The sequence below is a fragment of the Burkholderia sp. BCC0398 genome, from assembly GCF_902833245.1.
GTDB classification, from domain to species: domain Bacteria; phylum Pseudomonadota; class Gammaproteobacteria; order Burkholderiales; family Burkholderiaceae; genus Burkholderia; species Burkholderia sola.
Genome location: NZ_CADFEM010000001.1, coordinates 741,632 through 799,302, shown reverse-complemented (window position 1 = coordinate 799,302; position 57,671 = coordinate 741,632). Strand labels below are relative to the sequence as shown.

Sequence of the window (57,671 nt, the reverse complement as noted above, 5' to 3'; positions counted from 1 at the left end):
GTCGGTCGTGACCGGCGCGACGACCGTGCAGGCGGCCCGCGACGTCAACGTGAACGGGCAGACCAACAGCGACATGCTGCGCGTCACCGCGCAACGCGATGCGACGGTCAACGCGGCGCTGCAGACCTCCGGCGCGCTGGCGTTGACGGCGACGCAGGGCAACGTCGTCACGCATGCGACGGTGAAGAGCGGTGGCGATCTTGCGCTGACGGCCGGACAGGACACCGTCGTCGCGTCGCAGGCGACCGCGCAGAACGCGGTCAGCGTGCAGGCGGGGCGCGACCTGAGCGTGAGCGGGTCGCTCGCGAGCGGAACGACGTTCGCCGCCGATATCGCGCGCGACGCGTCGCTCGGCGGCTCGCTGATGGTCGGGACCGACGCGCGCGTGGACGCGGGGCACAACGTCGATACGTCCGGTGTCGTGATCGTCCAGCGCAACGGGTTACTGAGCGCACGCAACGACATCACCGGAAGCGGTTCGATCGCATTCGGCCAGAACGGCGCGTTGAATGCCGCGCATGACGTCGCGCTGACCGGCAAGCTGCTCGCCAATGGCCTGCAGGTCGGCGCGGGCAACAGCGCGAATCTCGCGACGGTCCAGGCGGGCGGCGCATTCGGTGTGACGGCAAACGGTAACGCCGGCGGCGGCGACGTCGTATTCAACGGCAACGCGGCGGCACTCGGCGCCGCCGACGTGCGCGCGTCACGCGACGTCGTCGTGAACGGCACGCTGGCCGGTGGCGCGCAGGTCGCGCTTGCCGCGCAGCGCAACGTGATCGTCGGCGGCAGTGGCACCGTGCAGGCCGTCGGCGATCTCGCGATCACGGCGGCCAGCGGCAGCGTCGCGTCGGCCGGCACGTTGAACGGCGCGGGTGCGCTGACGGTGCAGGGCGCGCAGGATGTCTCGCTGACCGGCGCGACGACCGTAACGGGCGACGTGACCGCCACGGCCGGTCGGGATCTCGTGATCGGCGGCGCGTTGGCCGGGCAGGGTGTCGCGACGCTCACGGCCGCGCGCGACATCGTCGCCGGCGGCACCAGCGGCTTCGCGCAGGACACGACGTTGAGCGCGGGGCGCGATATCGGCGTGACCGGTGCGTTCCAGGGGCGCGCCGTCTCGATGACGGCAGCCGGTTCGATCGCGCTGAACGACGTGCAGGCCAACGCGGGGCTTCGGCTTGCGACGCGCACGGGCGACGTTTCGATCGGCGGCAACGTGAACTCGCTGACGAACGGGACGATCGACGCGGCGCGCGACGTGATCGTCAATGGCACGCTGCGCACGGCAAGCGGCCTGGTCATCGGCGGCGGCCGCAATACGTCGATCGGCGGGACGGTCCAGTCGAACGGCGACGTCGCGCTGACGAATGCGGCCGGTTCGCTGACGAGCACCGGCAATATCCAGTCGGGCGGCAATCTGTCGGTGAACGCCGCGCAGTCGGTGGATCTGGGCACGCACTCGACGTCGTCGCTCGGCGACCTCACCGTTAACGCGGGACGCGACCTGACGATGAACGGCTCCGTCGTCGCGCAGGGCAACGGCACGCTGAACGCCGGCGGCGTGATCGACGGTGCGGCCGCCGTTGCGTTCGGGCTCGCGGCGAATGTCGGTTCCGGCGGCGATACGACTCTCACCGGCTCGCTGCGCGGCGGCAACGTGCGGACGACGGCCGGCGGCTCGGCCACGCTGCACGACGTGCAGGCTGCGTCGACGCTCGCGCTCGGCGCGGCGAACGACCTGAGCGTGACCGGTGCGGTGACGGGCGGCGCGGACGTAGTGCTGGCCGCCGCGCGCGATATCGGCATCAGCGGTTCGTTGCAGTCGGCCGGCAACACGTCGCTGCGGGCGACCGGCAGTATCGGATCGACCGGTGCGATCGCGAGCAATGGTGCGTTCGACGCGCAGGCAGGCAGCGACATCAATCTTGGCGGCAACACGACCGTGTCGCACGACACGACGCTCGCGGCCGGACGCGACGTCAACGTGAGCGGGTCGTTGGCCGGGCAGGGACAAGGCATCGTCAATGCGGCGCGCGACATCGTCGGCGCAGGCACGTTGACGTTCGGTCAGCAGGCGACGCTCGAAGCCGGGCGCGATGTCGCGCAGCGAGGGCTGATCCAGGGGCAGTCGGTCAGCGTGACGGCGGCCGGCAATGCGGCCGTGAACAACGTCGAGTCGACCGGCACGATCGCGCTGCGCGCGAACGGTACGAACACCGCAACGGGTGCGGGCGATCTGCGCATCGACGGTTCGGTCGCCGCCGCGGGCGCGATCACGGCATTCGCGCAGAACGACGTTGCGATCGGCGGCAAGGTTGCGAGCGGTTCGACGGTCGGCGTGACCGCTCAGCGGGACATCGCCGTGAGCGGCGCGATCGAGTCGGTCGGCGATACGGCGCTGGCCGCGCGGCAAGGCAGCCTCAACGCGACCGGCGGCATCAACAGCGGCGGCAAGCTCGCCATCGCGACCGGCCTCGACCTGTCGCTCGGCGCGAGCACCAGCGCGATCGGCGACGCGACGCTGACGGCCGGCCGCGATGCCACGCTGAACGGCACGATGGTCGGACAGGCGAACGGCACGGTGACGGCCGCGCGCGACATCAACGGCGGCGGCAAGCAGGCGTTTGCCGCGACCGCGAACTATGCGGCGCAGCATGACGTCGCGCTGACCGGCGGCATGCAGGCGGCCGCGATCGCGGTGACGGGCGGGAACAACGCGACGTTGCACGATGCGTCGTCGTCGACCACGTTGACGCTGACGGCGAACGGCAACGCCGGCGAAGGCGATGCGGGCATCACGGGTGCGGCGTCCGCACAGGGGGCGGCGAACGTGACGGGGGCGCGGGATGTGTCGATCGGCGGCACACTCGGCAGCGGCGATGCGCTCGCATTGACCGCGCAACGTAACGTGACGGTCAACGGCGGCGTGGAGTCGAACGGCGATCTGAAGGCAACCGCCACGAACGGTAGCGTCATGCTCACGGGGGCGACCACGACCGCGGGTGCGTTCAGCAGCCTGTCCGGGCTCGATACGCAACTCGGCGGCCAGATTGCGGTGGCGAAGTCGACGAACGTGCAGGCCGGCCGCGATATCGCGTTGACGGGGACACTGGCGGGTCAACGCGACGGCACGCTGAGCGCGGGCCGCGACATCAACGGTGCGGGCTCCGCGGCATTCGCCCAGGCGGCGACGCTCGATGCCGCGCACGACGTCGCGCTGACGGGTGCGCTGCAAGCTGCGGCCGTCAACGTGACGGGCGGCAACAATGCGGGGCTCGGCACGGTTCAGGCCGTCAACGGCAATCTCGACGTCACGGCGAAGGGCGGTGCCGGCGGCGGCGATGTGACGCTCGGCGGAGCGGCCACCGCATTCGGCGCGATGCAACTGCAAGCCGCACGAGACGTTTCCGTTGCGGGCGCAATCAATACCGGCGGCACGACGACGATCAATGCGGCGCGCAGTGTCGCGCTGTCGGCGGTCAATTCGGCGGGCGATCTCGCCGTAACCGCTTCGGGCGGCAACGCAAGTGCGACGAGCCTGACGACGCAGGGCAACCTGAACGTCGGCGCCGCACAGGACATCGCTGTGACCGGGCAGAGTGTCGCGGGCGGCAATGCTTCGCTGAACGCGGGCCGCGACATGACGCTCGCAGGCGTTGGCGCGCAGCAAAGCGGCACGTTGACGGCGGGTGGCTCGGTGACGGCCGACGCGATCGCGTTCGCGCACCAGGCGAGCGTCACCGCGGGCGGCAATATCGCGGTGACAGGCAACGTCGCGACCAACGGCGATCTCGCGATGACCGCCGGCAACGATTTGTCGGCCGGCTCGGTGCAGGCGGGCGGCGCGATCGGATTGCGGGCGCAGGGCCACAACGGCGCCGGCGACGTGATGGTGAACGGCGCGGTGACGTCGGGCAACGCGACGACGATCGCGGCCGCGCGCGATGCGGGTATCGGTGCGGCGTCCAGCGGCGGTGCGCTGAACGTGACGGCCGGACGCAGCCTCGGTGTCGCGGGCGCGATCAATGCGACCGGCGACGCGACGCTGACTGCGACGGCGGGCAATCTCGGCGTCGGCGGCGCGGTCGTGTCGACCGGGAGTTTGCGGGCCAATGCTGGCGGCGGACTCGCGCTGCTTTCCGGCGGGCTCGTGAACGGCGATACGACGTTGACGTCGGGCGGTGCGATGACGCTCGGCGGCGCGCTGTTCGGTCTCGGGGCCGCGAGTATCAACGCGGGCGGTGCGCTCGGCGGCGGCGCGGCACTGACGTACGGCAAGGACATCGCCGTCAATGCCGGAAACAGCATCACGCTCGGCGCGATTCAGGGTGCCGGCAAGCTGACGGCGGTGTCCGGCGGCGACATGTCGCTCGGTGCGACCACCGCGGTCGGCGACGTGTCGGCGAAGTCGACAGCCGGCAGCGTGTCGTTCGGTGGCTTGTTGCAGTCGGGCGGCAATGTCGCGGTTCAGGCCGCGCACAACGTGTCGCTCACGGGCGGTGTGGGTTCGATGGGGACGGTCGACGTCAATGGCATCGGCGGCAACGTGTCGGTCGCGGGCGTGTCGGCCAACGGCGACGCGACGGTGCATGCCGGGCAAACCGTCGCGTTGACCGGCAACAGCATCGTGGCCGGGCAACTGGGTGTGTCGGGCGGCAACGTCACGCTGAGCGGTTCGGCCGTCGGGTCGAAGAACGTGACCGTTTCCGCGCAGGGAACGGTCGACGCCGGCAATGCATCGCTCGTCGCATCGCAGAACCTGCAGGTGAACGGCGCGAACGTGACGCTCGGCAATGCGACGGTCGGCGGGGCGCTCACCGCGCAGGCATCGAATCAGCTCACGCTGGCGGGCGGGAAGGCGGTGAACGTCGTCGGCAACGCGACGCTGGCTTCGCAGAACGGCTTGTATAACGCCGCGAACGTGCTGGCCGGATCGCTCAACGTGTCGGCGCCGAACCTGACGAATGCGGCCGGTGCGTCGCTCGCGTCGATCGGCACGACGACGATCAATGCATCGAGCTTCGCGAACGCCGGGCTGGTGAACGGGACGACGACCAACGTCACCGTCGGCGGCGCGCTGACGAACGTGGGTGGCTCGCTGATGGCGGTGAACGCGCTCAACGTCAATACCGGTACGCTGAACAACCAGAACGGGATCGTTTTTGCCGGCAACCCGAAGGCCGCGACCGGTGCGACCGGCGACGTGTCGCTGACGATCAATGGCGGCAACGGCGCGTTCTATAACGCGGGCGGACAGTTGCTCGCGCAACGGAACATGGGGATCAGTGCGGTCAACATGGCGTTCGATCCGTCGCAGGGGACGATCAGCCAGGGCGGCAACCTGTCGATCACGGCCGGGTACGTGAATGTCGGCGGCACGTGGAATTACGGCGGGCAGAGCGTTTCGCTGACGGGGCTGAACGGGATCACGAACAACGGCACGATCACCGGGACGTCGCCGTTGACGCTGACGGCAGGCGGCAGCTTCGAGAATCACGGGCAGGTCACCGGGGCGGATGTGACGTTCAACGGCACGCTGAATAATGCGGCCGGGGCGGTGATGCATGCGGATAACGCGTTGACGCTGAACGGAGATACGACGAACCGCGGGACGGTCGAGGCGGGCAGTGTGCTGACCGTGAACGGCGGGAATTATGACAACCAGGGTGCGACGACGCAGTCGAAGGGGGACGCGAATTTCAATCTCGGCGGTTCGCTGCTCAATACGGGCGGCTCGATATTCGCCGGCCGGAACATTGGCATCTCCGCGGCGCAGGTGATCAACGATCAGACTGCGCCGCAGGGGGCCGTCACGACGACCACGCAGGTCAGCGACCCGGCGCTCCTGATGTCAGGGGCGGTGGGCTGGGTGACGGCCGGCTACGAAAAGACCTCTGGCCATGAGCACACGGTATCCGCAGCTTACGAGACGTCGCCCGCGACGCTGGGTGGCCTGCTGGCGCCGACTGGCTCGACCACGAACAGCGGGTTGTTGTCGGCGTCCAACCCGGTCGCGACATCCGGCACGGTGACGTTCAATCAGTACAGCGTCCTGACTGGTATCAACGACCACGGCGTTTCGCAGTATTCGAACTACTGGTTCGTCGGAACGGGGCCCGAGGCCGGCGCACTCAAATCCGCGACGTTCACATTGCCGACGGTCTATCAGACGGCGACGAACCAGCAAGCCGGAACATCGGGTGTGATTTCCGCCGGCGGCTCAATCTCGCTGACAGCCGGCACCTTGTCGAATAAAGGCGGGCAGATCGCGGCGCAAGGCAACATCGCGCTCAACGTCCAGTCGCTGAGCAACGGCGCGGTTGCGCCGACCATGACGGTCAACAGCTCCACCTATGTCGATCAGGCCCAGTACGCGAATTTTCTGGCGCAGCTGGCGGCGCTCGGAACGATCGGGGTCCAGGGCACGGGCAACCCGACCGGCGCGTTCAATTGCGACGGGGGCAACTATTGCCAGGTGGGTCCGTCTTATCTGCCGACCGCGTTCCAGATCAACAAGGGCGCGGCTGCGCCTGCCACTACCGGCACGGTGACCTTCACGACGCCGACCGGCATGATCGCGGCGGGCAGCAACCTGACGGTCGGCGGCGGCGATCTGACCAACGAGGGTCTGCTGTATGCCGGCAACAACGTCGCCATTGCGTCCGGCACGCTCACCAACCAGGGCGGCAACCAACAGAACTACGCGAGCCAGGTCGGCTGCGCATCCGGCGTGCCGAACTCCGCCTGCGGCAACGCAGGCCAACCGCGCGGCAACAATCCGACCACGACGACGTTCGGCTACAGCCAGAACGACGCGACGATCTATGCGGGCCACGATCTCGTGATCGCGGCCGGCCAGATCAACAATACGTACGGCAACCTGCTCGCGGGCCACGACATCGTCATCGGCGGTGTCGGCACGACCGCGGGATCGACCACGCCGGCACAGAGCCTGAACAACACGTCCGGCAACATCGTCGCGGGCAACGACATCAAGCTCAACGTATCGGGCGCGATCACCAACAATCTGCCGCCACCCGTGCCGGTACACGAGAACTACGGCAAGCACGAGCAATATTCGGGCTGCATGACAGCCGGCGGCTACAAGGAAAGCTACTGCGAGGGCTATGTCGACCAGCAGTCGGGCAGCTCGTCGGTGATCAGCGCGGGCAACAACCTGCAGATCAACGCGGGCAGCCTGACGAACATCGGCAGCCTGATCGCGGCCGGCAACAACGCGACGATCGCCGTCGCAGGCCCCGTCGTGAACGAGGCGCAGGTGCTGAATGCCTACTGGCACTCGCATTGGGTGCAGGAAACCGGCATGTTCAGCAGCGACAAGCGTCACGACATCTGGGCGTGCGGCACGCCGGAGCAGTGCAAGGCGCTGTACGGGAGCGCATACACGAGCACGGGCGGCACCATCGATCCGCCGACCCCGGTCGGCAACATCGCGGCGACCATTCAGGCGCCGAACCTGTCGATCTCGTCGAACGGACAGATCCAGAACGTCGGCAATGTGATCGGCACGTACGTGTCGCTGACGGGCCAGAAGCTCATCAACGGGATCACGACCGCGAACACCTACACGCCGCGTGTCAATGCGCCGTCGCAGGTCATTTCGCTGAGCCCGGTGGACTTGCCGGGGCTGAACCTGTCGGTGCCTCGTGCCGTCGGTACCGGCAAGCTGCCGACACCGGTCGCGGGCGCTGCGTCGTACGTCGACGCGTCGCTCGGCGGTTCCGTGCTCGGCTCGCTCGGGCCGCAGGACTTGCTGAACAATCTGCCGTCGGCGCTGCAGCCGTCGTCGACGCTGTTCTATTACAACCCGCAGGAAGAGGACCTGCTGTTGCAGCAGGCGGCGCTGAAGCAGACCGGCAAGTCGAGCTTCGTCGACGGGCTGACGTACGACAACGAGAAAAACCTGTCGGTGACGGCACAGGAAAAGATGTACCTGTACCAGAACGCGATCGATTACTCGAAGGCGCATGACCTGCAACTGGGCGCGGCGCTGACGCAGGAGCAGATCAACACGCTCGACAAGCCGATGCTGTGGTACGTCGAGCAGACGGTGCCGGACCCGACGTGTCATGCGACGGGAGCGGCGTCGTGCCCGACGATTACCGCGCTGATGCCGCAGGTGTATCTGCCGCAGGACACGCAGGCGCTGTCGGCGGGCGGCAACATCTCCGGTCAGGATGTCACGCTCAAGTTCAATCAGGACGGTAACGGCAGCATCCTCAATACGGGGAGCATCACCGCGTCTGGGACGCTGAGCGTCGACACGCACACGCTGACGAACCAGGCGAATCAGGTCAACGTCGGCGAGATCTGGCAGAAGGTTGATGGCGGCTATCTGAAGACGACCGGGACGGTGGTGCAGCCCGGTGGGTTCATGAGTGCGGCGAACATGGACCTGAACGTGCAGACGCTCAACCAGATTGGTGGGGCGCTGCAGAAGCTGGCGGCCGACGGAACGATCGATCAGAGTGGGACCCAGCAAGCGCTTGCGGCGCTTCAACAACAGCTGGGCGGGAATTTCACGCAGACGGCGGTGAGCGACAACCTTCATCAGGATTTCGTGAAGGAAGGTGGTTCGTTCGGGATGACGCAGATCTTCTCGATGGTCGTCGCTGTTGCTGCCGCGATCATGATGCAGCCGGAAATCTCGGCTGCGATCGCGTCGATGTCGGGCGCTGCCGAAGCGGCAACCACCGCGGCATTCATGGCCGCACAGCAGGGGCTGACAGGTGCCGCCATTACCGCGGCCGCAAGTGCGGCAGGCGGTTCGCTGGCCGTTGGTGGGTTGGCCAACACGATGATTGCAGTCGGGTTGAGCTCGTTCGCATCGAGCGCGCTCGGCCAAGTGGTCGCTACCGGGCAGATCGATTTCGGCGCGAGCCTGAAGAATGGCCTGATCGGAGCAGTGACTGCCGGGCTGACGAACGGCATCACGTTTGATAGCGGTTCGGGCTCGTTCGGATTTAGCGCGAATGCTGCATTCGAAGGAAGCGCTCCGTCTCTTTCGGCGTTGGCCGGTGTACAGACGACGGGCAATGCGTTGGTGCCGCAAGCGGGTGCGGTATCGGGATCTCTTCCGGCTGCTGCATTGGCGATTACAGCGAATGCGGCGATTCAGGCTGGGGCGCAGACCCTGATCGGCGGAGGGAGCTTCCTCGATAGTCTGCGAAACAGCTTTATCAAGGACGTGGCGGCCGCTGCCGCTTACGGGATTGGGAGCGCGAAAGATGACGGCAGATTTGGTGACGGGACACCGGGAGAACTGGGCTATGTGGCTTCGCATGCAGCGCTTGGATGCGTAGCCGCGGCGGCTAGCGGTCAAGAATGTGCCGGTGGTGCGATTGGCGGGGCCACAAGCGCGTTGGTTGCGCCATTTTTACGAGACAGCCTGTACGGTGGCACGCAGACCATCACTGTGACCGACAACGGTGACGGAACCTTGACCAAGGCGACGAGTTACGACAATGCCGTGTTTAACGCTGTCACTGTAGGGAGTGCGACGCTGTCAGGCGGACTGGCAGCGGGGATTGCGGGCGCGGACGCACAGACCGGCGCAACGTGGGCGCAGAACGAAGCCCTGAACAACAGTCTGTCCCAGAAGGTCCAGCAACTGAAGAAGGATATTGTTAGCTGGGCTCAATGGACCTACAGCGATCCGTTGGGCGATGTACAGCGCGGGCTCAAGACCTTCCTGTCCGTAGGAAACAGAAATGGGCAGGACGCTCAGTCGGATCCCAACCGACAACTCGATCCGGATAGTGGTCCGAGAAACGATGGGCCGAGCGCACCGGCTCCAGTGACTCCGATAGGGGTGATCGGCTGCCTGATGACTGGGGGGGCCGCTTGTGCGTTGCTGGGGCTGCTCGGCGCTGCGCCTGTATCGGGACCGCCACCGAACAACACGATGCTGTCGAGTGGTAACAGTGATGGTGGTTCAGGCCGAGGTACGGGCGGTCAGGTTGCTACAGACGCGCCGGCAGCTGGCCGCAACGTGTGGGGGCTCAATCCGATAGATCGCGGTGTTACTATCGAATCGCAACTCGCTCGGACCGAATACAGTGCCGCGAATGGGTGGTATCAGGTTGGCGCGGAGAGTAACGGCTATTTTCCGCTCGTCGATTTCCAGAATAGAAACACTCTGGTAAGCCTGAAGACTGTCGATACGACTGGATCGACGTGGCTTCCGCGCATGGAGGCTGTGATTGACCAGCTTGGTTCGAGTAACGCGACGGTCAATGGATCTCGCGCAAACATGGTCTTGGATCTGCGCGTGCAACCTGGTGGCGCCGCGGCAGCACAACAACTGATCAACTATGGTGCCAGACAAGGCGTTACCGTAAGGATTAAGGTATACCCATGACAAAACGTAGTCGGACAGAGGAATTGACGCTCGTCTTTACGCTGCAGGATCCCACGGAAACGTCAGGTGCGATCCTCGGCGCCGACAAGGTCGAATTTCAGCTGAGATCGGGATCCGTTGCACCGCTCGATGCGTTCAATATGGTCGTGAACAGAATGCAAGCGCTTGGCCTCGAAATGACCTTTACCGAAGGCCGAAATGCGATCTCGGCGATCGCTCTTCGGAAGCGGATTGAGACGAAAGGTACGTGGGGGCACTTGGAGACGGCCACCCTTTCGTTCCAGTATGGGGTGGCTGGGGCCTACGACCATTGTTTCGTTTCAATCCGCGAGAAGATGGCAAATGCAGCGGGTGATTGGAAAGCATGGGCGATTCCATTTGTCATTTTGGAAGGATTTGTCCAGGGATGGGTGACGGATGTTGAATACAACCGCTGGCAAAATGCGAAAGATCCGCTCGAATATGAAGCTGCTGGCCGCGATTTCGCGCATTTGCCGATGAAGTCGAATGGCCTGCCGCCTCCGCTCGAACAAATGGAGATTGATATATCCCGTAACCCTGGGCGCTGGGTGCTGCGGTCAGGCTATGTTGAAGCCGTCGGGTCGACCATGTGGTTGAGTGAATTGTTCTGGGATCGAGTTGGGCGAGATCATAAAAGCCGTATCAATCCCACGAAGTGGCCTCACACGAGTGAACCAGTGAGCGGGATTACGGAGATTGTAATTTCGGATCATTGCTTTGTTTCTGAGGAAACGGCAGTTATTCAGGAGCGACTGAGAATGGACTTGTACAATTAGAAAATGAGTCGCATTACACTCCGATATCGTAACGCGTGGGGGTAATCGGAATTTCGCGTGTGAGTCTAATTAAGACTCTGACTTTGATGTGGAAGCGTTCCGGGTAAGGTAGAGATCATCGTACTCATCCGGATGTGCCGGGAGCAAGTCTAGTTACTCTTCGTACACAAGGCTTCGGTTAGGCTGGACATGTGCTTGTGCCGCTGCGTCGGGACTGAAGCGTTTTCCCCATTGACGCATTGAATTCAAACGTGGGTTCGACTTCGTCACCTGAGCCAACGGCCGAGCGAGAGGGCATACGAAGGCCCAGACCAAAGCCCCTGGACAATTCCCTCGATAAATCCCCCTAAAGAAATCCCCACCGCCGCCGTTACTCTTCCTCGGTAGCTCAAAAAAAGTATTACCAGAGCCGTAGAACCAAACCGCACGACCAAACAACCGAGGGCGCCCGGCCGGCGAAGCCGTGCGCATGACCAGAAGATGGGACGTACCGATTCGATGGAGCGCGCAGGCATCGGGGGCCGGCGCGTCGTCTTCCTTTGCCTTGCCGCGGCGTATCTGCTGCTGCATTCGGCGCTCACCGCCGCGGGCGTCTGCCCGCGCGGACACACCTCCACGCCTGTATCCGCCGCGCCGAATATCCGGCAGCCGGCGACACCTACATCACTTTTCCCCGACACATCACGTCACGCACCCAACGTCGCTCGAGGAGGCACACACAACACACCGGAAAAGTAACGCGATTCGAATCTAGACCACTAAAAAAACGCATCAAAAAAATCGAGGATTGAATTGAACAAGCATTCCCATTGTCTGCTGGCGGCAGCCGCAATCTCGGTATTCGTCGTCGCCGGTTGCGGCGGCGGCGACGGCTCGTCGAACGCAAGCAGCGGCACGCCCGCCAACACCGGCGGCGCCAATAACGCAGCCAGCGCACCGGCCGTCGCGTCCACACCGCTCGCGGCAGCCCCCGCAAGCGCCCCCGTCGCATCGTCGCAGCCGGTGACGGTCGGCGAGGCACTGCCCAGCCTGACGACCCCGCAAACCGGTTCGACGGCCGCAACGGCAACCGGCCCGGTCGGGATCTGGTCGGCGTCCGGCAACCTCGGCTACTCGACGATCGCCTTGGTCGATCCGCACAACAACCTGAGCACGCTCAACCTGCTCGGATCGTTCGTGATGTCCGACGATTTCTCGACCCTGACCGTCAACGGTTCGACGTGGTCGCTCGCGCCGGGTATCAACTTTGCAGGAACGAGCGGCATCGTCACGAAGATCGATTCGGGCTCGGGCGCATACAGCCCGAAGCAGACGTTGTCCGGCACGATCACCCGCAACGGTACGGCGTCGAATTTCACGTGGACCTACAACGCCGCGAACGCACTTGCGGTCACGCAGGACAGCGTGGTGGGCACCTGGGCGACGACCAACGCGTCGTTCGCGATTGCATCGGGCGGTACGCTGACCGGCACGCTGAGCGGTTGCAACCTGAGCGGCACGCTGCTGCTTTCCACGCCCGGCTCGAACCAGAACATGTACGACATGACGGTGACGGCCTCCGCATCGACGGGCTGCAAGCTGCCGGCCGGCGTTCCGCTGTCGGGCAGCGCCGCGATCATGTTCGTGCCGATCACGGGAACCAACGGCTTCAAGCGATCGATCCTCTACGTGCTGCGCGCGGCTGATTACAGCTTCATCGCGTACGGTCAGGTGATCAAACAATAAACGCACGGCCGAACCGCACACGGCGTGTCGACGCGCTGTGTGCGACGGCCCGATGAACACGTTCCGTCAACAACGAAAGCCACTGATCCAATGAAGAACTCCTCCAAAGCCACCCTGTTCGGTTGCGGCCTGCTCGTGACGCTGCTGTCCGGCTGCGCCACGGTGCCGAATACCGACATGAAACCCGAAGCGCGTCAGAACCTGCATTCGATCGCGATGCTCGACGTCATCGAGCCGAAGCGTGTCGCGGTCGTCAATTTCGGCGGCGCGGCGGGCGGGTTCGGGCTGATCGGCGCGCTCGCGCAAGGCGCCGTCAACGCAAGCCATACGAGCACCTATACGGATCACGTCGCGGCCGGCAAGATCGTGTTCGCGCCGGACATTGCAGAAGGCGTGGCGGGCCGCCTCACCGGCAACGGCTATCAGGTCGTGAAGCTGGACGGCCAGAAGGTGAAGCTCGCCGATGACGGCAAGTCGGACGACTACTCGGCGATCCAGACCGACGCGGACGCGATCATGAACGTGTGGTTCACGTCGTTCGGTTATATCTCGCCGCCCAACCAGCTCGACTACGTCCCGTGGGTCGTCATCCGCGCGCGCATTCTCGACGCGAAGACGAAGCAGGACCTCTATTACAAGACGTTCGCGTGCGGCTACGACATCAAGGCGAACAGCGTCCACGTCGACAGCGATTTTGCCTACAAGTACGGCAGCTTCAGCGATCTCGAGAAGAATTTCGACAAGTCGGTGGAAGGGATCAAGTCGTGCGAGAAGTTGGTCGCGGACCTGATCGGTCGGGATCTGGCACGTACGCCGGCGCCGGCCACTGCTGCTGCTTCGACGGCATTGACGACGACTGCGGCCACCGCGACGGCCACGGCATCGAAATAACGTTGACGCGCCTGCAGGATCGTCGCGATACGCGTTCCGAATCCGGCAGTGCTTGAAGAAAAAGCGGGAAGGGAAGGACTGCACGCAGCCGGGCGGTTGTCACACCGCCCGGCCGCTCGCGAAAGCGACGGGCTTACTTGTCGCTATCGCCCTTGATCTGCGGCAGCGCCGACGCTTCACCCGGCGTCAGCAGCCCGACTTGCGAATACACGCGCAGCTTGTCGCGCGTATCGGTGATGTCGAGATTGCGCATCGTCAGCTGGCCGATACGATCGCGCGGCGAGAACGTCGACGCCACCTTCTCCATCGACAGGCGTTCCGGCTGATACGTGAGGTTCGGCGACTTCGTGCTCAGGATCGAGTAGTCGTTGCCGCGGCGCAGTTCGATCTTCACTTCGCCGGTGATCGCGCGTGCGACCCAGCGTTGTGCCGTTTCGCGCAGCATGATCGCCTGCGGGTCGAACCAGCGGCCCTGGTACAGCAGGCGGCCGAGGCGGCGGCCGTTCTCGCGGTACTGCTCGATCGTGTCTTCGTTGTGGATGCCGGTGACGAGACGCTCGTACGCGATGTACAGCAGTGCGAGGCCCGGGGCTTCGTAGATGCCGCGGCTCTTCGCCTCGATGATGCGGTTCTCGATCTGGTCGCTCATGCCCAGGCCGTGGCGGCCGCCGATGCGGTTCGCTTCCAGCAGCAGCTCGACCTGATCCTTGAACTCGACGCCATTCAGCGCGACCGGCTGGCCGGCTTCGAAGCGCACCGTCACTTCTTCGGCGGCGATCTTCACGTCGTCGCGCCAGAACGCGACGCCCATGATCGGGTTCACGATCTTGATGCCGCTTTCGAGGCTTTCCAGATCCTTCGCTTCGTGCGTCGCGCCGAGCAGGTTCGAGTCGGTCGAATACGCCTTCTCGGCCGACATCTTGTACGCGAAGCCGGCCTGGTTCATGAATTCGGACATTTCGGCGCGGCCGCCGAGCTCGTCGATGAACGTCTGGTCGAGCCACGGCTTGTAGATCTTCAGATCCGGGTTCACGAGCAGGCCGTAGCGGTAGAAGCGCTCGATGTCGTTGCCCTTGTACGTGCTGCCGTCGCCCCAGATGTTGACGCCGTCTTCCTTCATCGCGGCGACGAGCATCGTGCCCGTCACGGCGCGGCCGATCGGCGTGGTGTTGAAGTACGTGACGCCGGCGGTCGTGATGTGGAACGCGCCGCTTTGCAGCGCCGCGATGCCTTCGGCGACGAGCTGCGCGCGGCAGTCGATCAGGCGGGCGCCGGCTGCGCCGTATTCGATCGCGCGTTTCGGGATCGCGTCGTAATCGTCTTCGTCGGGCTGGCCGAGGTTCGCCGTGTATGCGTACGGGACGGCGCCCTTCAGTTTCATCCAGTGCAGCGCGGCGCTGGTGTCCAGGCCGCCGGAGAAGGCGATACCGACCTTCTGGCCGGTCGGGAGGCTTTCGAGAATCGTGCTCATAGGAATTACCGTGGATTGAAGCCGGTGGGATCGTATTTCGCGGAATATGCGAGTATCGGCTGTCCGGGAAGTTGGGGCAAGGGCTGATTTTGCTGCGGAACCGTCGTCGCGCCTGTCGCGGCGGGCCTGACGGGCGGTTAACCGGCTGGAGAACGCAAGGCTCGACGGCGTTGCATCGCTGCCGAAACGCGTGCTGAAGGGCCGGGCTGCGGCCGAATTTCAGGGCCGGATCGGCGGTCAGGCAGGGGTCGCCGTCGTCAGTGCGCACCCCTCCACACAGAAAGGCATATGAAAGACTGGCGCACGAAACCGGAACCTCAGATATTCCACGCCTGCGCGGTATCGAGCAGCCGCTCGCGCAACTGGTCGACTTCGCCGGCCAGCTTGGCCGTGATCGACACATAGCCGGACAACTGCGGCGGCGGCGCGTCGTGCGGCGGGTCGACCGGCCGGCGGCGCGGGGCGAGCCGGCTCGGCGTGCCGAACTTCAGCGCGCGGCTCGCGCCGACCAGCGTGTCGCGGATGCGCCGGTTCACGCCCTTCATCTCGACGCGCACGTATTCGCGGGCCGCCGCGTCGTCGGCGGCCGGCAGCGCGCTCGACAGAATCTCCAGATACCCGATGCACAGGCGCAGGCTGCGCTGGATCGCCTCGAGCTGCGCCATCGACGTCTCGCATTCCTTCGACACCGACGGCATCAGCGAACGCAACTGCACGAGCAGTGCGCTCAGCGCGGCCATTTCCTTCAGGTGCGCATCGTCGCTCACGTGGCGGTCGCCCGCGAGCCGCGCATGCACAGCCGCGCACGCACGCAGCGCGTCGGCGAGCTTGTAGCGCCACGAATAGGTCGCGTACAGCGGCAACGCGAACGAGAACGCCAGCGCGATCACGATGCCGACCAGCACGTTCACAGCGCGCCACAGGCCGTCGACGATCTCGTTGTCGCCGTGCCCGGCGACGATCACCATCGTGATCGCCGACAGCAGCGCGATGTAGCCGGCCTTGCCGATCGCGTGATACGCGCAGATACCGCACCCGACGGCCATCAGCAGGTAGATCGCGAACGGCGCGTGCAGGAACGAGTAGAGGAGGATCAGCCCGAGCCCCGCCAGCGCGCCGATCGACGTGCCGAGCGCGCGCTCGGCCGCCTTCTTGCGGATGTTGCCGTGATGCTGCAGCCCGCCGACGACGATCAGCACGGTGATCGTCGACCATTCGCCATGCGGCACGTTCAGCCCCGTGGACAGCGCGATCGACACGAGAATCGCGAGCGCGACGCGCGCCGCATGGATCAGCTTCGCGTGCCGGTAGCGGCGGTACGGGTCGAGCAGCGGGCGGAGCGCGTGGCGCACGAGCGGCGGCAGTCGGGTCGGGAGCGGGGCGGTCATGACGGAGCGGGAGTGGCGGGAACGCGCACGGCGGCGTGCACGGGCCGGCGCCGCGCCGCATGCGCAGTTGACGTAACGCTAGCCGAACGAGCGCGGGCTGTCCACGGCGAGGCCGCCGGGCCGTGGCTGGGCGGCAGGCGGCCGCTTCGTGTCACGCGGCCTGCCGGATCACATCGCGTCAAGCGTCGGCCGCACTCGATTGCGCGTCCAGCACGCGGTTGCGGCCGCCGGATTTCGCGCGGTACAGCGCTTCGTCGGCGCGTCGCAGCAGCGTCGCGGCGGTCATTCGGCCGTCGGCGGCGGTTGCGGTGCCGATGCTGGCCGTGACGCGCCCGTACGGGCTCTTTACGTGTTCGATGTCGAGCCCCGCGATCGCGCGCCGGATGCCCTCGGCGACGGTCGCCGCGCCCGGCGCGTCGGTGTCGGGCAGCGTGACGACGAACTCCTCGCCGCCGTAGCGCGCGACGTGGTCGCTGTCGCGGCGCAGGCTGCGCGTCAGCGATTGCGCGACCTGGCGCAGCACGTCGTCGCCGGCCGGGTGGCCGTAGTAGTCGTTGAACGCCTTGAAGTGGTCGACGTCGACGAACAGCACGGACAACGGGCGGCCGTTGCGCGACGCGCGCTGGGCCTCTTTCGCGAGCACCGTGTCGAACGTGCCGCGGTTGTCGAGGCCCGTCAGCGAATCGGTGTGCGCGAGCCGGTACAGCTTCGATTCGGCGTCCTGCCGGCGCTTCAGCTCGCGCGACAGCGCGAGCGAGCCCCACGCGATGAACGCCGTGAACAGGCTCATCAGCACGACGGTCCAGATCGCGCGATGGCGCCACGCCGCGTAGACGTCGATCTCGGCGGGCGCGACGTCGACGATCAGCGGCAGCCCGGCGAGATGCTTGTAAACATAGATGCGCCGCACGCCGTCGATGGCGCCGACACCGGTCAGCTCGCCGGCGCGGCCGCGCTGCGCGTCGATGAACAGCGGCGAATCGTGCAGGTCGAGGCCGACCACCCGCGTGTCGTAGGGCAGGCGCGACACGAGCGTGCCGTTGTCCTCGACGATCGCCGCGCTGCCGTGCCGGCCGACCGCGAGACCGTCGAGCAGCGCGCGGAAGTAGTCGATGCTGAGCGTGCCGACGACGATCCCGCCGAACGTGCCGTCGGGCCGGTTGATCCGGCGGCTCAGCGCGATCGTCAGCGCGCCGCCGCGCAGCCGCGACGCGTACGGCCGGCTGATGTAGAGGCCGGGGGCGAGCCGGTCGCGATGCACGGCGAAATAGTCGCGGTCGGCGAAATTGCCTTGCCGCGCGGGCGACACGCTCGAATCGATCGCGATATTGCCATGCGCATCCATCACGAAAATCGAGCCGAGATAGGCGCCGGTGGCCGCGCGGTCGAACAGCAGCCGGTGGCGCTGGCGCGGCGGCAAGGTCATCAGTTCCGGATCGGCCAGGCCGTCGACGACGTTTTGCAGCGACAAATCGTAGAGTTCGATATTGCGCGCGATATCGCGTTCGATCAGCAGCATCAGGTTGCGCGCATTTTCGACCGCATGGCCATACGCGTCGCGCCGTGCCTCGATTAATAGCGACGTGGAAAGTCCCCAACTGAACATCAGCAGGACGATGCCCGCCACGAGTACGCCGCGGGGCGACAGAATGCGTGCCACGATCGACGCGGTATGGCGGCGCAGCGTGGCGGGCAGCGGGAATGACTTCATCCTCGGGGGGCACGGGCGGCGGCTACTCGCGTCGTTGGCGGTTCCGCGCGCGGATTATTTCGAATTAAGCGTCATTATCCCGCGAATTCCACTCTTTCGCGTACACATGCAAAAGATGCATGTGGAGAGCGTGATTCTCGGCGGTTACGCATCATTACCGCATGGCGCGCGGGCGGCTGACTTGAATCAATTAACAGTGTCCGCCTTTTTGTCTGATTAATCGCATAATCATCAGTCGAATTTGCCTATTGCCGCGATATTTGGCGAATCAGGACAGTATTAAGTGCCGGCTCGCGAGAAATGAAAATCGAATGACCCGACTGCAATCGTGGTTTTTGCGCCGGTATGCAAAATGACGACGGCCGGCGCGGCCAACCCGTTGATTCCGCAAAATCTCCGGCATGGCGGTGGGCGGCGCGACCTCAGCTGTCCCCCTATCGAATCAGGTAGAATCCGCGCTTCGCCGCAGGCGCCCGCCGCGCAACGCGTATCGGGGCCGCATCGAATGCATCGCAGGACGCGCACCGCGCTCCGATTCCGCATGCGCCGGCTACGGATGCCGGCCCGCTCAACGTTCGTCTCGTTTATGTCCGCCATTCCGAATTCCGACCCACCCGGTTCGTCCGCGAACCCACCCAAGCTTCATCGCGCGCTGAAGGCGCGCCACCTGACGATGATCGCCATCGGCGGCTCGATCGGCACGGGCCTGTTCGTCGCATCCGGCGCGTCGATCTCGCAGGCTGGCCCCGGCGGCGCGATGGTCGCGTACATGCTGATCGGCCTGATGGTCTACTTCCTGATGACGAGCCTCGGCGAGATGGCCGCGTTCATGCCGGTGTCGGGTTCGTTCGCGACCTACGGCGCGAAATACGTGGACGAAGGCTTCGGCTTCGCGCTCGGCTGGAACTACTGGTACAACTGGGCGGTGACGATCGCGGTGGAGCTCGTCGCCGCGCAGCTCGTGATGCACTACTGGTTTCCGGACGTGCCGGGCGTGTGGTGGAGCGCGGCGTTCCTCGCCGTGATGTTCCTGCTCAATGCGCTCACCGTGCGCGGCTTCGGCGAGGCCGAATACTGGTTCGCGCTGATCAAGGTCGTCACGGTGGTCGCGTTCATCGGCGTTGGCCTGCTGATGATCTTCGGCATTCTGAAGGGCGCGCCGGCGAACGGCTGGGGCAACCTGACGATCGGCGACGCGCCGTTCGCGGGCGGCCTGCCGGCGCTGATGGGCGTCGCGATGATCGCGGGCTTCTCGTTCCAGGGCACCGAGCTGATCGGCGTCGCGGCCGGCGAATCGGAGCACCCGCGCACGACGATTCCGCGCGCGGTGCGCCAGGTGTTCTGGCGGATCCTGCTGTTCTACGTGTTCGCGATCTTCGTGATCGGCGTGCTGATTCCGTATACCGACCCGAACCTGCTGAAGACGGACGTAACCGACATCGGCGTGAGCCCGTTCACGCTCGTGTTCCGCCACGCCGGCCTCGCGTTCGCGGCCGGCGTGATGAACGCGGTGATCCTGACGGCCGTGCTGTCGGCCGGGAACTCGGGCATGTACGCGTCCACGCGGATGCTCTACAACCTCGCCACCGAAGGCCGCGCGCCGAAGGTGTTCGCGAAGCTGTCGCCGGGCGGCGTGCCGCGCAACGCACTGTACGCGACCACCGCCGTCGGCGCGCTGTGCTTCTTCACGTCGCTGTACGGCGACAAGACCGTGTACCTGTGGCTGCTGAACACGTCGGGGATGACGGGCTTCATCGCGTGGCTCGGCATCGCGGTCAGCCACTACCGGTTCCGCAAGGGGTACGTGAAGCAGGGTTATTCGCTCGACCAGTTGCCGTACCAGTCGAAGTGGTTCCCGTTCGGCCCGCTGTTCGCGTTCGTGCTGTGCCTCGTGATCGCGCTCGGCCAGGATTACCAGGCGTTCCTCGCGAACCGGATCGACTGGGCCGGCGTGACCGCGACCTATGTCGGCATTCCGCTGTTCGTGGTCGTGTGGCTCGGCTTCCGGCTCCTGAAGAAGAGCCGGTTCGTGCGCTACGAGGACATGGAGATCGCGCCGTGGATCGCCGCGAATCGCGGCGCGCAGCGGCAGCCGGTGGCGAACCGCGAAACCGCGGGCTGACGCCGGCGCGGCAGGCAGCCGCGCGATGGCGACGAAACGGGAAGCCGCGCGCCTTCCCGTTTTTTTTGCCCGGCTTTTGCCTGCGCGGGGTCAAAGCCGGTTATATTGCCCGACCCTACCGGGCCGCGGCCCGGCCGGCGCGACAGGCGCGGCGCGGATCGGCATCCGGCGCGCGCGGCGCGCGGCGGCCGGCGAGACGCCCGGCGTTTTCATCGCTCCAGCCGGGCCGGCATGGCCCGCGGAGCGCGCAACCCAGAGGAATTCATGAGCGCATCACCCGCCGAGCGGAAGGCCGGACCCGTTTCCATCGTGCGAATCGAAGCCGCGATCAACGCGTGGCGCGAAGTGTATCCGCCGGCGCCGGACGGCGAGGACGGCTACGCGCTCGACGCCGGCAGCAACTGCCTGGCCGAGCTGTACGGCACGATGATCTGCTATCAGTTGCCCGACGTGCCGCTCGACACGCTGAGTAACGAGCAGCGCGACGCGCTGTATGCGACCGAGGTGTGATGCGGTGCGCACGATGCCGCGGCGCGGCGTCGGTGAACGAACGGGAAGCCTCGCGGCTTCCCGTTTTGCTTTGCGCGGCCCCTGACGTCGCCGCCAGCACGACGCTGCTCGAGCCGGGATCGGCGCCGGCTGAGGTATCGTGACGGGATCGGCAAGCAGGCGATCGAGGAGGCCGGTACGGATAGCCGGCAAGGGTGAGCGGTGCGGGCGCTGCCCGCGCGGTGCCGGATGAGCGTCCGTCGCCTGTCCCGGGAGGATTCGAACATGGAGTTGAGACACCTCCGCTACTTCGTCGCGGTGGCCGAAGAGCGGAATTTCACGCGGGCGGCGGAACGGCTGCACATCGCGCAGCCGCCGCTGAGCCGGCAGATCCAGCAGCTCGAGGAAGCGCTCGGCGTGCCGCTGTTCGAGCGCACCGCGCGGCCGCTGAAGCTGACCGATGCCGGACGCTTCTTCTATTCGCATGCGGTGCAGTTGCTCGCGCAGACCACCGAACTCGAATCGATGACGAAGCGGGTCGGCAAGATCGAGCGCAGCATGTCGGTCGGTTTCGTCGGCTCGACGCTGTACGGGATGCTGCCGAAGATCATCCGGCGCTTTCGCAGCGAATATCCGGCCGTCGAATTGAGCCTGCACGAGATGTCGACGATGGACCAGATCAAGGCGCTGAAGGAAGGGCGCATCGACGTCGGGTTCGGGCGCATCCGCCACGAGGATCCGAGCGTGCGGCGCGTCGTGCTGCGCGAGGAGAGGATGATCGTCGCGCTGCCGGTCGGCCACGTGCTCGACAGCGCGAAGCCCGTGCTGTCGCTGCACGATCTCGTCAACGACACGCTGATCATCTTTCCGAAGGCGCCGCGCCCGAGCTACGCGGACCAGGTGCTCGCGGCCTTCCACGATCGCGCGCTGCAACCGCGCAGGATCTACGAGACGCGTGAACTGCAGATCGCGCTCGGCCTCGTCGCGATGGGCGAGGGCGTGTCGGTCGTGCCGCACAGCGTGTACGGGCTCAAGCGCGACGACATCAGCTACAAGCCGCTCGACGATCCGAACCTAGTGTCGCCGATCATCATGAGCATGCGGATGCTGGACGAGTCGGAGGACATTCGCGCGATGCAGGCGCTGATCTACCGGCTGTACGACGAAGCGCAGATGGAGTATCTGCCGCCGCAGCCCGAATGAACGCGTGGCCGATAGGGGCTTGCTTGACGCTGCGCGCGCCGACGGGCCACCATGTCCGGATTCGATGCGGCCGCCGACGGGCGGCCGCTTTCATGCAGACGACCGACACATGACCGATATCGTGACCGAGGAGATGACCGTCGAGACGCCGCAAGGGCGTCTCTTTGCGAAACGCTGGGGTGCGGGGCCGGTGCGGCACGCGGCCGCGCCTGGGCCGGCCGCGCCTGGGCCGGCCGCACCTGGGCCGGCCGCACCGATCGTGCTGCTGCACGATTCGCTCGGCTGCGTCGATCTGTGGCGCGATTTCCCCGCGCAACTCGCCAGCGCGACGCAACGCGACGTGATCGCATACGACCGTCTTGGTTTCGGCCGTTCGGATCGTCATCCCGGGGTACTCGCCACGACGTTCGTGCGCGACGAGGCCGATCATGCGTTCGTCGCGTTGCTGGATCGACTCGGCGTCGATGCGTTCGTCGCGTTCGGACACAGCGTCGGCGGCGGGATGGCGGTCGGCTGCGCGGCCGCGCAGCCGGCGCGTTGCCGCGCGCTCGTGACGGTCGCCGCGCAGGCGTTCGTCGAGGATCGCACGCTGGCCGGCATTCGCGACGCCGGGCGGCAGTTCGACGAGCCGGGGCAGCTCGACCGGCTCGCGCGCTATCACGGCGACAAGGCCGAATGGGTGCTGCGCGCGTGGGTCGACACGTGGTTGTCGCCGGCGTTTCGCGACTGGACTCTCGACGACGACCTGCCGCGCGTGCAGTGCGCGACGCTCGCGATTCACGGCGAGGACGACGAATACGGGTCCGACGTGCATCCGAAGCGGATCGCCGCGCGCGTCGCGGGGCCGTCGTCGTTCCTGTTGCTCGCCCGCTGCGGACACATGCCGCACCGCGAGCGGACGGACGACGTACTGGCCGCCGTCGCGACGTTGCTGCGCGACGCGGGCGCCTGAACGCGCTCGCCATCGCCAGCGGGCGTCCGCCCGCTGGCCGTCAGAACGAAAGCTGGATCCCGAGATCGATCGCCAGCAGCACGATCGACAGGCCGATGCCGAGAATCACGTTCGGCAACCGGTGCTCGAAATCGCGATGATCCTTGCGCATCGCCGCGCCGAGCAGGAAGATCGCCTCGACGACGATCTGCAGCCCGACGAACAGCAGCATCAGCAGATACTCGTAGCCCATCTGCTTGAACGCGACGAATTGCATCCCGTGATCGCGGATCCACTGGCCGACGCGCAGCAGTTCGTAGACGAACAGCAACGCGGGGAACAGGTAACTGATGAAGTAGGTCGGCGCGGTGGCGTGCCGTAGTTCGAGGTGGAAGTGCTGATGCGTGGTAGCCATCACAACCCTCCTTGCAACGCATGATTGCGGTCGCGACGGCGGCGCGTGTCGCGTGCAAACTAGGGGATTGCCCGATGCACAGTGCGCAGCCGTACCGCATCAGCATACTGCTGCGCGGGAAATTTGGCATGCGAAGTGTGCGTTCGTTGTAACAATGTGTGCGCGATGCGCGACGCGTTGGCGGCCTCCCTCTGGCCGTTGCGCTGCGTTGCATGGCGCCGCGACGTCCTTCCGGGCGTTTGTGCGTGCGTCACCGTTTCGCTTCCGCGCCTTCGATAAACAGCTTCGCGACCGACTGAAACTCCCGTTTCAGCGACAGCCCCGGCACGGTTAGCCAGCGCAGCATCGCCGCGAGATACAGGTGATGGAACCAGGTCGCGAGCTGATCGGCCTGCAGCGTGCGGTTCAGTTCGCCGGCCTGCTGGCCGGCTGCGATCAGTTGCTGCCACACCAGCGCGATATCGCTGCCGTTCTCTCCCGCACGCTCCGGTTCGGCTGCGCCAATGCTCAGGAAGCGGTGCCGCAGGTACGCAAGCAGATACACCGGATGTTGTTCGCACCACGCGGCCGACGCGTCGAGCACGCAGCCGATGCGCGACGCAAAGGTCTTGCGCCGCGCGACGTCCTGCTGCAGATGCGCGAGATCGCGCGCGAGTTCGCCCTCGAGCCAGTGCGCGAGCACGGCTTCCTTCGTCGGAAAGTGGTTGTACAGCGTGCGCTTCGCGACGTCGGCCTGCGCGGCGATCTGCTCCATCGTGACGGCATCGTAGCCGTGCGCGTCGAACAGGCGCGCGCCGGTCGCGGCGAGATGCGCGAGCATCTGGATGCGTTTGCGCGCGCGGCGGCCCGGATCGTCGGTCGGAATCGTCATGGCGGGGTTGACTGAAAGTGTACGGATTGCATTAGTATACGGCGTGCACTTTTTTGAATCCAACCTTTTCCGCCATGCACGGGGAGCCCCGCATGAAACTCGTCATCGCCACCTACGGCACCGAAGGCGACACGCGCCCGCTCGCGGCGCTCGGCCGCGCGTTGACGGATGCCGGCCATGACGTCCGGTTGCTCGCCGACGCGGCGACGCTCGGGTCGGCCGTCGCGCTCGGCGTGCCGTCGGCGCCGCTGTCCGGCGACATCCGTCGCGCGATCGCGCCGGAAGGCGCGTTGGCCGGTGCGGTGCGCGGGCGCGGCGGCTTCGCCGATACGTCCAAGGCGCTCGCGGCGATCGCGAATGCGAACACGGCCGCGTGGATGCGCGAAGTGGCGGACGCGTCGGCCGGCTGCGACGCGCTGCTCGTGTCGGGACTCGCGTCGTTCGTCGGGTTGTCGGTCGCCGAATATCGCCGCATCCCGGCGATCGGCACGGGCATGATCCCGATCACGCCGACCGCCGAATTCGCGTCGCCGTTCCTGCCGCCGGGCAAGTTGCCGCGCGGGCTGAATCGCGCGACCCATCGGCTCGTGAATGCGCTGCTGTGGCAGGCGTTCAGGAAGTCGACCAACGCCGCGCGCGCCAGCGTAGGCGGATTGCCGCCGCGCAAGCGCGTGTGGACCGATCATCCGATGCTGTATGGCGTGTCGCCCGTGCTGCTGTCCGATCCGGCCGACTGGCCGGCGAACGTGCAAGCCTGTGGCCAGTGGCGAATCGATGCGCGTGCGTGGGCGCCGCCGCCCGAACTCGCGGCGTTTCTCGACGCGGGCGAGCCGCCCGTGTACGTCGGTTTCGGCAGCATGGCCGGCTTCGATCGCGCGGCGATGGCCGCGGCGCTGACGCATGCGCTGGCCGGCCGGCGCGCGCTGCTTTATCCGGGCTGGAGCGGCATCGATGCGTCGCTGCTGCCGGCGCACGTTCGCGTGATCGGCGACACGCCGCACGACTGGCTGTTCCCGCGCGTCGCGATGGCGATCCATCACGGCGGCTCGGGCACCACGCATTCGGCCGCACGGGCCGGTATTCCGTCGGTGGTCGTGCCGTTCGCGGGCGATCAGTTCTTCTGGGCGAACCGGCTGCAACGGCTCGGCGTCGCGGATGCGCCGGTGCCGGGCCGGCGCATGGAGGCTGCGGCGCTGGCGCGGGCCATCGTGTTTGCCGAACGGGATGAGACGAAGGCGCGTGCGACGGAACTCGGTACGCTCATCGCGCAAGAAGACGGCTTGAAGCGGGCGGTCAGTGCGATCGAACGATGGGCGCAACCGCGCGCGCGGTAAGCCCGCGCGTCGGCATCAAAAATGCCCGGTGAACCGATAGCGGCTGCCCGGGTGCCACAGATTGGCGACCGACGCGACCAGCCCCTGCGACCACGTGCGCCGATGCAGCAGCAGGCACGGCTCGCGATCGTCCATCGTCAGGTGGCGGCGCGTGTCGGCATCGGGCATCGCGGCCTCGATCCGGTATTCGACGCGCTGCAGCGGCGCGACGCGCGTCAGGTACTGGTTCGGCGTCGTCGCCGTGAAGTCCTGCAACGCGTATTCGGGCGCGCAGGCCGGATTGACCCAGCGTTCCTCGAGTTGCACGGGCGTGTCGTTTTCGAAGTGCAGCACGCGCGAATGGAAGATCGGGCTGCCGGTGTCGAGTTGCAGTTCGTCGGCGAGCTTCGCATCGGCGACGGCCGCGCCGACCAGCAGCACCTGCGCGCGATAGCCGTGGCCGCGCGCGGCGACTTCGTCGGAGATGCTGCGGATCGCGACGAGCGTCGATTCGTACTTCGGCGATGCGACGTACGTGCCGGAGCCGCGCGTGCGCGTGAGCACCTGTTCGGCGGTCAGCTCGCGCAGCGCGCGGTTGACGGTCATCCGAGCGACGTTGAATTCGCGCGCGAGCTCGTTCTCCGACGGCACCTGGTCGCCTTCCGCCCATTCGCCGGCATGAATGCGCGCGAGGATGAAGTCCTTGATTTCCTGATAGATCGGTGTGGTCATGGGATCACGATTCAGAGTCGGCGGCGGGCCGCCGCCGAATGCCGGTCCGGCGCGCGCCCGGCGCCGAGTGTACCGGTTTCGCGAGCGCGCCGGCCCGGATTCCCCGAATGATCCCTGTTCGGCCGGCGCGCGTCCATGCGGGATTGCACAGAGCGGCCGGCCGGTCGACGGCCCGCGCGCGGTCAGAACCGATGCCGGATGCCGATCGTTGCGACTACCTGCGTGCGGGTCGACGAAGCCGCGACCCCCGTGACGTTCGCGAACCCGAGCGTCGCGTCCGACGGCACGCCGAACTGGTGCTGGTACACGGTTTCCGCATACACGTCGGTGCGCTTGCTCAGCGCGTAGTCGGCCATCAGCGTCACCTGGTGCCACTTCGGCCGGTGGCTGCCGGTGGCGTCGTCGTAGCGGCCGTCGGTGAACGTATAGGCGCCCGCGAACGAGACGGCCGGCGTCAGCGCATAGCGCGCGTTGAGTTCGTAGTTGTCGAAGCGCAGCGCATTCAGCGCGCCGGGCAGCGACGACGCGGCCGTCTCGTCGAACATCGTATGCGTCCACAACGCGCCGATCGTCAGCCGGTCGAACGCGTAGCTGCCGCCGGCGCCCATCACGCGCTGCCGGACGGCCGGGAAGTTCGGCGCGTCGTTCGTCGACAATGCGCCGCCGGTCGTCAGGCCGCCGCGGTTGAGTTGCAGGTACGCGGCGCCGAGATTGACCGGCCCGTTCGCATACGACACGCCCGCGCTGTATGCGCGGTTGTTCGCGAAGCCGCCGGCCGCGTTGCCGAACCCGTACAGGCCGCCGAACTGCCAGCCGGCGAGCGTCGGGCTCGTGTATTTCACCGCGTTGTCGATGTAGAACGAATCGTCGAGGTTGTCGTTGTCGAACGGATGCGATGCGAGGTTGTTGCCGTCGCCGTTGTTCGCCATCGCGAGCGGGCCGAGATAGTCGACCACGGCGTCGTACTGGCGACCGAGCGTCAGCGTGCCGTACCGGTCGCTCTGCAGGCCGACGTACGCACGGCGGCCGAATATCGTATTTCGATAGGACTGCGTGCCGTTGTTCAGGTTGAAGCCGCTTTCGAGTCGAAACAGCGCATGCAGGCCGCCGCCGAGATCCTCGTTGCCGCTCAGCCCGAAGACCGTGTTCGACAGCAGCCCGCTGCCTTGCTGCCACGCGCTTTTGCCCGACTGGTTGTTCGTATAGGCGATACCGGCATCCAGCATCCCGTAGAGCGTGACGCTGCTTTGCGCATGCGCGGCGGCGCCGATGAATGCGAACGACAGGGTACCGACGACTGCTTTCTTCATTGTGTGTATTTCCTGGAAAGGCCCGTTGCGACGGGAACGGCGATCCGTCACGCGTGCCCGTGCGAACACGCGTGTGCGAATCGATGAAAGGGGAGCGCGTGACGCGTGTTCACGCGCGGCGGCGGCGAACGCTGGCTAGTGCAGCAGGCGGATCGTGCCGAACTCGGCCGCCGGCAGCGCGCGCAGGATCGACAGGATCGCGGGCGACGCCTGCGACCGCGCGACTTCGAGTTCGATGCACGCGCGCCCGGTGCGGCTGTCGATCGTGGCCGTGTAGCCGTTGAGCGCGGCGCCGACGGCCTGATGCAACTGGCGCCGCACGATCGCGAGGTTGTCCGATTCGACGCGAACTGACAGCAGCACGAGTGCGTCCGTGGGAGAGCGACGCCGCGAACGATCGGGCGGCAGATGGCGTGAAGCAGCGGAATCGGTTGTGGTCGGTTTCATGGGCTCATCCCCGGTCACAGCGGGCTCCGCATCGCGGAGATCTCGTGATGGACATGACCCCCATTCTAGAAATCGCCGTGGCGAGACGGTGTATAGACTCGCCGCGCGCGTGCAAAGGATGCGTAAACGCGCCGTGCCGCGCCGGCCAACGGCCCAAGGCATGATGAGCGCGCGCTGGCGGAGTTATCGTTGGATGAGCGGCTCAGTCGACGAAAGTCTAGACAGCTACCGCGGCCCGCCCGTACGCCGCGAGAGCGCCATCATTCCGCTTCGTGTAATAAATAAGTAATTGAAAATTAAGGAAAATACGGCCTATTGCTCCTAATCCGCCGACAATTAGAGATAAACACGGATTGCTGGCCTCGCCCTGAAAAGGCAAAGTTGTCTGTACAACTTGGGTGTCGCCGGAACGAGCGATTTCCCCGGTTGAAAGGGTTCACGGCGCTCGGCTTGACAGGAGCCCGCCCCAGTTCGCCTCTGACAGGAACGCCATGAAGAAACTCGCGCTCGGTATTGCCCTCGCCACGCCCTTCGCGTGACGCGTCCGGCTTGATGAGCAGGCCGCATCACGTCGTGCGCGGAACTCGTTTGATACGCGCTTAATGGCTATTGACAATCCAGCCACATCGTTCTGGATCCCTAATATGATCTTCCAAGGATTTGGCCCGCTGCTGTGGGCCGGCACGGTCGAGACCGTGAAGCTCGCGGTGCTGTCGCTCGCCGCGTCGCTGATACTGGGCCTCGCCGGCGCGGCCGCGAAACTGTCGGCCAACCGCGCGCTCAAGTCGGTCGGCACGTTCTACACGACGCTGATCCGCGCGGTGCCCGACCTCGTGCTGATGCTGCTGCTGTTCTACGGGATCCAGATCCTGCTGAACGACGTGACCGACGTGCTCGGCTGGGACCAGATCGACATCGACCCGTTCGTGGCCGGCGTCGTGACGCTCGGCTTCATCTACGGCGCGTACTTTACCGAGACGTTCCGCGGTGCGTTCCTCGCGGTGCCGCGCGGCCAGCTCGAAGCGGGCTTCGCGTACGGGATGGGCGGCTGGCGCGTGTTTTACCGCATCCTGTTCCCGCAGATGATGCGCTTCGCGCTGCCGGGCATCGGCAACAACTGGCAGGTGCTCGTGAAAGCCACCGCGCTCGTGTCGATCATCGGCCTCGCCGACGTCGTGAAGGCGTCGCAGGACGCGGGCAAGAGCACGCTCGATTTCTTCTTTTTCACGCTCGCGGCAGGCGCGATCTACCTCGCGATCACGACGGTGTCCAACGTCGTGCTGCACCACCTCGAGAAGCGTTATTCCGTCGGTGTCCGGAGGCTTGCACTGTGATCGAACTCGTCGGCCAGTACTGGCAAAGCTATCTCTATTCCGACGGCTACCGCTTCAGCGGCCTCGCGATCACGCTGTGGCTGCTGGTCGTGTCGATCGCGCTCGGTTTCGCGCTCGCCGTGCCGCTCGCGATCGCGCGTGCGTCGTCGAACCGCTGGATCTCCGGCCCCGTGTGGCTCTATACGTACGTGTTCCGCGGCACGCCGCTCTACGTGCAACTGCTGATGTGCTACACGGGCATCTACAGCCTGCAGGTCGTGCACGACCACGTGCTGCTCGACACGTTCTTCCGCAACGCGATGAACTGCACGCTGCTCGCGTTCGTGCTGAACGAATGTGCGTATGCGACCGAGATCTTCGCGGGCGCGATCAAGGCGACGTCGGCCGGCGAGATGGAGGCCGGGATGGCGTACGGAATGTCGCGCTTCAAGCTCTATACGCGCATCATCCTGCCGTCCGCGCTGCGCCGCTCGCTGCCGAGCTACAGCAACGAAGTGATCCTGATGCTGCACGCGACGACGCTCGCGTTCACCGCGACCGTGCCCGACATCCTGAAGGTCACGCGCGACGTCAATTCGGCGACGTACATGTCGTTCCAGGCCTACGGCATCGCGGCCGTGCTGTACGCGGTCGTCGTATTCGCGCTCATCTGGGCGTTCCGCAAGCTCGAGACGCGCTGGCTCGCGTACCTCGCGCCGCGCGGCCATTAACGCATTCGCAAGATCCGCAACGAAGGACCCCGCATGTACAAGCTTACCGTTGACAACCTGCACAAGAAATTCGGCGACAACGAGGTGTTGAAGGGCGTGTCGATGAAGGCGAAGGCCGGCGACGTGATCAGCATCATCGGCTCGAGCGGCTCCGGCAAGAGCACGTTCCTGCGCTGCATCAACTTCCTCGAGCAGCCGTGCTCGGGGCAGATCACGATCGGCAGCGAGCCGATCCAAACCCTGCGCGATCGCAACGGCTCGCTGCGCGTGGCCGACCAGAAGCAACTGCAGCGCATGCGCACGAAGCTGTCGATGGTATTCCAGCACTTCAACCTGTGGGCGCACATGACGGTGCTCGAGAACGTGATCGAGGCGCCGATGGCCGTGCTCGGCGTCGGCAAGGACGAGGCGATCGCGCGGGCGCGCCAGTATCTGGAGAAGGTCGGGCTCGCGCCGCGCGTCGAGGGCATGTATCCGTCACACCTGTCGGGCGGCCAGCAGCAGCGCGTCGCGATCGCGCGCGCGCTGGCGATGGAGCCGGAAGTGATGCTGTTCGACGAGCCGACGTCGGCGCTCGACCCGGAATTGGTGGGCGAAGTGCTGAAGGTGATGCAGAAGCTGGCCGAAGAAGGCCGGACGATGGTCGTCGTCACGCACGAGATGGGCTTCGCGCGCAACGTGTCGAACCACGTGATCTTCCTGCATCAGGGGAAGATCGAGGAAGAGGGCGATCCGCAGCAGATTCTCGTGAATCCGAAGAGCGAGCGGCTCGGGCAGTTTCTGTCGGGGCGGTTGAAGTAAGGAAGCGCACGGTTTCGCGCCGTCGCAAACTGGAACGCTTAATGCTTGTCTCGCGTGATCCTTTCGATGAAGGAGCATCGCGATGAGCACGCCGACCACCACCGCTTTTTCCCACGTGAAGCCGCAGGACACCGCCTATCAAGGCGAGGGCCTGCGCGACTTCTTCCTGTACCGCGATCTCGGTATCGCCGCCGCGACGAACGGCAAGGTCGTCGCGCAACTCGTCAGGGCCAATCATGCACCGGCGGCGGGCACCGGCTGGCACCGTCACGAGGCCGAATTCCATATCGTGATCATGCTGAAGGGTTGGGCGCGCTTCATGTACGGCGAACAGGAAACGCTGGTGGCGGCAGGAGACTGCGTGCACCAGGCGCCGGGAATCGTTCACTACCTGTTCGACTACTCGCCGGACATGGAGTATCTGGAGATCGTCGGGCCTGCCGACTTCAAATCGATCGACGTCGACGGCCCGTGTGCAGTGCCGGAGCCGACGCCGTGGGGCGAGGTCGGTGCGTAGCGTGCCGGCTCGGTGTGAGTTTTTGATGAACCGCCTGCATTCAGGCGGTTTTTTATTGGTGCGCCGACATCCGCGACTTGCCTTCCGCTTCCGCCTAGCCGGCCCGGCGCGCGAGTGGTTCGCTCGCGCGTCGTCCGGATGTTGCGGCAAACGTCGCCGCGCCTCTCCGGCGTGGCGATTCACTGTGTCGCTACCCGCGTTCAGTGCGCGTGATCCGATTGCGCTTCGGTCGCCGCATCGATCCCGGCCGTGCGCGCATCGAGCAGCGCGCGCAGCGTGACGTAATGGGTGCCGCTTGTGTCACCTTCCGCATCCGCGGTGCGATCGTACGGCTCGTTGTCGTGGATCGTCGCCCGCACGATCGGATAGATCTGCGTTTCCCAGCGGCTGCCGTTGAACACGCCGTAGTGCCCCACGCCCGTCTGGACATGGTGCGTCTTCAGGTACGACGGTAATCCCGAACACAGTTCCTGCGCGGCCACCGTCTGGCCCACCGCGCAGATATCGTCCTTCTCGCCTTCGACCGTCAACAGCGCGGTGCGATGAATCGCTGCCGGTTCGACGAGCCTGTCGCCCACCGTCAGCTCGCCGCGCGCGAGCGCGTACTGCTGGAACACCTTCTCGACCGTTTCCAGATAGAACTCCGCGGTGAGATCGGCCGTTGCGAAATATTCGTCGTAGAAATGCCGCAACGTATCGGCTTTCGCGGGGTCGCCTTTCGCGCGTTCGTAGTACAAATCGGCGAACGACGCCGCATGCCGGTCCGGGTTCATCGACATGAACGCGCCCACCTGCACGAAGCCCGGATACACGCACCGCTGCGCGCCGACGAAGCCCGTCGGCACCACGCTGATCAGGTTGTGCGCGAACCACTCGATCGGCTGGCTCGTCGCGAGTTCGTTGACCTTCGTCGGATTCACGCGGCAGTCGATCGGGCCGGCCATCAGCGTGAGGCTCGCCGGCTGAGCGGGATCGCCGCCGGCCGCCATCAGCGAGACTGCCGCGAGCGACGCGACGGTCGGCTGGCAGATCGCGAGCACGTGCGCGTCCGGGCCGATGTGGCGAATGAAGTCGATCACGTGCGTGACGTATTCGTCGAAACCGAAACGTCCGGCCGTCAGCGGGATGTCGCGCGGGTTGTGCCAGTCGGTGATGTACACGTCGTGATCAGCCAGCATCGTGCGCACCGTGCCGCGCAGCAGCGTCGCGAAGTGCCCGGACATCGGCGCGACGATCAGCACGCGCGGCTGGCGCGGGACCGGCCGCGCCTTGCGGAAATGCAGTAGCGTCGCGAACGGCGTGGCCGTGGCCGCTTCCTCGACGATCGGCACCGCTTCGCCGTCGACGACGACCGACGCGATCCCGAACGGCGGCCGCCGGTGCGAGAACGCGCAGCATTCGAGCAGTTCGCACAGCGCATCGACCATGCGGCCTGTCGGCGTCGATGTCGCCGGTGGCCACAGCGACATCGTTGCGCGCGTCGCGGCCGCCCATGCACGCGCCGGACGCAGGCATTCCGCAGACCATTGATAAAACGGATAGGCAAGCAGATTCATGACCTTCGCTCGTGACGCCGCATTGCAATGAACGAGGCAAGCCGTATGCCAGCATGCGGCTGGCACGCGCGTTGCAGCGGTTCGGGAGCGTGGCGATGCGCGCGGTACGTAGTGAGCAGGGCGAAGGCGATGCGTTGCCTTGCTGGTCGGGCGCGCGACACGTGCGGCGATGCCGTGCGACGTTGCGCCAGTTCGGCGTACGGACCGCACAGGCGTGGTGCGCGATCCGACGGCGCGTCCGTTTACGGTGCAGGGGCACGAACGACATTCTGCAGGGGAGTGATATGGAATCCAACGCACGAACGACGCTGACCATCAGCAGTCGCAATTACTCGTCGTGGTCGATGCGCGGCTGGTTGCTCGCGAAGCTGAGCGGCCTCGCGTTCGAGACGATCAGCGTGCCGATCGATGCCACGTCGCGCGCCGAGCTGCTGCTGCTGTCGCCATCGATTCTCGTGCCGTGCCTGACGCACGACGGCAACGCGGTGTGGGACACGCTCGCGATTGCCGAGTACCTGAACGAGATCCGCCCGCAGGCGCGGCTGCTGCCCGACGAGCGCCACGCACGCGCGCATTGCCGGTCGATCTGCGGCGAGATGCATTCCGGCTTCAGCGCATTGCGATCCGCGCTGCCGATGAACCTGCGCGGACATTTCCCCGGTTTCCGGATCTGGTCGCGCGCGCAGCACGACATCGAGCGGATCGTGACCATCTGGCGCGAGTGTCTGGCCGAGTACGGTGGCCCCTGGCTGTTCGGTGCGGAAATCGGCATCGCCGATGCGATGTATGCGCCGGTCGTCACGCGCTTTTTGACCTACGACGTGAAGCTCGAACCGGATGTCACCGAGTACTGCATGCGCGTGCTTGCACATCCGTTCGTTGCCGAGTGGATCGACGCGGCGAAGGCCGAGCACGAAGACATCGACGAACTCGACATGGAGTTCTGACGCGCGCGATCGCGGCGCGCTTTCAATTTCACTACAGGCGCAAGCGACGAAACGAACGATCGATGGACGTGCGCAACTCGCAAACGTTTCACCTTGATTTCGGTTCAAAACGAGCACGAATGCCCTAAAGGGCGTTGCGCCCGATGACGTAAACAAGTCACGGGGATGACTCGCGATCACATGCTTCAGACGTGCGACGCGCAGTCTGCAATAACCAGCGCAGCAGGGGGATCGACTTGTGAATCGTCAGCAATCGTGGACGCGTACCGCCGCGCCCGGGGAAATCATTTACTCGGAGGGCTTCGCGGGCGAGCCCGTCATCTTCCTCATCACCGACGGCAAGGTCGAGCTGTCCACGCGCTGCGACGAAAAGCGCGTGATCGTCGCGACGCTCGGCCGCGGCGAGTTCTTCGGCGAATCGGCGCTGCTCGCCGCCGAACCGCGAGCGCATACCGCGAAGGCGCTGTCGTTCTGTCAGCTCACGGTCGTGCCGGCCGGCATCCTCGATGAAGAAATCGAGCGCGTGTCCGCACTGCTGCGTCATATCGTGCGAACGATGATCCGCCGCGTGAAACGCAAGGATGACCAGCTCGCGACCTATACGCATGCCGACTTCATGCCGGGCGTGCTGTCGTATGCGCACGTGTTGTCGCTGATGGCCGGCGCCGATGCGCGCGAATCGGGCGACACATGGGCGCGCCGGCCGATGCAGGCGCATGCGGCCGAGACCTCCGTGCCGCTCGCCGAAGTGATCCGCAAATGCCGCGCGATTGCCGGCCACTCGCGGCCGCATGTGCTCGCGATGCTGCGACGCATGGAGAAGCTCAACCTCGTCACGATCGAAGCGGCGCAGGGCGACGCTGGTGGCGCGACTGATCACGCGACGTCGTCGGATGCGCGCCAGGTCGTCACGTTCGACGCCGCACGCGTGATCGACCGCGCGCAGCAGGTCGCCGATCACGATCTCGACGTGTCGATCAACAGCGAACTCGAACTCATCGAGCTGGCCGATCTCGAATCGCTGATCGGCGTCGACAAGACGCTGCTGCTCAACAAGCTGTCGAACGGCGAGATCGCGGAAGAAGTGTTCGCGTTTCGCAAATCGAAGGTGCTCAACTACGTCGAACAAAAGGGCGTTGCGTACTTCTCGCGTCGCAATGGCCGCCGCGGCGGCGACGTGCGCGCGCTCGAGGATCTCGTGTGGATCGACCAGCGCACGCTGTTCGACGTGATCAGCGCATTCGATACGTACGACCTCGCGAAACTGATCGCGAACCTCGACGATCGCGCGGTGGCCGACAAACTGTTTTCCGTGATGACCGAAGCGCGGCGCAACGAGGTGTCGTGGGTGATGCGCCGCGAACTCAAGCTCGATCCGGTCGAGATCGAGGACATCGAGCAGCGCGTGCTGGAGGCCGTACGCGCGGCGAAGGCGCCTGCGGCGGGTGCGATGTCCGTCGCGTCGACATTGTCGTCTGACGCGTGATACGGAGGCGCATATGGATCTGTTGACCCTGGTCGGTGTGGTGCTGGGCGGCGCGGCGATCGTGTTTGGGTTCGCGCTGGAAGGCGGGCATTTCTCGATGCTGTTTCAGTTCGAGGCGCTCGTGATCGTGCTCGGCGGCACGCTCGGCGCGGTGATGATCCAGAACACGTGGGCGCGCTTCTTCGACGCGGTGAAGCAGTTGCGGCTCGCGTTCGTGCGCGCACGCGAAGTCGATCGCAAGAACCTGTCCGACCTGCTCGAATGGGGCGACCGCGCGAAGCTCGACGGGCTGCTCGCGTTTGAGTCGATGGACGTGAGCGGGATTCATCCGTTCGCGCGACGCGGGCTCGAACTGCTGGCGAACGGCGTGTCGACCGCGGTGCTCGAAGATGCGTTGCAGCGCGAACTCGATGCGTACGAGCGCAGCCGACTCGCAGCCGTGCGCGTGTGGCAGCAGGCCGGCGGCTATGCGCCGACCTTCGGCATCCTCGGCTCGGTGCTCGGGCTCGTGCAGGTGACGAGTCATATTCTGGAGCCGGCGCAGCTCGGACCGGGCATCGCGATGGCGTTCATCGCGACGCTGTATGGGCTCGCGTTCGCGAACCTCGTGTTCCTGCCGCTGTACGGCAAGCTGCGCGCGCAGATCGACAGCGAGATGCGGTTTCGCAAGCTGTATCTCGACGGCTTGCTCGCGATTTCGCGCAAGGAGTCGCCGCATACGATCGAGACGCGGTTGACCGGCGACGTGCGCGGGCGGGCGGCGGAAACGCTGGCGTGATGTTCGTGTGCTTTGTGCTTACGCCTGGGCCTGTATCTGTACCGTTTGACGAACCCGGATTCCCGACAGCATGACTGCTCGAACTGATGGCGCATCCGCTGCCGATCGCGACGATCACGAACTCGAAGGCGCGCACTCCGGGCGCTGGCTGATTTCGTACGCGGATCTCATCACGACGCTGATGGTGCTGTTTCTCGCGCTGTATGTGCTGCAGCTCGCGAAATACAACGCGCTCGATGCGCGGTATCAGACGCTTGCGCGGCAGGCTGGGGATGCTGCGACTGCTTCCGTCGATGCTGCCAAGTCCGAGCCAGCGCCGCCATGGCTCGCGTTGCTCGATTCGTTGAAGTCGAATGGACGCATTTCGTTGGTGAAGGCGCCGCACGGCGTCGAGATCGGCATCGACGCGAAGATCCTGTTCAACGTCGGCGATGCGCGTTTGCTGCCCGATTCGTCGCCGGTGCTGAACCAGATCGCGCAGGCACTGAGCGAGCATGCAACCGGCGACATCCTCGTCGAAGGCCACACCGACAGCGTGCCGATCGCGAACGCGAAATACGAATCGAACTGGGAGCTTTCGTCGGCGCGCGCGGGGAGTGTGGTGCGCTACCTGACCGAGCGCGGTGTCGCGCCGCATCGGCTAGCGGCGATCGGGCGAGCGGATACGCAGCCGCTTGTTGCTGGAGACGATGCGGCTTCAAGGGCGAGGAACCGGCGCGTCACGATCTTCGTTGCTTACTGACCAGCGCTTCGTATTTGCGTTGTTTCTCGTGCATATAGGCGGCCGCATATGCCCGCTCTTTAACAACATAACGAATCTCGAATGATCGCTATCTGAAATCAGCGATGCGATTCTGCGCCCGCCTGCCGATAACCCAATCTGGCTCAGACCGAGCGGTTATCGAGGGTTCCCCATGCATTTCTGGCGCAAGCTTTCCATTCAGAACAAGCTGATTCTCAGCATGACGAGTTGCCTGCTCGTGTTCGTCGCGATTTCGAGCGGGCTCAGCGTCCGTCTGATCGGCAACGCGGTGCGCGATCGCGTCGTCCGCGAAGAACTGCCGACCGCCGTGAACGGCATCCGCGCCGACGTGCAGCGCCAGATGGCCGGCCCGATCGCCGCGTCGAGGATTCTGGCGCGCGATGCGTTCCTGCTGCAATGGGAAGCCGACGGCGAACCCGATGCCGGCACGCGCAACTGGATTCAGCTTGCCAAGAACGTGAAGGACGAGCAGAAGGCCGCGTCCGTGCAGTGGGTGTCGGTGAAGAGCGGCAACTACTACAACGAAGCCGGCTTGCAGCGGAAGGTGACCGACAAGGATCAGTGGCTGACCAGCTTCCTGTCGTCGGGCAAGGCGTACGACGTGAACATGGATCGCGAGGTGACCGTCGGCGGCTACATGATGTTCATCAACAGCCGCGTGGAACTCGACGGCGTGCCGATCGGCGCGGCGAGCATGAGCCTGTCCGTCGATGCGCTCGCGAAGGGGATCTCGGCTTACCGGATCGGCGAGAGCGGGTTTGCGTATCTCGTGCGCCCCGACGGCGCGATCATGATGCATCGCGATACGTCGCTGATCGACGGCAAGCATTTTCTGAAGGACGAACCGGGGTTGCCGGGCGATGCGTCGCCGACGCTGCTTGCGGGCAAGCCGTATGCGTACCTGAGCTACGAGGGTGATGGCGGCGCGCGGTTTATCGCGACGTCGTTCATTCCGGAGCTGAATGCGTATGTGGTCGTTCAGGTGCCGGAGGCCGAGCTGCTCGGGCCGGTGACGCGGGCGATCCGGAGCGCGGCACTGGTTGCGGCGGTGGTGGGGCTTGGGGTTGCGCTGCTCGTGATCTGGCTGGTGGGGCGCGCGATTGCTGCGCCGATTCGTCGGGCGGCTACGCTGCTGTCGGAGATCGCCAGCGGTCAGGGCGATTTGACGCGCCGGATGACGGTCGAGAGTGAGGACGAGATCGGGCAGTTGTCGGATGCGTTCAACCGGTTCGTGTCGTCGCTGTCGACGCTGGTTCATCGGATTCGTGCAGCTTCGGCTTCGATCGCGGCCGGGTCGGCGCAGATTGCTTCGGGGAATGCGGACCTCAGCGAACGCACCGAAGGGCAGTCGAGCAACCTGGAGCGGACGGCTTCGTCGATGGAAGAGATCACGGCCGTGGTGCGCAACAACACCGAGACGGCGACGACGGCCGCGAAGATGATCAACGGCGCGGCGGATACGGCGGCGCGGGGTGGGCAGGTGGTGGGCGAGGTCGTGACGACGATGGAGCAGATCAGCGATGCATCGCAGCGGATCTCCGAGATCATCGTGATGATCGACAGTATCTCGTTTCAGACGAATATCCTGGCGTTGAATGCTGCGGTGGAGGCGGCAAGGGCGGGGGAGCAGGGGCGCGGGTTTGCTGTTGTTGCTTCGGAGGTGCGGAATCTGGCGCAGCGTAGTGCGCAGGCGGCGAAGGAGATTAAATCGCTGATCGAGCACAGCGCGGGGACGGTGGGTGCCGGGTCGCGGCTGGTGAGTGAGGCGGGGAAGGTGATGAGTGATGTGGTGTCGCAGGTTCAGGGCGTTAGCGCGATGATGAGCGAGATTGCGGAGGCTAGCTTGGAGCAGAGTGCTGGGATCGATCAGATCGGGGATGCGGTGCAGTCGCTCGATCAGATGACGCAGCAGAATGCGGCTTTGGTCGAGGAAAGCGCGGCGGCAGCGGAGAGTTTGAAGCAGCAGGCGGCGGAATTGACCAAGCTGGTTTCGGCTTTTAAGGTGGATGAGTAAGGGTTGGTTTGGGGTTTACGGTTGGGGTGTTTCTGAGGGGCGGCTGCCGTGGGGTCACAGTAGCCGTTTTTGCTTGTTGGCACCGGATTTAGCGGCGCTTATAGAAATGAAGCGCATTTGCGGATTGAAGCGTTGGGGCGGGGGTGCTTGCCGCTGTCATTGCAGCGGTCGAGGCTAAGGTTGTCGGGCCGCCAACGAATTCTTATCTGGCTTCTCGGGAGCAGGCTTCGGCGTTGGCGCGGCCAGGATGGAAGATCAGGCGGATCTGGACAAGAAATATTCGGCCGACAGGGATGCAAGGCTGGGTAAGCTCGTCGGGACGGGTAAGGCGAGGTGGTTTCTGCAAACGTCGAGCGTAACGTGCAGAGCGTTGTCGCCGATGATGGGATGATTGCCCGGGCCGCATGGAGTGTTCTTGAAGTCGGACGCCGGGAAGGTCAATCTGCGTGTTACACGGTTCCACTTTTTGAAAGCTTGGGCGAAGAGGGCCGATGCGGGGATCAAGTCTACGGATGATGTTGCCGTTATCCTCGATAACGAGGTTCTTTATACGGATGTGTTCGTTGATGATGCAGCGGCGTATCGATTTGCCGAGTTGCTGGTGAAGAAGACTCCTGTCGAGATGGTGGTGAAGGCGTTGCTGCTCGCAGAAAGCCGGGATGGGGTGCCGGAGGGACCGAATATGTTGGCGGTGGCGGTTAGGCGGGGAGAGGGTTTATGTCCTTTGGCGGGAGGCGCCGGTGCGGCGGATCGCGGCTTGTGGGGCGGGGCGGGTGGATGAGGGGAAGCGACGCGGATGTTTTGCGAAGCGCTTGCCTGCGCAACGGAGATATTCGCGACTCGTTGCAGAAACGCAAGCGATGGTGGATGGCATCGTTCTTCAATGGGACTGTATAGTCCTAATGCGGTTTCGTTGGGTAGCACCAGCATTGCACGGCGGTTACAGATAAGGAAATCAATATGCGCCTCAGGTCCGTCAAACTCACCAACTTTCGCGGCTATCGCGCCACCACAATTATTTCTATCGATGACACTCTGACCGGTATCGTCGGTCGTAATGACTATGGAAAATCGACCATTCTCGAAGCTTTGGCCATCTTCTTCGAGAACGATAGTGTCAAGGTTGACAAGAGTGATATGAATTGCTTCAGCTTGGGTGAGGGAGATGAGCAGTTCGAGATTGCATGCGAGTTTGACGGCTTACCGGATGCGCTGGTGTTAGATGAGAATGCCGTAACGACATTGGCGCAGGAGTACTTACTCAACGCAGAGGGCGCGTTGGAGATCATCAAGATCTTCAAAGCCAGTACTGGCAAACTTGAGCGTACAGCTATCCGCTGTCAACACCCGGCAGACGCAGACTTGGCGAAGCTACTCAGTCTCAAGATGGCCGAATTGAAGAAGCTTGGTGAACAGCGCGGGGTTGCCGATCAGATCGCCGATAAACGTGTAGCTTCCCAGTGGCGGCAGGCCATTCGCATTGCGGGGCAGCCTCTTGTGTTCCAGGACACGCTGCTTGATGTAAGTAAAGGGATTTCCGTTGATAACAAATCCATCTGGGACAGAATTCAGGATCGACTACCCACCTTCGCGCTGTTCAAGGCAGATCGCGAAAGCAGTGATGGTGATGCTGAGGCCAAGAATCCGTTGCAACAGGCGGTCAAGGAGGCACAGGCTGCGCTCCAGGATCAAATCAACAAACTTGAGCAGCAGATCGAAACGAGCGTGCTGGATGTGGCCAATCGCACCCTCGACAAGCTGCGGGAAATGGCTCCCGAACTGGCTAACGAGCTTACACCGCGTTTCAAGGAAAAACCCAAGTGGAGTTTTAACTTCGCTTTGGATGGCGAGAATGGTATCCCCATCAACAAACGCGGAAGTGGGGTACGCCGGCTGATCTTGCTCAACTTCTTTCGCGCCGAGGCGGAAAGGGCTGTGGCTGGTACCCCGCGCAATGTCATCTACGCTATTGAGGAACCGGAAACCTCACAGCATCCCAACTACCAGAAGATGCTGATGAAGGCATTATTAGAGCTCTCCAACCAGCACAACCGACAGATCATTGTTACTACCCACGTCCCGGCACTGGCTGGTCTGATTCCGATCGACGGCATTCGTTACGTTACCAAGAATGATAACGGCATCCCCGTTGTCAAAATGCCCAGTGACGATGTGCTCAAGGAGGCCGCCGAGAGCTTAGGTGTGCTCCCCGAAACAGGGATGGAGCGGGCAAAGGGCATCGTGCTAGTAGAGGGCAAATCCGACGTAAATTTCCTTCGTCATGCGTCCGATACTCTGAAGGCGGCCGGCGAGCTTGAGTCTAGTCTCGATGACGCCGGAATCGTTCCCATTTTGATCGGTGGGTGCGGTAGCGTGAAACACTGGGTCACCCTAAACCTAGCCGACAACCTAGGACTTCCTTGGTGCGTGTTTCTAGACTCAGACATCGGTGGTAGCCCTGAGCAGGTCGCCTCTATTGCAAAGCGCAAGCAAGAGGTTGAAGCCCGAGGACGCCTATTTTATTCGACGCGCAAACGGGAAATCGAGAACTACCTGTGTCCAGAGTTGATTTTTTCACAAACCGGGGTGAGGGTGGAGTTTACCGATACATGCGACGCCAAAAAGATCATTGGTCAGGCTATTCGAGTAAAGCCCGATGACGTGATGGACCGATTCTGGCCGTTGATGACTGCGGAGCAAATTATTCAGTGCTCGACGTACCAGGAGGGTGGCGAGCAACGTTCTGAGATTAAATCGCTAATCGAGAGCATATTGATGTTGGTCGCATGAATTTAAAAATTGAGTAATATATATTATATATTTACAGGGTATATCGAGTAAAGGTGGTTTATCGAGAGATGTGTGCAAGGTGAAGGGCAGGGGACATGCATCGGGACGAAGGTGAGCTGCCTCCGAGTGCTTAGTCGATCTCTTCTCGTCGATGGGGTAATGACAAGGCAGGATTTTTTTCGTGCCTGTGAGTGTTGCGCAATAAGAGTGAATCGATCGGTCGGGGTAGCATCGAAAATCGGTGAGAAAGTGGAATGAGCAATCTTTATCCGTCAGGATCCGTATATCTTTGTGTTGGACCGGATCCACAATCAAGGTCAACGCACCTTGATAATTCGCTATTGATAACTATTTCGAGGGCGCCGTATCCAGATGAAAGAAATTTCAATGCACAATTGTTCTGGTATCGGTTAGGGGAATATCCCGAGTATCTGGGCGACGCGCGTTTCTTTCCCGTCTTGGAGTCTATCCGTGAGATTACTGAACCGGTGCAGCATGGTGAAATTATCCCAATTTCGGAGTTCGAAAGACGAAGCTGTGAATTTGCGATTTTTATCGGTAATCGAAATGCTTACAGAAAAGTAATTGATCTTGCGGGCCCTGGGCTTGCTCAGAGGTTATTGGTAAGGGCGCATGACCTCGCCGCACTTCAGGCATTTCAAAAAAACAGCCGGATATTGAGGCGAATTCGGGAGAATGGATGGTTGACGGAGTCGATGATGGGGAAAGAGGGGCAATTTGCCTTTTTAGCCCTGACGAAGATTTTTAATGACGACCAGTTAGAAGATACATTGCCGTATTCCATCACGCTTTTGCGTGCCAACGTCGAGATCGCACCATCGACGTGGCTGAAATTCATCGCAGACTACGGTGAGGTTTTGGGAGAGGTTCAACCTGCAAATGTCGTGATCGGTGCCAACGGGGTCGGGAAGACGCGACTTCTTCTTGCCCTTGCCCGTGCGGCAGGCAAGGGCGATCTGATAGTCGCAAGTAGTGATACGCGTCCGGGTGGTCAAGTCATCGTGCACGCGCCCGACATAGTCTCATTTACCTACGAGCCAAATCTTTGGAAAAAGTACAAAAATACGGGTGTAAAAGTAATCGCTCTTGGGGTTAGTGCGACGGAATGGAAAGGACTTACGTCGGTCATTCAAGATCTTGCATCGTCTAGTAGCCAACAATTCCGTGTGAATGCATATGCAAACATCATTCGACCGATTGTTGATCCGATTGACGTGATGGTTCCTATTGCAAGTCCAATCATGGATGATTTCATTGAATTTATCAATGGTAAAGCATACATTCCATTGTTGGCATTGGGGGATGCTCCTCAGGAAATAATAAATCTATTGGACCCAACCCGTTCTGTGGTTGTTCGTTCGTCGGAAATTGGGTCATATAATTTGAGTTCAGGGCAAAAAAGTCTTTTGCTGATGACTGCTCGGCTCTTCCTTCACGGCGAACGGAAATTGATATTTATTGATGAGCCTGAAAACCATCTGCATCCTCAGTATGTGACTCTGCTGATGCAGACATTGCAAACCACCTTGATTGCAATGGAAAGTCGAGCAGTGGTTATTACGCACTCACCCTTCGTTGTTCGCGAGGTTGATAAGGGTGCAATTCAGATTTTAGAGTTAGATGAGAGATCTATGCCGTGTCTGTATCAGACGTCTCTCCAGACATTTGGAGGCGACGTGGCGCAGATATCGGATTACGTATTTGGTGATCGGGCGGTGAGAAAAGGTTATCAGGTTTTAATTGATAGCGCTGTGGAAAAATTATCACCTGATAATCGTCATGAAATTGCGATTAATGTTGCATCAAAAATTGGAGATGCAGGTGAGCTTTATTTGCAAAGTATTCTGAGGGATTATCCTGATGCCGACCAAAATTGATCTCGGTCGCACCATGGAAGACGACATGGCGACTCTTCAGACTTTCATTGATGAGCGTCAGATGAATTGGCAAATTGTTCGAGAAAACCTTCGGTTGCTAAAAAATGAGTATCAAAATTACCGTGACGATTTCGCAAGCTGTAAAAGATATCGGGTGCTTGAGCCGCGTCGATTTTTGAGATGTTCAACTGGTCTACGCAAGCTCTACGATCAAACGCCAAAATGCCTTGACCACATAAATGAGTTCCGCCGACGGGCGAGTCGCACGCTCTCGGTTTGTCCGTATTGTGGAATGCCAATGGCAAGGATTACTCTTGATCATTATCTCCCAAGAGATATTCGTGCATTTCCTCATCTGTCGATTCTTTCATCGAACCTTGTCCCGGCTTGTGATGCTTGTCAGTCTAGCAAGGGGAATTCATCCCCCCTCTTGCGACGTCTGGTCAACAAAAACGAGAGGCGGCGCAAGACAATGCGGATGCGAGTGAAGCGAACCGAAATTGTGCGAAACAGTGTCAATAAGAGATTTGAGTCTAGATTCCAGCGACGTGTCAGCAGATTTTTGCATCCGTACTTCGATGATTTCGTGAGTGATATTATTTGGAAATTGAATCCGAGTGGAAATGGAGACCCACTCAAAACACTGAAGCTTGTGCCGGTCGACATAGATCCTAGAAAGGCTGCTCTTGTTAGGTATCAAATAGACAAGCTTGGACTGCAGGCGCGAGTTAACGATGAGATTTCGCGTTGGGTTCGATTCTCGGTGAGAGTGTTTCAGTATAAAAATGTAATGACGATCGCTGATGCTCGAACCGTGGCTGGACTTCTTTTAGATGCTTATTGGGATAAAGATTTAACTCCAAATGGAATGGCGTGTACTTTTTTCCGGGCGTTGCGCGAACATACTGTTGTAGCAGACGCGGTTATTGGGCTTGCCACTGCTGCGATTCCAACGCGAACGATGAGAAGCCGAGCAGTCAAACTGTAGTGATTCGCCCCGGGGGCGTCACGGGCTGCGGCCCCCGTCTGACGACAGTATATGTTGCAATTGCAGCGCCAATTTTATTGTGTAGCGCTTGTATGGCACCCATCTCTATGCCTAACGGCCAATCCCCCTCATTTCCCCATTTCTGAGATGCCAGTCCGACTACACTGGTCATGAAGCATTGCTTCTCGCCATCGGAAGCTGACCGCAGCCCCCTCCGCCCCGATGGTCGAAAGAAAGCCGTCTTGCCCAACAAGACCCAGCGAAGAGGGGAGAAAGAAGGGGAAACCCGAGGCACCAAAGAAGCGCGGGCCGCATGGGCGGCAACCCATACGACCCGCTGACCACCACCAACTCACCCAAGGAGTCGGAAATGGCTGACGCCAATACTAAGCCACGTCGTAGAAAGAACAAACCCGTCAACATGCAGAAGACGTTTGAGCTGGTCCTTCGCAACTACCCGGACCTTCCCAAGCGAGGCTGGCCGTACCTGCCGTGGATGAAGGCGATCGATATCAATTTCAAGATCTTCGGATTCAAGCCGGGCGACCGCGTGTACCTGAGGGTCAGCGACGTCGACCGATCGATCACGATCACGCCGGACTACAGCCAGTTGGCGCTGCGAGAGCAGCCGTACCACGATCCTGACCGGGGACCGTCGCCGCTCTAACATCTGCAAGGGCCGCTTGATGCGGCTCTAGCGAGTGAACGCAGGCGTTGCATGAACACGACTGGCCGCCGGGGCGACACCGCCCCGGCCATTGCCGCGAACGCCGCGATTCACACCTTTAGCGACCTTCAACAACTGTCACGACCGCAAGGCCCGTGAGGCGGCACCGCGCCTGCAGAAATAGCCGTCTGGCGTCAAATCACCGCCCGCCGGCCCGCCGCTTTACAACCGCCCCTCGCTGCAACACATACTCGACCCGCGCGCCTTCATCGGCCACCACCCCGATATCCTCGAGCGGATTCCCATCCAGCACGACGAGATCGGCGATCGCCCCCACCGCAACGACCCCAAGCTCCCCGGTCATACTCACAATCTCCGCCGCCACCGTCGTCGCCGACCTAAGCGCTTCCAGATTCCCAAGCACCTCCGCCCGAATCCGAAATTCACCGGACTGAAACGCATGCATTTCGCCGAGCAGGTCCGACCCGAACCCCATCTTCACGCCGGCTTTCGCATAGATCTCAAGCGACTCGCGTCCTTTCTGCTGCACGGAAGCTACCTTCGCGATGGAGTCGGCCGGCATCCCAAACTCCGCCCCATGTTTCGCCAGCGCGTCATAAGTCACAAGCGTAGGCACCACAAACGCCCCCCGCTCATGCATCAGCGCCGCTGCCGCTTCATCCACAAGATTCCCATGCTCGATTGTCCGCACGCCGCATCTCACAGCCCGCGCAATCGCCCGCCCCGTATACGCATGCGCCATCACATAAGTATTCGCGGCCTCAGCCTCATCGACGATCGCCCGAATCTCGTCCTCCGAATACTGCGTGTTCGCGATCGGATCGGTCGGCGAAGCCACGCCGCCTGACGCCATGATCTTGATCTGCGTCGCGCCTTTCTGAATCTCCTCACGCACGGCGAGCCGCACGCCTTCAACACCATCGACGACCCGCGCAATCGCCCCCGTCCTGAAACAACAGGAGCAGGGCTCCAGCACATCACCGCGCGGCCGGAAATCCCCATGCCCGCCGGTCTGCGACAACGCCTTCCCCGACGGAAAAATCCGCGGCCCCGGAATCAACCCTGTCTCAACGGCCTGCATCAAACTCCAATCCGCGCCCCCCGCATCCCGCACACTGGTAAACCCCCGCGACAACATCGCATCGAGAATCGGCAGCGACCGAATCGCCGCGAGAATATTCGGCTGCGTCGCATTCGCGCCCAGGTTCGCATTCGACGCCAGCACATGCACATGGCAATCGATGAACCCCGGCATCACGGTCTTGCCGCGCACGTCGATCACCTGCGCATTCGGCAAATCCACCGGCCGATCGGTGACTTCGACGATCCGCTCGCCTTCGATCACGACATGATGATGTTCGAGCAACACGCCTCGTTCGAGGTCGAGCACGTTGCCGCCTTGAAGCACGGTAATGGTCATGAGAGAAAAATCCTTATCGAGTCGTTGCGGCCGCACGCTTCGCATCCTTCACGAAGCGCGTGCCGACGAAACTGACGGCCGCCGCGAGCATCACGTAGAACGCGGGCGCCATGTTGCTGCCGGTGCGGGCGATGAGCCATGTAATCAGGAACGGCGCGAACCCGCCGAAGATCGTCACCGCGAAGTTGTACGCAACGGATAACCCGGTCGACAGCACCTTGGTCGGAAACAGCTCCGCGAACGCCGCGAGGATCGGCCCCGTATAGGTCGCGATCAGCACGCCAAACACGGCCTGGAACACGATCAGCGACGCGAACCCGGGCGCATGGTTGATCCACGAGAACATCGGCCACGCGAGCACGAGGATCGCGAGCGCCGAGCCGGACAGGAACACGCGTCGTCCCCACGCGTCGGCGAGTCGCCCGACGATCGGCGAGCAGCACATGATCATCAGCCCGCCGACCATGCCGGCCGTGAAGCCGGTCGATTGCGGCAGATGCAGCGTGCGCACGGAATAGGTCGGCATGTAGAACAGCAGCACGTAGGTGCAGACGGTCCACAGGATGACCATCGAGAAACTCGCGAACGTCTCGCGCGGATACGTGTGCAGCACTTCCTTCAGCGGCGAGCTTTCCTTCGCCTGCGATTCGACGGCGCTGAACGCGGGCGTCTCGTCGATATGGCTGCGAATGAAGTAGCCGACCGGCCCGACGATGATCCCGAGCAGGAACGGCAGCCGCCAGCCCCAGCTATGCAGCGCCTGCGTGTCGAGCGACGTCGTGACGAACGTGCCGGTCGCCGCGCCGAGCAGCACCGCGAAGCCGATGCTCGACTGGATCCAGCTCGAGTAATACGCGCGCTTCTCCGGCGGCGCGTATTCGGTGAGGAACGCGGTGGCGCCGCCCATCTCGCCGCCGGCAGAGAAGCCTTGCAGCAGCCGCGCGACGACGATCAGGAGCGGCGCGGCGATGCCTGCCTGTTCGTAGGTCGGCGCGATGCCGATCAGCGCGGTGCCGGCCGCCATCAGCAGGATCGTGAGCGACAGCGCGGCCTTGCGTCCGACCTTGTCGGCATAGACGCCGAGCACGATGCCGCCCACCGGCCGCATGAAGAAGCCCACGCCGAACGTCGCGACGGTGAGCAGCACGGACGTCAATTCGTTGCCGGTCGGGAAGAACAGCTTCGCGATGATCACCGCGAAGAAGCTGTAGACGGTGAAGTCGAACCATTCGAGACCGTTGCCGATCACGGTCGCGACGATGGCGCGGCGGCGCTGTTGCACTGCCGCATCGACGGAAGGCGCGGCGCGCGGGGAAAGCGTTCCTTGCATGGTCTCTTCCTTGGTCAGAAGACGGGACGGCTGCCCCGCATGAATCCCATGCTAAGGAGAGCCGGATTTTTTTCTGAAACGAAAGATTCGCATGCCTGCATGCGCTGCACGCATGCGTCGCGCTCCGGGCATTCAGGGCGCGGTCTGCTGCTCAGCCTGGTCGAACAGCCAGCGCGTGAACAGGCGGGCGGCCTGGTTCTGCGCGCGGTCGTTCGGCGAGATCACGTAATAGCCGCCGCCGTGGCTCGCGGACGCTTCCGTCACGCGCACGAGCAGGCCGGCTTCGAGGCATGCGTCGATCATGTAGCGCCAGCCGAGCGAAACACCCTGACCGAGAATCGTCATCTGCACGATCTGCGGATACGAGTTGATCGTGATGTCCTGCGGCTGCGCCTTCTGCCGGTCGACGTCGTTCATGTCGAACCATTCGGACCACGACATCCATTGGCGCTGGCCGTCTTCGAGGCGCAGCAGCGTTTCGTTCGCGAGATCGGCCGCATCGAGCGTGCGGCCGGCCAGATAGCCTGGCGCGCAGACGGGGAACACTTCTTCGTCGAACAGCCTGCGTGCGGTGTATTCGGCCGGCGCCTGCTGGCGCACGTAGTAGACGCCGACGTCGAATTCCGCGGGCGACATCGATGCAAGGCCGTCGCGCACGATCAGGCGCAGCTTGATGTTCGGATACGTGGCGCGGAAGTTCGGTAGCCGCGGCGTGAGCCACAGCAGCGCGACGCCGGACGAGCACGCGATCGTCAGTTCGAGATCGCCGTACGGTTTCATCACGTCGTGCGTGGCTTGCGCGCATTGCGTGAGCAGGTGGTGGACTTGTGCCGCGTATTGCTCGCCGGCGATCGTCAGCCGCAGCGAACGGTGTTCGCGCACGAACAGCGAGCGGCCGAGGAATTCCTCGAGCTGCTGGATCTGGCGGCTGATCGCGCTTTGGGTCAGATGCAGTTCGGCGGCGGCTTTCGTGAAACTCGCGTGCCGCACGGCGGCTTCGAACGCGATGAGGCACTGAAGAGGCGGCAGGGGCGTGATGCGCATGGCGGGCAGGGAGTCGGGGGCGCTGCCTCCATGATACGGGTGGGCCCGGCGAAAATCGCAACCCGTGAAGGGCACGCTGGATTCGCCCAATTCAATCGTGCGAAGATTGAGCGAAACTGCACCGACACGTACCCGAGAACGACGTGACCCTATCAAACCCTGAGAGCAAAGTGAAAGCCATCCATCCGCCGTGGATGCCCGTCGCGCTGGCCGAACTCGGCATCCGCCGCCACCCGCCGGGCAGCATCAACCCGCGCATCGTCGAATACAACAACCAGACGAACCTGATCGGCTACGACGACAAGATTTCCTGGTGCTCGTCGTTCGTGAACTGGTGCATGGCGCACGCCGGATTCCGCGGCACCGGCTCCGCGCTCGCACGCTCGTGGCTCGAGTGGGGCAAACCGCTGGAGCGTCCGGTCTACGGCTGCATCGCGATCCTGACGCGCGACGATCCGACGAGCTGGAAAGGGCACGTCGGGTTCTACCTGCGTCACGATGCCGAACACGTCCATCTGTTCGGCGGCAACCAACTGGAAGAAGTGCGCGAACTCGCGTATCCGTTGAACGAAGTGATCGGATACCGCTGGCCGTCCACGGACTGACCGTGCGGCGGTAGCACACGAAAAATCCAAAATGCGGACATTCCCGCCGTTGCTAATCTGTCGAACACACCGCACTGACCCACCTGGAGCCCCGTCGGCGAGTTCCCCCACGATGTATGGCGCTCGCGCGTGGACGCACCTCAAATCCATGCGCGTGAGTTCACCGTGCTGGCGAGGCATTTGACTGTAGAATCGCGCGAGAGAGCTTGTGTCATACTACTGACAATAAAGTAAGCAAAAAGTAATAAAAGGATGGAAATGGATGCGCAAGACATCGTGAGGGCGATGCAGGGCGGATTGCTTCAGCAAGATCGGCTGCTGAAACTCGACACTCCCTTTGGGGAAAATGTATTGCTACCCCAGCGCACTGTGGGCTGGTCTCGGATCGGCCGACATTTCGACTTTGCGGTCGACGTCCTGTCGACACGAAGCGATCTCAAGCTGAAAGACCTGATCGGTCAATCCGTTACGCTCTGGATTCAGCAGGCAGATCGGTCCTATCAGCCACGAAACGGTTACGTCTATGCCGCCCGAAGACTGGGATCAGAGGGTGGACTGACCAGCTACCAGATCAGCTTTGCATCATGGATGCATTTTCTGAAGTTTCGCCGCGATCAGCGTATCTGGCAGGACAAGCCTGTTGATGAGATCCTCCGGGATGTATTCAACGCGCATCCGCAGGCGAAAGGCCGATTTGAATTCGCACTGTCCAGGCAGCTTCCGTCGAGGTCGTACTGTACTCAATACGAAGATGATTGGAATTTCGTCCACCGGTTGATGGAAGAGGAAGGACTGTTCAGCATCTGGAAGCAGGCCGACGATGGTAACTCCCATACACTGACTATCACGGATCACCTAGACACGTGTGAGCCCCTCGCCGCGCGGTCGGTTCAGTTCTCTCGATACGGTACTAACAGCGAGGTTGACGCGCTGGTTCACTGGTCCGGCTTGCGAACCCTCCATAGCGCGGCTCTGACAACTCGCACATTCGACTATAAGTATCCGTCGCCGCTCGCGAATCCGAAGGGCACCAATATCCCGACTGTGTCACATCAGCTGCCGGAGCAGTTGGAGGTGTATGAGTATACCGGCCCCTATACGTATCTTGATCAAGAGCGCGGCGATCATCTCACCAAGGTGCGCATGGAGGAGTGGGAATCACGCGGAAAGCGGTTTTACGGCACGGGGGGACTGCGCGGTATCGACGCTGGGCGGTGGTTTGAGCTCGTTGGCCATCCGGAGCATGACCGGGAGTCTAGCGAGCGCAGCCAATTCGCAGTCGTCGAAGTGATATGGCTGATCGAGAACAACCTGCCGGGATCGAACCATCACGGGGACCTTCCTCACAGCCTGAATGGGCGTTTGGCTAAAGCGAAAGCTACCTTCGACGGGCAACCGACCTCTGGGATTACTCATTTCGACGGGGCCGAGGGTTTCTTCTTGGTTGAAATCGAGGCACACCGTAAATCGGTGCCCTTCCGTAGCCCGTACGAACACCATAAACCCGTCATGCAGATGCAGACGGCGACAGTTGTCGGTCCGCAAGGTCGTCGTATTTATACGGATGAGTTGGGCCGAGTAAAGGTTCAGTTTCATTGGGATCGCATCGGTCAGCGTGACGAGCGTAGTTCCTGCTGGGTCCGGGTGAGCCATCCTTGGGCAGGCGAGGGATTTGGGATGATCCATGTTCCTCGAATCGGCGACGAAGTCGTAGTGTCGTTTTTGGACGGGGCACCGGACCGCCCGCTCATTACAGGTCGGGTGTCGAACGGAAATAACTTCGTGCAGTGGAAACTGCCAGATAACCAGGCGTTATCGGGGCTGCGTTCCAGAGATCTCGAGGGAACGCAGGCGAATCAAGTTGTAGCCGACGACACACCAGGAAAACTGCAGGTTCAAGTATCGAGCGACTACGAGCATTCACGCCTCGTCGTTGGCTACAACACACGCATTGATGGCAACGCGGGGCGAAACGGAGCTCGCGGCACCGGGTGGGAGCTGGCAACGGATTCCTGGGGCGTGTTGCGCGCGAACCGTGGCATGCTAGTGACGACCGAGACGCGCGCGGGTGCAACGGCCGCCGCGAAAGATATGAGCGAGACCGTTGACCGACTCGGAAAGGCGCAGCAACTGCACGACGCGCTGACGAAGATCGCGCAGCAGAGCGAGGCACAGGATGCGGACGGCCATCAAGCCGACATCGTCAATACCATCGCGGCACAGAACGAACAAATTCGTGGCACGGGCGCTGGCAGTAACAACGAGTTTCCGGAGTTGTCGGAACCGCATCTGGTGATCGACGGCAAGGCGGGTATCGAGATCACCACACCAGCGACCGTGCATGTGGCGTCTCAGCAGGCCGCGATCACAACAGAAGGTCATATTGGTATTGCAAGTGGACGCAGCCTTTTCGCGACGGTGCGAGACACGCTTCGTTTGTTTGCGCAGACTGGCCCTATGCATCTTGTCTCGGCTGCGGGCGACATCGTATTGAACGCACTGACAAAGTCAATTGTGGCGCGAGCACAGAAGCAGATCCTGCTGGAGAGCGAGGAGATTCTGCTGCGTGCTCACAAATTCCGTGTCGAGGTAAACGGCAGCTTCCTGAATATGGATGCGAGCGGTGTGGTGAGCGGAACAACAGGAAAATTTACCGCGTACGCAGCTTCTCATGATTTGCCCGGCCCGAAGGACCAGATGGTCGATTTGTCTCCGAAGAAGATCTGTGTCGAATGCATGCTTAAGGCAGCCCGGGGCGGAGCGGCCCTGGTGCCCCGTTAATCCGTAGACTTATCCATGATGACAGACCGACTTTCCCATTTCCGGCGACGTGCGATCCAGGCCGTCGCCTTTGCTGCCGTTTTTTTCCTCGGGGCATGCGATAAGCATCCTGGCGCTATGGCACAGCCGCTTGATCTGTCGAGCCTGCCGAAGCACTACGATACGCTGGGTGTTGGCGCCTCGACCCTGAACTACTCCCCTTGGTACATCCATAAGTGGGGATTTGAGGGACCGGAGGGATCGGGGGTAAGCGGTGGTGGCCCCAACGTATTACCCGTTGAAGCAGACAACAAGCCGTCCGGTGGTGGCGGTGATATGTGCTGCAGCGACATCCCCTCTGTATGGCAGCCGGACCTGAGGCTGACGGTGCGCTGGTTGGTTGACAAGAAGCAGGACGGAAAGACACCGGGGTACTGGTACAAGGCGGAAAACGTTCGGATCCCGAAATACGGAAAAATTATGGGCGGTCTATGGGCGGTCTTTTTGCCGGATGACCGGGTCCGTATCATGGTTGCCGACGGTCAGAAAGGTGACTTAAACGACCCCGGCATACGCCCTCCGGACACCGATCCGTACATTGTGCACGGGGTTTTGGATCAAGAGTGGAATCGGTTATACCGGAATGGAGGGGGCGCAAAATGAGCCTCAGATGGGCGGATCCGATGCCTCAGGGCGGGCGTATAGCGGGTAGTATCACGGCGTTGAGAAAAGGGCGCACGCTGGTGTGCGACGCTCTAATGTCTTGTCCTCAGACACTTCATATCACGCTGTTCTTTGACGGCACGAACAATAACGACGAACAGACAAATCCGTTCCGGGATTCGCTTGTTCACACACATTCCAATGTTGCGCGTCTGTATAACGCGGCACTGGACCGATCAGAAGAAGGGATATTTCGCTTCTATATTGCGGGTGTGGGTACACCGTTCAAGAGTATTGGTGAGCAGACATACTCGACTTCCGGCAAGTCAATGGCATCCGGTTTTGGAAGTCGTTGCGTGTGGGGCTACACAAGAGTACTGAATGCTATATATCGGGCTATTGCTACGGACAAGACGCGAAATCTGATTCCGGATAGCGACGTCCAAAGAGTTTGCACGGAAGTGGCCGATGGTCACAAACTCCCGCTGGTTGGCTACACCGATCGATTGGGTCTCGCTCACAAGCAGGCGATCGACGAGGGGCGATATCCCCAGACGATCAAGCAGATCTGGATCAACGTAATTGGTTTCTCGCGGGGGGCGGCATGCGCACGCGTATTCGTCAACAAGCTGATGAATGAATGGGCACGGGACGGACGGATGGGATATCAGACTGGCAAATATGCGCTGAATTACAAGGTTAACTTCGTCGGTCTTTTCGATACAGTTGCCTCCGTTGGCCCTCCCGACTCGACTCGTGCGACCGTGGACTTTGGCACGTTTGATGGGCACTTCGCGTTTGCTAACGACGGTCGGCTCGATATTCCTAAGGATGTGCGATTCTGTTACCACGCGTTCTCGGTGCACGAGCAGCGTATGAGTTTTCCGCTTGATTCAATCCGTAACGGGGACAGCTACGGCGGCGGTATCCGTGACGAGGTGGCTTATCCGGGGGTCCATTCGGACGTGGGTGGCGGCTATGCGCCGTGCGAACAGGGTAAAGGAGGAGCTGCAGCGAAAGCTGGGGACGACAGCTACAAGCTTAGTCAGATCCCGCTGCACGATATGTATTTTAAGGCCGCCTCGTATGGTGTGCCACTGATGGATAGCGATGCGATAAGTAAACGTGCCGATCTGGTCGCCGACTTTGCTCTCGACCAGTCGGTGATCGATGCATTTAACGCTTGGCGAAAGACCGTCGAGAACGTTAACACTGTGGAGGGCGCGCTGAAGGTCGGATTGGGCCAGATGTTGGCGTGGCGTACGCTGCGCGCAGACATTGGTAATCCGCAGCGCTATGTTACGGGACAGTCTTTCTTCAAACGCGCGCACGAAGACAAGATGACGCCGCACAAGGTACAGCAGGCGGTTTCAAAGGCGTCGGAAAAGGATCCGACCATGAGTAAGCTCAGGTCGCAATCTCAGTTGCTCCAGGCGAACGCCCTGTCGATGGGAGCGGGATATACGTCGTACATGAGCACGCAAAAGGGACAGGTGACGGCGCTGAACGAAGCCATGGACCGGCGCAACGAGCAGCTGTGCGGTGCGATTGCTCATCCTGGTGTCGCTAACCCGAAACCTGCCCGTCCAGGGGAGGGACCGCTCGATGTTGTGACCAACGATCAGACCGACCTTCGGCAAGGCGCGGAGGAAATGCGACTGCTTCTCGGGTACCTGTATCCGGACCAGTGTGAACGGTGGAAGGTGAAGCGCACGGATCATCGCCCAATAGTGACGCGCGGTGGCGACGTGATCAAGGTGCCACCGACATTTGTCGTCGAACATGATCAGCCCGGGAGTGATTCCCCCTGCGTGACGCTCGCGTATAGCGGAATACTGCTCAACACGGTCTGGTCGACGCTTGTGCAGAATTACCGCGTAGAGGACGATGTTATGGCTGCACCATTACCTGGCGTGGAATCATTCCTGCGCCAGCACACATCTTCCGACGCCGTGAACAAGTTGCCAGTTGGGGCCATCACTCTATTTGATGACTATATACACGATAGTCGCTGTTGGTTTCGAGTGCCGTATTTTCACGAGTACGCGCCCGGCGGGTATGGTTTCCCGCGAGTCGTGTTTGTAGGAGGAGATCAGCGCAAGGCATATCTCGGCCTTGCGTCAAACGCTTCGCAGCTCGACTTGGGTAATGGCAGGACCCAAGCCGGTTGGGCCTGAGGCGGATCGGAAAACAAGCCGATAAACAGGATTGCAGATGGAACTACAAGCTATACCCTCGCAAGCGCGCCTGATGGGGCTGATCGACGCGGCGGTATGTCCACCGAAAGTGGTGCCTTTGCTGCAGCGTGCTGGCGTACCGTTTCTCTCCGTTTTCGCTGGTCTGCCTGAAGAGGAACTCGGGCCGGCTTCATTATTTTTGGTCTCGGTAGATGACACGGAGGCGGATTGGTTTGTAGAACTCGATCAGCTCGATCGTCAAAGTCCATGCCTGTCCTTGATCTCTAGCCGGGTCGAGATGGATGCGCTCGTCACGCATCTGCAAGCCTTCCTGTTTGCGGATATTGGCGACAACATGACCGCGATGGTCCGGTTCTTTGATCCGCGTAACACGACGGCGGTTTTGAACACGTGGGGAGAGCAGATTCGCGCCATGTTCATGAGCCCTATCGAGCAATGGATGTACCGCGGGCGTCACAAGGAGTGGCAGCACATTGGAAACGAATCGATGGCGAGCGCGAGGATCTGCCGTTCTGTCATGGTTCAGCTTGGGCCGGAGGACGTTAATGCCCTCACGGCGCACACGGAACCCGACGAGATTCTGGCTGCACTGATCGAGTCCGGCGATGTCGACGGAGAGCATACCTACCTTGACCGCTTCGAGGATTTTATTCCTCGTTACCTCCGTGCGGTGCAGTGGGGGATCCGCGAGCCGGGGGATCGCCTTTCGTTCTGTCAGCATACCTATATGTACGGGCAGGATTTCGATCGGCATCGGTTTGTTCATGATTTGCTGATTCAGCGTCAGCAGTCTGATGAGTCGTTTAGTGTCGCTATCACTGGCGTTCCGGAAAGTGTATGGGCCGAGATTGAGCGGATGGGTCCGCACGACGCCGGGAACGCTTCTCAGCCCGTTATGTTATAGGGAGTATGTATGGCATTGCAGATGATCGTGGTCGGTGATGCGACCTCACATGGCGGACGCGTGATCACCGGATCGGAAACACATAGCATCGATGGCAAAAAGATTGCGCGTTTGCACGATCTGGTGGACTGTCCTGAAAAATATCCGGATGGACGACCACATGGAGTTAACAAGATAATCGAGGCGCATCCGACGGTAACGATCGATGGCCAACGCGTTGCGTTGCACGGCCATCATACCGAGTGCGGGTGCACGTTAATTGGCAGTATGACTGCTCGTGTGGGCGATTGAACGATGCGTAGGATCACGTCGGTTGTGTCGAGGTGTGCGATTCACGGACATCGTTTCACTTCTTAAGGTGCCGACAATGTTCGGCGAGGGCCTTGTCGACGCGCCATTCGCGGTGCCGAATTCGCTCTTTCGTTTCGTCGAAGGCACTGCCCACCTCCTCCGCGGGAGGTGGGCTTTCTGTCAGATCAGCGATACGATCGACGGGTGTCTTGCCACCGAGCGAGCCGTGCGGGCGCTGCCAGTTGTAGTCGAACTTCCACTCCTCAATTCGTTGATCGATCGCGTCCTCCGTCGGCGAACGATACGACCAGGATTCGTTGATGTCAGTGAGCTATGATCGTTCTACTTTGCCATTGAGGTGTAGCGAGCGTGGCGGAATAGGTCGGAATTTGATGCACTCGCTCGTCAAACGGCGTTGCACCGGCTCAGCGAAGAACTCGCCGCCTCGGTCGGTTTGGATGCGCTGGATCGAGAACGGCTTTCCTCGATAACGCGATCAAGAAAGAGCAGCATATTTCGGGCAATTCTACGTGGGTAGATCGTCAGTACCCCGGAACCGCGAGCAGTCGTCAATTGGTGTGTGCTGGTACGCACCTCGAGCGATCAATACACTTCAACGACAAGGCGGTCTTGCATATCGAGCGACGCGCCCCGCGCCCCACGACCGCCTCACTCCGTCAGCAGTTCAGCCCCGCGACGCGACGAGATGCCGACCAGCTGCTCGGCGGGCTGCGGCCGCGCGAACAGGAAACCCTGCCCCTGGTGGCAGCCGATCTCCTGCAGGAAGGCCAACTGCTTGGCCGTCTCGACGCCTTCCATCACGACATCGAGCCCCAGCGCACGCCCCATCGCCACGATCGCGCGCACGATGGCGTCGTCCGTGCTGCCCGAACCGCAGTCCGTGAGGAACGACCGGTCGATCTTCAGCGTATCGACGGGCAGATCCTTCAGATACACCAGCGACGAATAGCCCGTGCCGAAATCGTCGA

The 57,671-nt window shown here is 62.7% G+C and carries 42 protein-coding genes and 1 pseudogene (2 of these 43 running past the window's edge); 29 read left to right on the top strand and 14 right to left on the bottom strand.

Translation table 11 applies throughout. The features are described 5' to 3' along the window. The 4 genes from HWX76_RS03455 to HWX76_RS03440 all read left to right on the top strand — a co-directional run. On the top strand, positions 1–10,381 hold the 3' portion of the coding sequence (locus HWX76_RS03455; RefSeq protein WP_244137940.1) for a filamentous hemagglutinin N-terminal domain-containing protein. The gene continues 1,556 nt to the left of window position 1, outside the view; 10,381 of the gene's 11,937 nt are visible here — the last part of the coding sequence; its start codon lies beyond the left edge, outside the window; it ends in the stop codon at positions 10,379–10,381. A 23-nt stretch (positions 10,382–10,404) separates the two neighbouring features. Next, the gene (locus tag HWX76_RS03450; RefSeq protein ID WP_176015485.1) at positions 10,405–11,178 is read left to right on the top strand and encodes a hypothetical protein; all 774 of its coding nucleotides are present in this window, start codon (positions 10,405–10,407) and stop codon (positions 11,176–11,178) included. A 792-nt stretch (positions 11,179–11,970) separates the two neighbouring features. Then, on the top strand, positions 11,971–12,903 hold the full coding sequence (locus tag HWX76_RS03445) for a hypothetical protein (protein ID WP_239468956.1): 933 nt from the start codon (positions 11,971–11,973) through the stop codon (positions 12,901–12,903). A gap of 90 nt (positions 12,904–12,993) precedes the next feature. Beyond that, positions 12,994–13,794 carry a hypothetical protein gene (locus HWX76_RS03440; protein ID WP_124631231.1) on the top strand — a complete coding sequence of 267 codons (801 nt, stop codon included), beginning with the start codon at positions 12,994–12,996 and terminating at the stop codon, positions 13,792–13,794. Between the two features lie 133 nt (positions 13,795–13,927). On the opposite strand, the gene argG is transcribed toward HWX76_RS03440, so the two are convergent. The 3 genes from argG to HWX76_RS03425 all read right to left on the bottom strand — a co-directional run bounded on the left by argG (position 13,928) and on the right by HWX76_RS03425 (position 18,364). Further along, positions 13,928–15,265: an argininosuccinate synthase gene (argG, locus tag HWX76_RS03435; RefSeq protein ID WP_050018060.1), complete on the bottom strand. Its 1,338-nt coding sequence runs from the start codon at positions 15,263–15,265 to the stop codon at positions 13,928–13,930. Between the two features lie 317 nt (positions 15,266–15,582). Beyond that, complete coding sequence (locus HWX76_RS03430) at positions 15,583–16,653, bottom strand: FUSC family protein (RefSeq protein ID WP_176015484.1); 1,071 nt, start codon at positions 16,651–16,653, stop codon at positions 15,583–15,585. Positions 16,654–16,831: 178 nt separating this feature from the next. Continuing rightward, positions 16,832–18,364 (bottom strand): sensor domain-containing diguanylate cyclase, encoded by a 1,533-nt coding sequence (locus HWX76_RS03425; protein ID WP_050018062.1) that lies wholly within the window; start codon positions 18,362–18,364, stop codon positions 16,832–16,834. 586 nt (positions 18,365–18,950) lie between these two features. Between HWX76_RS03425 and HWX76_RS03420 the strand changes: the two genes are divergently transcribed. The 4 genes from HWX76_RS03420 to HWX76_RS03405 all read left to right on the top strand — a co-directional run bounded on the left by HWX76_RS03420 (position 18,951) and on the right by HWX76_RS03405 (position 23,130). Beyond that, positions 18,951–20,486 (top strand): amino acid permease, encoded by a 1,536-nt coding sequence (locus tag HWX76_RS03420; protein ID WP_050018063.1) that lies wholly within the window; start codon positions 18,951–18,953, stop codon positions 20,484–20,486. Between the two features lie 264 nt (positions 20,487–20,750). Next, complete coding sequence (locus HWX76_RS03415; RefSeq protein ID WP_047901546.1) at positions 20,751–20,996, top strand: DUF3717 domain-containing protein; 246 nt, start codon at positions 20,751–20,753, stop codon at positions 20,994–20,996. 264 nt (positions 20,997–21,260) lie between these two features. Then, entirely contained in the window at positions 21,261–22,178 is a 918-nt protein-coding gene (locus tag HWX76_RS03410; protein ID WP_050018064.1) for a LysR family transcriptional regulator, read from the top strand. A gap of 109 nt (positions 22,179–22,287) precedes the next feature. After that, positions 22,288–23,130, top strand: a complete 843-nt coding sequence (locus HWX76_RS03405) for an alpha/beta hydrolase (protein WP_176015483.1) — start codon at positions 22,288–22,290, stop codon at positions 23,128–23,130. A 40-nt stretch (positions 23,131–23,170) separates the two neighbouring features. Here HWX76_RS03405 and HWX76_RS03400 read toward each other — a convergent pair whose 3' ends face one another. Further along, positions 23,171–23,524, bottom strand: coding sequence for a hypothetical protein (locus tag HWX76_RS03400; RefSeq protein WP_124631237.1), 354 nt, complete (start codon positions 23,522–23,524; stop codon positions 23,171–23,173). A gap of 250 nt (positions 23,525–23,774) precedes the next feature. Beyond that, on the bottom strand, positions 23,775–24,395 hold the full coding sequence (locus tag HWX76_RS03395) for a TetR/AcrR family transcriptional regulator (protein ID WP_175976299.1): 621 nt from the start codon (positions 24,393–24,395) through the stop codon (positions 23,775–23,777). Between the two features lie 92 nt (positions 24,396–24,487). Here HWX76_RS03395 and HWX76_RS03390 point away from each other — a divergent pair, with 92 nt between their 5' ends. Beyond that, positions 24,488–25,729, top strand: coding sequence for a glycosyltransferase (locus tag HWX76_RS03390; RefSeq protein WP_176015482.1), 1,242 nt, complete (start codon positions 24,488–24,490; stop codon positions 25,727–25,729). 15 nt (positions 25,730–25,744) lie between these two features. Here the strand turns inward: HWX76_RS03390 and hutC are convergent, their stop codons facing one another. From hutC to HWX76_RS03375, 3 genes are all read right to left on the bottom strand, one after another. Further along, positions 25,745–26,440 (bottom strand): histidine utilization repressor, encoded by a 696-nt coding sequence (hutC, locus tag HWX76_RS03385; protein WP_050018069.1) that lies wholly within the window; start codon positions 26,438–26,440, stop codon positions 25,745–25,747. Between the two features lie 182 nt (positions 26,441–26,622). Beyond that, on the bottom strand, positions 26,623–27,750 hold the full coding sequence (locus HWX76_RS03380; protein ID WP_124554509.1) for a porin: 1,128 nt from the start codon (positions 27,748–27,750) through the stop codon (positions 26,623–26,625). A gap of 135 nt (positions 27,751–27,885) precedes the next feature. Further along, positions 27,886–28,197 carry a hypothetical protein gene (locus tag HWX76_RS03375; protein WP_080334418.1) on the bottom strand — a complete coding sequence of 104 codons (312 nt, stop codon included), beginning with the start codon at positions 28,195–28,197 and terminating at the stop codon, positions 27,886–27,888. 644 nt (positions 28,198–28,841) lie between these two features. Here HWX76_RS03375 and HWX76_RS03370 point away from each other — a divergent pair. From HWX76_RS03370 to HWX76_RS03355, 4 genes are all read left to right on the top strand, one after another. After that, positions 28,842–29,531 carry an ABC transporter permease gene (locus HWX76_RS03370; protein ID WP_124631240.1) on the top strand — a complete coding sequence of 230 codons (690 nt, stop codon included), beginning with the start codon at positions 28,842–28,844 and terminating at the stop codon, positions 29,529–29,531. Beyond that, entirely contained in the window at positions 29,528–30,241 is a 714-nt protein-coding gene (locus HWX76_RS03365; protein ID WP_124631241.1) for an ABC transporter permease, read from the top strand. The genes HWX76_RS03370 and HWX76_RS03365 overlap by 4 nt, the downstream gene beginning before the upstream one ends. A 33-nt stretch (positions 30,242–30,274) precedes the next feature. After that, on the top strand, positions 30,275–31,042 hold the full coding sequence (locus HWX76_RS03360; protein ID WP_050018074.1) for an ATP-binding cassette domain-containing protein: 768 nt from the start codon (positions 30,275–30,277) through the stop codon (positions 31,040–31,042). Between the two features lie 82 nt (positions 31,043–31,124). Beyond that, positions 31,125–31,559, top strand: a complete 435-nt coding sequence (locus tag HWX76_RS03355; protein WP_050018075.1) for a cupin domain-containing protein — start codon at positions 31,125–31,127, stop codon at positions 31,557–31,559. 200 nt (positions 31,560–31,759) lie between these two features. Here the strand turns inward: HWX76_RS03355 and phaZ are convergent, their stop codons facing one another. Then, a complete protein-coding gene (phaZ, locus tag HWX76_RS03350; protein ID WP_050018076.1) occupies positions 31,760–33,115 on the bottom strand; it encodes a polyhydroxyalkanoate depolymerase in 1,356 nt (451 codons plus the stop codon). 284 nt (positions 33,116–33,399) lie between these two features. Here phaZ and HWX76_RS03345 point away from each other — a divergent pair, with 284 nt between their 5' ends. The 10 genes from HWX76_RS03345 (at position 33,400) to HWX76_RS03300 (ending at position 45,446) form a co-directional block, all read left to right on the top strand. Then, a complete protein-coding gene (locus tag HWX76_RS03345; protein WP_176015481.1) occupies positions 33,400–34,062 on the top strand; it encodes a glutathione S-transferase family protein in 663 nt (220 codons plus the stop codon). Positions 34,063–34,300: 238 nt separating this feature from the next. Continuing rightward, complete coding sequence (locus tag HWX76_RS03340) at positions 34,301–35,548, top strand: cyclic nucleotide-binding domain-containing protein (RefSeq protein WP_176015480.1); 1,248 nt, start codon at positions 34,301–34,303, stop codon at positions 35,546–35,548. Positions 35,549–35,561: 13 nt separating this feature from the next. After that, positions 35,562–36,326, top strand: coding sequence for a flagellar motor protein (locus HWX76_RS03335; RefSeq protein WP_050018079.1), 765 nt, complete (start codon positions 35,562–35,564; stop codon positions 36,324–36,326). Positions 36,327–36,396: 70 nt separating this feature from the next. Further along, the gene (locus HWX76_RS03330; protein ID WP_176015479.1) at positions 36,397–37,068 is read left to right on the top strand and encodes an OmpA family protein; all 672 of its coding nucleotides are present in this window, start codon (positions 36,397–36,399) and stop codon (positions 37,066–37,068) included. Positions 37,069–37,240: 172 nt separating this feature from the next. Continuing rightward, on the top strand, positions 37,241–39,103 hold the full coding sequence (locus HWX76_RS03325) for a methyl-accepting chemotaxis protein (protein ID WP_176015478.1): 1,863 nt from the start codon (positions 37,241–37,243) through the stop codon (positions 39,101–39,103). A gap of 415 nt (positions 39,104–39,518) precedes the next feature. Next, the gene (locus tag HWX76_RS36625; protein WP_244137936.1) at positions 39,519–39,884 is read left to right on the top strand and encodes a hypothetical protein; all 366 of its coding nucleotides are present in this window, start codon (positions 39,519–39,521) and stop codon (positions 39,882–39,884) included. 179 nt (positions 39,885–40,063) lie between these two features. Next, positions 40,064–41,893 (top strand): AAA family ATPase, encoded by a 1,830-nt coding sequence (locus HWX76_RS03315; RefSeq protein WP_176015477.1) that lies wholly within the window; start codon positions 40,064–40,066, stop codon positions 41,891–41,893. Positions 41,894–42,147: 254 nt separating this feature from the next. Further along, the gene (locus HWX76_RS03310; RefSeq protein WP_176015476.1) at positions 42,148–43,791 is read left to right on the top strand and encodes an AAA family ATPase; all 1,644 of its coding nucleotides are present in this window, start codon (positions 42,148–42,150) and stop codon (positions 43,789–43,791) included. Continuing rightward, complete coding sequence (locus HWX76_RS03305) at positions 43,775–44,779, top strand: hypothetical protein (protein WP_124595208.1); 1,005 nt, start codon at positions 43,775–43,777, stop codon at positions 44,777–44,779. Before HWX76_RS03310 ends, HWX76_RS03305 begins: the two co-directional genes overlap by 17 nt. Before the next feature lie 313 nt (positions 44,780–45,092). After that, entirely contained in the window at positions 45,093–45,446 is a 354-nt protein-coding gene (locus HWX76_RS03300; protein WP_244137935.1) for a hypothetical protein, read from the top strand. Between the two features lie 199 nt (positions 45,447–45,645). On the opposite strand, the gene HWX76_RS03295 is transcribed toward HWX76_RS03300, so the two are convergent. From HWX76_RS03295 to HWX76_RS03285, 3 genes are all read right to left on the bottom strand, one after another. Then, a complete protein-coding gene (locus HWX76_RS03295) occupies positions 45,646–46,887 on the bottom strand; it encodes an amidohydrolase family protein (RefSeq protein ID WP_176015475.1) in 1,242 nt (413 codons plus the stop codon). Positions 46,888–46,900: 13 nt separating this feature from the next. Beyond that, the gene (locus HWX76_RS03290) at positions 46,901–48,217 is read right to left on the bottom strand and encodes an MFS transporter (protein WP_124640400.1); all 1,317 of its coding nucleotides are present in this window, start codon (positions 48,215–48,217) and stop codon (positions 46,901–46,903) included. A gap of 132 nt (positions 48,218–48,349) precedes the next feature. Then, complete coding sequence (locus tag HWX76_RS03285) at positions 48,350–49,261, bottom strand: LysR substrate-binding domain-containing protein (RefSeq protein ID WP_176015474.1); 912 nt, start codon at positions 49,259–49,261, stop codon at positions 48,350–48,352. Between the two features lie 194 nt (positions 49,262–49,455). Here HWX76_RS03285 and HWX76_RS03280 point away from each other — a divergent pair, with 194 nt between their 5' ends. The 6 genes from HWX76_RS03280 (at position 49,456) to HWX76_RS03255 (ending at position 56,682) form a co-directional block, all read left to right on the top strand. Continuing rightward, entirely contained in the window at positions 49,456–49,866 is a 411-nt protein-coding gene (locus HWX76_RS03280; RefSeq protein WP_089489714.1) for a TIGR02594 family protein, read from the top strand. Between the two features lie 258 nt (positions 49,867–50,124). Continuing rightward, positions 50,125–52,647: a type VI secretion system Vgr family protein gene (locus tag HWX76_RS03275; protein WP_239468958.1), complete on the top strand. Its 2,523-nt coding sequence runs from the start codon at positions 50,125–50,127 to the stop codon at positions 52,645–52,647. Between the two features lie 15 nt (positions 52,648–52,662). Next, positions 52,663–53,289 (top strand): DUF3304 domain-containing protein, encoded by a 627-nt coding sequence (locus tag HWX76_RS03270; RefSeq protein WP_050017852.1) that lies wholly within the window; start codon positions 52,663–52,665, stop codon positions 53,287–53,289. Continuing rightward, positions 53,286–55,466, top strand: coding sequence for a DUF2235 domain-containing protein (locus tag HWX76_RS03265; protein WP_176015472.1), 2,181 nt, complete (start codon positions 53,286–53,288; stop codon positions 55,464–55,466). Before HWX76_RS03270 ends, HWX76_RS03265 begins: the two co-directional genes overlap by 4 nt. 37 nt (positions 55,467–55,503) lie before the next feature. Continuing rightward, positions 55,504–56,391: a DUF4123 domain-containing protein gene (locus HWX76_RS03260; protein ID WP_124595203.1), complete on the top strand. Its 888-nt coding sequence runs from the start codon at positions 55,504–55,506 to the stop codon at positions 56,389–56,391. Positions 56,392–56,400: 9 nt separating this feature from the next. Further along, entirely contained in the window at positions 56,401–56,682 is a 282-nt protein-coding gene (locus HWX76_RS03255) for a PAAR domain-containing protein (RefSeq protein WP_077179869.1), read from the top strand. 70 nt (positions 56,683–56,752) lie between these two features. On the opposite strand, the pseudogene HWX76_RS03250 reads toward HWX76_RS03255, so the two are convergent. Both HWX76_RS03250 and HWX76_RS03245 read right to left on the bottom strand, forming a co-directional pair. Then, a pseudogene (locus HWX76_RS03250) lies at positions 56,753–57,295 on the bottom strand (integrase core domain-containing protein); the annotation flags it as partial. A gap of 56 nt (positions 57,296–57,351) precedes the next feature. After that, on the bottom strand, positions 57,352–57,671 hold the end of the coding sequence (locus HWX76_RS03245) for an EAL domain-containing protein (protein ID WP_176015471.1). 2,194 nt of this gene lie beyond the right edge of the window; the window shows 320 of its 2,514 coding nt (coding positions 2,195–2,514); its start codon lies beyond the right edge, outside the window; it ends in the stop codon at positions 57,352–57,354.

Bases quoted from the DNA above. Each gene is read 5' to 3' on its own strand.
- HWX76_RS03440 (WP_124631231.1), top strand. From the start codon at position 12,994: ATGAAGAACTCCTCCAAAGCCACCCTGTTCGGTTGCGGCCTGCTCGTG.
- argG (WP_050018060.1), bottom strand. From the start codon at position 15,265: ATGAGCACGATTCTCGAAAGCCTCCCGACCGGCCAGAAGGTCGGTATC.
- HWX76_RS03430 (WP_176015484.1), bottom strand. From the start codon at position 16,653: ATGACCGCCCCGCTCCCGACCCGACTGCCGCCGCTCGTGCGCCACGCG.
- HWX76_RS03425 (WP_050018062.1), bottom strand. From the start codon at position 18,364: ATGAAGTCATTCCCGCTGCCCGCCACGCTGCGCCGCCATACCGCGTCG.
- HWX76_RS03420 (WP_050018063.1), top strand. From the start codon at position 18,951: ATGTCCGCCATTCCGAATTCCGACCCACCCGGTTCGTCCGCGAACCCA.
- HWX76_RS03415 (WP_047901546.1), top strand. From the start codon at position 20,751: ATGAGCGCATCACCCGCCGAGCGGAAGGCCGGACCCGTTTCCATCGTG.
- HWX76_RS03410 (WP_050018064.1), top strand. From the start codon at position 21,261: ATGGAGTTGAGACACCTCCGCTACTTCGTCGCGGTGGCCGAAGAGCGG.
- HWX76_RS03405 (WP_176015483.1), top strand. From the start codon at position 22,288: ATGACCGATATCGTGACCGAGGAGATGACCGTCGAGACGCCGCAAGGG.
- HWX76_RS03400 (WP_124631237.1), bottom strand. From the start codon at position 23,524: ATGGCTACCACGCATCAGCACTTCCACCTCGAACTACGGCACGCCACC.
- HWX76_RS03395 (WP_175976299.1), bottom strand. From the start codon at position 24,395: ATGACGATTCCGACCGACGATCCGGGCCGCCGCGCGCGCAAACGCATC.
- HWX76_RS03390 (WP_176015482.1), top strand. From the start codon at position 24,488: ATGAAACTCGTCATCGCCACCTACGGCACCGAAGGCGACACGCGCCCG.
- hutC (WP_050018069.1), bottom strand. From the start codon at position 26,440: ATGACCACACCGATCTATCAGGAAATCAAGGACTTCATCCTCGCGCGC.
- HWX76_RS03380 (WP_124554509.1), bottom strand. From the start codon at position 27,750: ATGAAGAAAGCAGTCGTCGGTACCCTGTCGTTCGCATTCATCGGCGCC.
- HWX76_RS03375 (WP_080334418.1), bottom strand. From the start codon at position 28,197: ATGAAACCGACCACAACCGATTCCGCTGCTTCACGCCATCTGCCGCCC.
- HWX76_RS03370 (WP_124631240.1), top strand. From the start codon at position 28,842: ATGATCTTCCAAGGATTTGGCCCGCTGCTGTGGGCCGGCACGGTCGAG.
- HWX76_RS03360 (WP_050018074.1), top strand. From the start codon at position 30,275: ATGTACAAGCTTACCGTTGACAACCTGCACAAGAAATTCGGCGACAAC.
- HWX76_RS03355 (WP_050018075.1), top strand. From the start codon at position 31,125: ATGAGCACGCCGACCACCACCGCTTTTTCCCACGTGAAGCCGCAGGAC.
- phaZ (WP_050018076.1), bottom strand. From the start codon at position 33,115: ATGAATCTGCTTGCCTATCCGTTTTATCAATGGTCTGCGGAATGCCTG.
- HWX76_RS03345 (WP_176015481.1), top strand. From the start codon at position 33,400: ATGGAATCCAACGCACGAACGACGCTGACCATCAGCAGTCGCAATTAC.
- HWX76_RS03335 (WP_050018079.1), top strand. From the start codon at position 35,562: ATGGATCTGTTGACCCTGGTCGGTGTGGTGCTGGGCGGCGCGGCGATC.
- HWX76_RS03330 (WP_176015479.1), top strand. From the start codon at position 36,397: ATGACTGCTCGAACTGATGGCGCATCCGCTGCCGATCGCGACGATCAC.
- HWX76_RS03325 (WP_176015478.1), top strand. From the start codon at position 37,241: ATGCATTTCTGGCGCAAGCTTTCCATTCAGAACAAGCTGATTCTCAGC.
- HWX76_RS03315 (WP_176015477.1), top strand. From the start codon at position 40,064: ATGCGCCTCAGGTCCGTCAAACTCACCAACTTTCGCGGCTATCGCGCC.
- HWX76_RS03310 (WP_176015476.1), top strand. From the start codon at position 42,148: ATGAGCAATCTTTATCCGTCAGGATCCGTATATCTTTGTGTTGGACCG.
- HWX76_RS03305 (WP_124595208.1), top strand. From the start codon at position 43,775: ATGCCGACCAAAATTGATCTCGGTCGCACCATGGAAGACGACATGGCG.
- HWX76_RS03300 (WP_244137935.1), top strand. From the start codon at position 45,093: ATGGGCGGCAACCCATACGACCCGCTGACCACCACCAACTCACCCAAG.
- HWX76_RS03295 (WP_176015475.1), bottom strand. From the start codon at position 46,887: ATGACCATTACCGTGCTTCAAGGCGGCAACGTGCTCGACCTCGAACGA.
- HWX76_RS03290 (WP_124640400.1), bottom strand. From the start codon at position 48,217: ATGCAAGGAACGCTTTCCCCGCGCGCCGCGCCTTCCGTCGATGCGGCA.
- HWX76_RS03285 (WP_176015474.1), bottom strand. From the start codon at position 49,261: ATGCGCATCACGCCCCTGCCGCCTCTTCAGTGCCTCATCGCGTTCGAA.
- HWX76_RS03280 (WP_089489714.1), top strand. From the start codon at position 49,456: ATGCCCGTCGCGCTGGCCGAACTCGGCATCCGCCGCCACCCGCCGGGC.
- HWX76_RS03275 (WP_239468958.1), top strand. From the start codon at position 50,125: ATGGATGCGCAAGACATCGTGAGGGCGATGCAGGGCGGATTGCTTCAG.
- HWX76_RS03270 (WP_050017852.1), top strand. From the start codon at position 52,663: ATGATGACAGACCGACTTTCCCATTTCCGGCGACGTGCGATCCAGGCC.
- HWX76_RS03265 (WP_176015472.1), top strand. From the start codon at position 53,286: ATGAGCCTCAGATGGGCGGATCCGATGCCTCAGGGCGGGCGTATAGCG.
- HWX76_RS03260 (WP_124595203.1), top strand. From the start codon at position 55,504: ATGGAACTACAAGCTATACCCTCGCAAGCGCGCCTGATGGGGCTGATC.
- HWX76_RS03255 (WP_077179869.1), top strand. From the start codon at position 56,401: ATGGCATTGCAGATGATCGTGGTCGGTGATGCGACCTCACATGGCGGA.